At 57.4% G+C, this 57,671-nt stretch carries 40 protein-coding genes and 1 pseudogene (1 of these 41 running past the window's edge); 26 read left to right on the top strand and 15 right to left on the bottom strand.

Translation table 11 applies throughout. The features are described from left to right. From HOP44_RS12185 to HOP44_RS12160, 6 genes are all read right to left on the bottom strand, one after another. A protein-coding gene (locus HOP44_RS12185) for a phytoene desaturase family protein (RefSeq protein WP_172253695.1) crosses the window boundary here: on the bottom strand, positions 1-1,040 show its 5' portion. Its footprint begins 490 nt before the window's first position; the window shows 1,040 of its 1,530 coding nt (coding positions 1-1,040); its start codon is at positions 1,038-1,040; its stop codon lies off the left edge, out of view. A gap of 42 nt (positions 1,041-1,082) precedes the next feature. Further along, entirely contained in the window at positions 1,083-2,480 is a 1,398-nt protein-coding gene (locus HOP44_RS12180) for an aldehyde dehydrogenase family protein (RefSeq protein ID WP_172253693.1), read from the bottom strand. Then, complete coding sequence (locus HOP44_RS12175; RefSeq protein WP_172253691.1) at positions 2,467-3,975, bottom strand: phytoene desaturase family protein; 1,509 nt, start codon at positions 3,973-3,975, stop codon at positions 2,467-2,469. Before HOP44_RS12175 ends, HOP44_RS12180 begins: the two co-directional genes overlap by 14 nt. Before the next feature lie 65 nt (positions 3,976-4,040). Continuing rightward, on the bottom strand, positions 4,041-4,862 hold the full coding sequence (locus HOP44_RS12170; RefSeq protein WP_246369790.1) for an alpha/beta hydrolase: 822 nt from the start codon (positions 4,860-4,862) through the stop codon (positions 4,041-4,043). A gap of 327 nt (positions 4,863-5,189) precedes the next feature. Continuing rightward, entirely contained in the window at positions 5,190-6,029 is an 840-nt protein-coding gene (locus tag HOP44_RS12165) for a 1,4-dihydroxy-6-naphtoate synthase (protein WP_172253687.1), read from the bottom strand. After that, a complete protein-coding gene (locus tag HOP44_RS12160; protein WP_172253685.1) occupies positions 6,026-6,727 on the bottom strand; it encodes a futalosine hydrolase in 702 nt (233 codons plus the stop codon). Before HOP44_RS12160 ends, HOP44_RS12165 begins: the two co-directional genes overlap by 4 nt. Before the next feature lie 142 nt (positions 6,728-6,869). On the opposite strand from HOP44_RS12160, the gene HOP44_RS12155 reads away from it, so the two are divergent. Together HOP44_RS12155 and HOP44_RS12150 are read left to right on the top strand one after the other, a co-directional pair. Next, the gene (locus HOP44_RS12155; protein WP_172253683.1) at positions 6,870-7,382 is read left to right on the top strand and encodes a mismatch-specific DNA-glycosylase; all 513 of its coding nucleotides are present in this window, start codon (positions 6,870-6,872) and stop codon (positions 7,380-7,382) included. 97 nt (positions 7,383-7,479) lie between these two features. Continuing rightward, on the top strand, positions 7,480-9,921 hold the full coding sequence (locus HOP44_RS12150) for an EAL domain-containing protein (protein WP_172253681.1): 2,442 nt from the start codon (positions 7,480-7,482) through the stop codon (positions 9,919-9,921). 211 nt (positions 9,922-10,132) lie between these two features. Here the strand turns inward: HOP44_RS12150 and HOP44_RS12145 are convergent, their stop codons facing one another. Further along, the gene (locus HOP44_RS12145) at positions 10,133-10,438 is read right to left on the bottom strand and encodes a hypothetical protein (protein ID WP_172253679.1); all 306 of its coding nucleotides are present in this window, start codon (positions 10,436-10,438) and stop codon (positions 10,133-10,135) included. A 506-nt stretch (positions 10,439-10,944) separates the two neighbouring features. Here HOP44_RS12145 and HOP44_RS12140 point away from each other — a divergent pair. Together HOP44_RS12140 and HOP44_RS12135 are read left to right on the top strand one after the other, a co-directional pair. Further along, positions 10,945-12,102 carry a polysaccharide deacetylase family protein gene (locus HOP44_RS12140; RefSeq protein ID WP_246369770.1) on the top strand — a complete coding sequence of 386 codons (1,158 nt, stop codon included), beginning with the start codon at positions 10,945-10,947 and terminating at the stop codon, positions 12,100-12,102. A 178-nt stretch (positions 12,103-12,280) separates the two neighbouring features. Further along, a complete protein-coding gene (locus HOP44_RS12135) occupies positions 12,281-13,552 on the top strand; it encodes a methyl-accepting chemotaxis protein (protein WP_172253677.1) in 1,272 nt (423 codons plus the stop codon). Positions 13,553-13,648: 96 nt separating this feature from the next. Here the strand turns inward: HOP44_RS12135 and HOP44_RS12130 are convergent, their stop codons facing one another. Beyond that, a complete protein-coding gene (locus HOP44_RS12130; RefSeq protein WP_172253675.1) occupies positions 13,649-14,569 on the bottom strand; it encodes an AEC family transporter in 921 nt (306 codons plus the stop codon). Positions 14,570-14,777: 208 nt separating this feature from the next. Here HOP44_RS12130 and HOP44_RS12125 point away from each other — a divergent pair, with 208 nt between their 5' ends. From HOP44_RS12125 to HOP44_RS12115, 3 genes are all read left to right on the top strand, one after another. Continuing rightward, positions 14,778-15,230 carry a hypothetical protein gene (locus HOP44_RS12125; protein ID WP_181286071.1) on the top strand — a complete coding sequence of 151 codons (453 nt, stop codon included), beginning with the start codon at positions 14,778-14,780 and terminating at the stop codon, positions 15,228-15,230. A 442-nt stretch (positions 15,231-15,672) separates the two neighbouring features. Next, positions 15,673-16,464: a DUF4261 domain-containing protein gene (locus tag HOP44_RS12120; protein ID WP_172253673.1), complete on the top strand. Its 792-nt coding sequence runs from the start codon at positions 15,673-15,675 to the stop codon at positions 16,462-16,464. Between the two features lie 372 nt (positions 16,465-16,836). Continuing rightward, positions 16,837-17,541 carry an SGNH/GDSL hydrolase family protein gene (locus HOP44_RS12115; protein WP_172253671.1) on the top strand — a complete coding sequence of 235 codons (705 nt, stop codon included), beginning with the start codon at positions 16,837-16,839 and terminating at the stop codon, positions 17,539-17,541. A gap of 448 nt (positions 17,542-17,989) precedes the next feature. On the opposite strand, the gene HOP44_RS12110 is transcribed toward HOP44_RS12115, so the two are convergent. Further along, positions 17,990-19,765, bottom strand: a complete 1,776-nt coding sequence (locus tag HOP44_RS12110; protein WP_172253669.1) for a carboxylesterase family protein — start codon at positions 19,763-19,765, stop codon at positions 17,990-17,992. Between the two features lie 314 nt (positions 19,766-20,079). Beyond that, the gene (locus HOP44_RS12105) at positions 20,080-21,111 is read right to left on the bottom strand and encodes a PocR ligand-binding domain-containing protein (protein ID WP_172253667.1); all 1,032 of its coding nucleotides are present in this window, start codon (positions 21,109-21,111) and stop codon (positions 20,080-20,082) included. Between the two features lie 290 nt (positions 21,112-21,401). On the opposite strand from HOP44_RS12105, the gene HOP44_RS12100 reads away from it, so the two are divergent. The 8 genes from HOP44_RS12100 (at position 21,402) to HOP44_RS12065 (ending at position 33,224) form a co-directional block, all read left to right on the top strand. Further along, a complete protein-coding gene (locus tag HOP44_RS12100; protein ID WP_172253665.1) occupies positions 21,402-22,538 on the top strand; it encodes a glycerol dehydrogenase in 1,137 nt (378 codons plus the stop codon). A gap of 57 nt (positions 22,539-22,595) precedes the next feature. After that, positions 22,596-24,362 (top strand): dihydroxyacetone kinase subunit DhaK, encoded by a 1,767-nt coding sequence (dhaK, locus tag HOP44_RS12095; RefSeq protein WP_172253663.1) that lies wholly within the window; start codon positions 22,596-22,598, stop codon positions 24,360-24,362. A 257-nt stretch (positions 24,363-24,619) separates the two neighbouring features. Continuing rightward, a complete protein-coding gene (locus tag HOP44_RS12090; RefSeq protein ID WP_172253661.1) occupies positions 24,620-26,746 on the top strand; it encodes a serine aminopeptidase domain-containing protein in 2,127 nt (708 codons plus the stop codon). A 106-nt stretch (positions 26,747-26,852) separates the two neighbouring features. Then, positions 26,853-28,673 (top strand): sensor domain-containing diguanylate cyclase, encoded by a 1,821-nt coding sequence (locus HOP44_RS12085; RefSeq protein ID WP_246369769.1) that lies wholly within the window; start codon positions 26,853-26,855, stop codon positions 28,671-28,673. A gap of 177 nt (positions 28,674-28,850) precedes the next feature. Next, positions 28,851-30,887: a beta-galactosidase gene (locus HOP44_RS12080; protein WP_172253659.1), complete on the top strand. Its 2,037-nt coding sequence runs from the start codon at positions 28,851-28,853 to the stop codon at positions 30,885-30,887. A gap of 133 nt (positions 30,888-31,020) precedes the next feature. Then, positions 31,021-31,731, top strand: a complete 711-nt coding sequence (locus HOP44_RS12075; protein ID WP_172253657.1) for a pirin family protein — start codon at positions 31,021-31,023, stop codon at positions 31,729-31,731. A 20-nt stretch (positions 31,732-31,751) separates the two neighbouring features. After that, positions 31,752-32,096, top strand: coding sequence for a hypothetical protein (locus HOP44_RS12070; RefSeq protein ID WP_172253655.1), 345 nt, complete (start codon positions 31,752-31,754; stop codon positions 32,094-32,096). Between the two features lie 237 nt (positions 32,097-32,333). Beyond that, entirely contained in the window at positions 32,334-33,224 is an 891-nt protein-coding gene (locus HOP44_RS12065; protein WP_172253653.1) for an SHOCT domain-containing protein, read from the top strand. A 269-nt stretch (positions 33,225-33,493) separates the two neighbouring features. Here HOP44_RS12065 and HOP44_RS12060 read toward each other — a convergent pair whose 3' ends face one another. Both HOP44_RS12060 and HOP44_RS12055 read right to left on the bottom strand, forming a co-directional pair. Continuing rightward, entirely contained in the window at positions 33,494-36,301 is a 2,808-nt protein-coding gene (locus HOP44_RS12060; RefSeq protein WP_172253651.1) for an endo-beta-N-acetylglucosaminidase, read from the bottom strand. Between the two features lie 256 nt (positions 36,302-36,557). Further along, complete coding sequence (locus HOP44_RS12055; protein ID WP_172253649.1) at positions 36,558-38,993, bottom strand: glycoside hydrolase family 94 protein; 2,436 nt, start codon at positions 38,991-38,993, stop codon at positions 36,558-36,560. Between the two features lie 725 nt (positions 38,994-39,718). Between HOP44_RS12055 and HOP44_RS12050 the strand changes: the two genes are divergently transcribed. Further along, positions 39,719-40,510 (top strand): DUF3891 family protein, encoded by a 792-nt coding sequence (locus tag HOP44_RS12050; RefSeq protein WP_172253647.1) that lies wholly within the window; start codon positions 39,719-39,721, stop codon positions 40,508-40,510. Positions 40,511-40,603: 93 nt separating this feature from the next. On the opposite strand, the gene HOP44_RS12045 is transcribed toward HOP44_RS12050, so the two are convergent. Together HOP44_RS12045 and HOP44_RS12040 are read right to left on the bottom strand one after the other, a co-directional pair. Further along, the gene (locus HOP44_RS12045; protein WP_172253645.1) at positions 40,604-41,485 is read right to left on the bottom strand and encodes a WYL domain-containing protein; all 882 of its coding nucleotides are present in this window, start codon (positions 41,483-41,485) and stop codon (positions 40,604-40,606) included. Then, positions 41,469-42,767 carry a helix-turn-helix transcriptional regulator gene (locus HOP44_RS12040; RefSeq protein ID WP_172253643.1) on the bottom strand — a complete coding sequence of 433 codons (1,299 nt, stop codon included), beginning with the start codon at positions 42,765-42,767 and terminating at the stop codon, positions 41,469-41,471. The genes HOP44_RS12045 and HOP44_RS12040 overlap by 17 nt, the downstream gene beginning before the upstream one ends. Positions 42,768-43,467: 700 nt before the next feature. Between HOP44_RS12040 and nikA the strand changes: the two genes are divergently transcribed. From nikA to HOP44_RS12015, 5 genes are read left to right on the top strand one after another with little or no spacing between them, the layout of a single operon-like run. Then, the gene (gene nikA, locus HOP44_RS12035; RefSeq protein WP_172253641.1) at positions 43,468-45,096 is read left to right on the top strand and encodes a nickel ABC transporter substrate-binding protein; all 1,629 of its coding nucleotides are present in this window, start codon (positions 43,468-43,470) and stop codon (positions 45,094-45,096) included. Positions 45,097-45,139: 43 nt separating this feature from the next. Further along, positions 45,140-46,084 carry a nickel ABC transporter permease subunit NikB gene (gene nikB, locus HOP44_RS12030; protein WP_172253639.1) on the top strand — a complete coding sequence of 315 codons (945 nt, stop codon included), beginning with the start codon at positions 45,140-45,142 and terminating at the stop codon, positions 46,082-46,084. Next, complete coding sequence (gene nikC, locus HOP44_RS12025) at positions 46,081-46,911, top strand: nickel ABC transporter permease subunit NikC (RefSeq protein WP_172253637.1); 831 nt, start codon at positions 46,081-46,083, stop codon at positions 46,909-46,911. The genes nikB and nikC overlap by 4 nt, the downstream gene beginning before the upstream one ends. A gap of 33 nt (positions 46,912-46,944) precedes the next feature. Beyond that, complete coding sequence (locus HOP44_RS12020; protein ID WP_172253635.1) at positions 46,945-47,763, top strand: ATP-binding cassette domain-containing protein; 819 nt, start codon at positions 46,945-46,947, stop codon at positions 47,761-47,763. Next, positions 47,751-48,557, top strand: coding sequence for an ABC transporter ATP-binding protein (locus HOP44_RS12015; RefSeq protein WP_172253633.1), 807 nt, complete (start codon positions 47,751-47,753; stop codon positions 48,555-48,557). Before HOP44_RS12020 ends, HOP44_RS12015 begins: the two co-directional genes overlap by 13 nt. A gap of 78 nt (positions 48,558-48,635) precedes the next feature. On the opposite strand, the gene HOP44_RS12010 is transcribed toward HOP44_RS12015, so the two are convergent. Further along, positions 48,636-50,222: an FAD-dependent monooxygenase gene (locus tag HOP44_RS12010; protein WP_172253631.1), complete on the bottom strand. Its 1,587-nt coding sequence runs from the start codon at positions 50,220-50,222 to the stop codon at positions 48,636-48,638. A gap of 770 nt (positions 50,223-50,992) precedes the next feature. Between HOP44_RS12010 and HOP44_RS12005 the strand changes: the two genes are divergently transcribed. The 5 genes and pseudogenes from HOP44_RS12005 to HOP44_RS11990 all read left to right on the top strand — a co-directional run. Further along, positions 50,993-52,522: a TROVE domain-containing protein gene (locus HOP44_RS12005; RefSeq protein WP_172253629.1), complete on the top strand. Its 1,530-nt coding sequence runs from the start codon at positions 50,993-50,995 to the stop codon at positions 52,520-52,522. A 79-nt stretch (positions 52,523-52,601) separates the two neighbouring features. After that, positions 52,602-53,828 carry an RtcB family protein gene (locus tag HOP44_RS12000; RefSeq protein ID WP_172253627.1) on the top strand — a complete coding sequence of 409 codons (1,227 nt, stop codon included), beginning with the start codon at positions 52,602-52,604 and terminating at the stop codon, positions 53,826-53,828. A gap of 111 nt (positions 53,829-53,939) precedes the next feature. Continuing rightward, positions 53,940-54,653 (top strand): annotated as a pseudogene (locus HOP44_RS22790) (RNA 2'-phosphotransferase); the annotation flags it as partial. Between the two features lie 78 nt (positions 54,654-54,731). After that, positions 54,732-55,556: a TatD family hydrolase gene (locus HOP44_RS22785; RefSeq protein ID WP_246369786.1), complete on the top strand. Its 825-nt coding sequence runs from the start codon at positions 54,732-54,734 to the stop codon at positions 55,554-55,556. Between the two features lie 294 nt (positions 55,557-55,850). Further along, a partial coding sequence (locus tag HOP44_RS11990) for an Ig-like domain-containing protein (protein WP_172253623.1) occupies positions 55,851-57,671 on the top strand: 1,821 nt, incomplete at its 3' end.

The following is a 57,671-nucleotide window of genomic DNA, read 5'->3' as shown; positions in this document are numbered from 1 at the left end:
TCGAAAATATCTTTAAGATTCTGATCCAGGTTTTCATTGAAAACAAAATTGTGCACATGTTCGATTTCTTCGTACTTTCGGTCCATGCCGAGGTAGAGAAGGAAACAGGAACACGAATATTTCATGCTGTCGACTTTCTGATCGGTATATTTCCCTTTGGCGGGTTTGTCCTGGACCAGATTTTTGATCGCATACGGGAAGTCCGCATTGCAAACGACATAATCCGAAGAGATCTTTTGTCCGTCCACGACAATGCCTTCCGCTTTTTGATTTTGTATAGAGATCTCCTGTACCTCTTTGCCGTAATGAACGACGCCTCCGAGCTCTTGGAAGAGCCGCTCCATCGACAAAGCCATCGTATACATCCCGCCTTTGATAAACCACACGCCGTACAAGAACTGCAGCATGGGAATCATCGTATAAAAAGAAGGGCTGGTCAGAGGAGAGATGCCGATGTACAGCGTTTGGAAGCTGATCATCTGCCGCAGTCTTTTGTTTTTGATATACCGACCGACGAACTTATCCGCAGTGTCGTAAGGTTTCAGCTTCAAGGCTTTTTTCAGCATGGGGAGGTTATAGAATTCATTCCGTTTACGGAAAGGTCTCGGAAGAATGTAATGCTTGGCAATAATGAATTTCTGATAAATCTCATGCAGATACCGGAAAAAGCCCGCGGTGTCTTCTTCGCTCATCGCTTCGATCGTTCGGGTCAGCTTGGTCAGGTCGGAGGAGATGTCAAAAGGCTGGTCCGGAATATCGCTGAAATAAGCCCGGTAAATCGGATCCAGCCGCTGCATGGGAATATAATCGTCCGGATTGCGGCCGCACGTTTCGAAGACTTCCCGATAGAGTTCCGGCATCATCACGATGCTTGGCCCCAGATCGAATTTGTATCCTCCGTCCAGCTCGATCCGATTCATCTTGCCTCCGGGCGTTAATCCTTTTTCATAGATCTCTACCCCATAACCCGCATGCTGCAGCCGTATGGCCGTGGCAAGCCCTGCTACGCCCCCTCCAACGACGATCACCTTTTTACTCATGCAAACCCTCATTTCCATCCAGTATTGGCTTCATTGCTGGGATTACAGAAGCCATTTTCTCAACTTTTTTAATGCGTTCCTGTTTCGATCGGAGTACGGCGGGAACTTCCCTTGAAAACGCAGGTAATGGTAAGTTTGAACTTTTGTTTTCTCGTAACTGAAAGCCAGAAAACCGGCTTTGCCGTGATAAGCGCCGTATCCGCTTCGGCCGACCCCTCCAAATGCGACATGGGGGCTCGCGGCATGGTGGATCACTTGATTGACGCTGATCGTCGAGGAGCGCATATAGTCGTTGAACCGCTGGATTCGATCGTTGTTTTTACTGAAGATATATCCGGTGAGCGCATCGCGCTGAAGACAGCCTGACGATAACAAAGATTCCAAATCGGTATAGGGAATGACCGGAAGAACCGGCCCGAAAATTTCTTCTTCCAACACCGGACTGCCCGGCTCAATATCCGTCAGCACGGTCGGCGCGATAAACCGGTCGGATCGATCATTCGTGCCGCCATGTCTGACCGTACCCTGACCGATAAATCCGACTACTTTTTGAAAATGGGCTTCGGTACAGATCCGGCCGTAATCTCCGCTTGCCTGAGGCTGTTCCCCGTAGAAAGCGGACAGCGAAGCTGAGATTTCATCCAGCGTTTGTTCGTATACGGACCGATGGACGTAAAGGGTATCCGGCGCGATACAGGTCTGGCCGGCATTCAGGAATTTCCCCCAGACGATGTCTCTCACGGCAGCTGCGGAAAAGCCCGTTTCGTCCAGAATGCAAGGGTTTTTTCCGCCGAGTTCCAGGATCACCGGCGTAAGCCGCTTGGCTGCCTGGTCGGCCACGGCTTTCCCGGTTTTGCCGCTGCCCGTGAAAAAGATCAAATCGAACGGAGCCGAGGTGAGCCGGCTGGCGGTCTGGGCATCTCCTGTCACCACGCAGAGCTGTTCGGAAGGAAAAGTTTGATTGATCGCTTCTTTGAGCAGCTCGGCCGATGCCGGTGCGGATTCGGACGGCTTGATGACGCAGGAATTCCCGCCCGCAATGGCTCCGATCACCGGCATCAGGGTAAGCTGAACCGGATAATTCCACGAACCGATGACGAGGACGCTTCCATGCGGCTGCCTTTTTTTGCGCAGCACTTCGACGGAGCCCAATTTGAGATGCCTTGATGCCTTGGGCCGGTTCCACTTGTCGAGGTGTTTGCAGACGTAATCGATCTCATTCAACAGCACGGCGATCTCGGACGAAAAAGACTCGAACGCCGGTTTGCCCAAATCCGAATACAGGGCATCGGTAAATTCTTTTTCCCGCTCTACCAGAATATTTTTCAGTTTTAAAAGCTGCTTTTTGCGCATCTCGCCGGAAGGAACCCCTTTGGCTAACCGTTCTTCCCTCTGCCTTTCCGGTAAACTCTCCGGAAGAGGGTATTCATTTTCCGGCATGGGCGGAATCCCTCTGCACGATTTTTTTGCTTACCAGTTGGCCGCTCAACGTCACCATAGGCATGCCGCCTCCCGGGTTTACGGTTCCGCCCACGAAATACAAATTGCTATAACGTTCACTTTGTTTCGGATGCTTGAAGCCTTTGTTTTTTTTGCGGTCGGACAAGGTTCCGTAGATGGCGCCCCGATCCGAACCGTACATCTGTCTGATCTTGTCCGGCGTCCAGACGTCTTTGGTGACGATATTGGCCCGCAAATCGTCCAGACCCATTCTCTCCAGCTTCATCAGGGTCCGCTCGGCAAATTGTTCGTATTCCTGCGGGGTAATCGGTTTCTGGTCTTGAATATAAGGAATATGCGGCAGCACTTTGATGTTTTCGTATCCTTCCGGAGCCTGCGACGGATCCGTCTTGTTGACGTTGACCAGATAAATCACCGGATCCTCCGGCAGCTTATGCTGATGGAAGATCGACTGCATCTGCTGCTTCAGGTTTTCCGCGAAAAAGAAGTTATGATGGCGAAGCTGCGGATAGCTTTTTTTCACGCCCAAATGCATGACGAGACCGGAGCTGGCCGGTTTGAATTTTTTCTTTAATTTTTCCATATAAGCGCTGTCTTCTTCCAGCAGTCGTTCGTAGACCGGGATAACTTCCATATTGGAAACGTAATAATCCGCGGTTAATCTTGATCCGTCTTCCAGCAGGGCCCCCGTGATTTCGCCGTTCTTCTTTTCAAGCTTGGCGATCGGTTTGCCGAGGTGGAAACGAACGCCCGCTTCTTCGGCCAGCTTCACCAAACCGTCTGCCAGTTTATTCAAGCCGCCGGGTACATACCAGACTCCCTGGTCATGCTGCATATAGATCATCATATTCAACACGGCCGGGGCATCATAGGGAGACGAACCCACATACTTGATAAAGTAGGACAGCATATCGCTGAACTGTTTATTGCTGATCCGTTTGTCGATCGCTCCGCGGACGGTAGACAGCAAATCGAAGTTTCTCAAAGCGGCAAACAGAGTCGTATGTTTCATGATTTCCCGGGTCGTATCGACGCCATGCTTGAAATAGGTTTTATCCGTCATATCGTAAAGCTTTTTGGAATAGAGAAGGAGGTCCTGATACTCGCGCATGTCTTTTTCGCTTAAGGAAGGGTTCTGCTCCTGCATTTCCTGCAGATCTTCGTATAAGTCGATGATATTGCCGTCAGGGAAAAAGGACCGCCATTGATGATCCAGCTTCTCGATCGGAACGTAATCCTGCATGGATTTGCCGCTCGCCGTAAACAGCTTTTCAAAAACCCAGGGCATCGTCAGGATAGAAGGTCCCAAGTCAAAACCGAAACCGTCCTGGTCCAGCCGGTTCAACTTGCCGCCGATATGATTGTTTTTCTCATACAAAGAAACCTCGTATCCGGCCTGTGCCAATGAAATCGCGGCCGACAATCCTCCAAGTCCGCCGCCGATTACCAATATCTTTTTGTTTGTCGTTTTCACTTGTCGGTTTGCTCCTTCTCTCAATCCAAAATGGGTTTCATTCTTACGCCAAGCCGCTATGCGCCTTAGGTCGATCTTCCTGCCGCTTCCCTGATGGCGGATGCGACCATTTTCCAGGCTTCTTCCGCTTTTTCTTTTGGACCGAAATGTGTAAAAGAATGTTTGCAGTCTTTGAATATTTTCGACTCAACCTCGACTCCGGCTTCTGTCAGTTTCTTCGCATAATATTCCGCTTCCGGTCTGAATGCATCGTCCTCCGCGATGAGAATAAGGGCGGAAGCCAATCGGCCGCTTAGAGCGGCGCGAACCGGAGAAGCGAGAGGATGCTCCGCCTGGCCTTTGCCCGGTACGTAGCACAGGTTCAGAAAATGGGCGACCTGGGGATATCGGGCACGCCATTTATCCGTTTCCGGTTTATCCGCATACGGCGTAGCAAAATCCAGCATCGGGCAGGACAGCACCTGCAGCAGCGGCTGCCGCTCCTTTTTTTCTTCCAGATGCAGACAGAGAGCAGCAGCCAGATTGCCGCCTGAACTTTGTCCGCCGACCATCATTTTCGCCGCGTCGATATTCAAATCGTCGGCGTTTTGCTTCAGCCACCGAAACACTTCGTAGATTTGTTCAAGCGGTTTTGGAAAAGGATGCTCGGGTGCTTTTGCATAATCCACGTTCACGACCACGCAGCCGGTCCGGTTGGCCAGGTAGCGGCAGTAGGGATCATCCATTTCTTTTTCATGCATGATAAAAGCTCCACCATGAAAATTCACGTAAACCGGAAACTTCTTCGCTTCGGCTTGCAGGGGATAGTAGAGAGAGAGATCCGCAGGTTTTACGGATGTGTCGACCTGCCTCTCTTTTTTCTTTTTCACCGGCTCAAAAGGGAGCATAGGCCGCTTTTTGGCCCGATTGGGCAGGAGGCGCATCAGCTTTGCCGTGATAAGGGTGAACAATCGCATAACCTCGCTTTACCGTTGAACTTGAATAAAGCCTATGTATACGCCAGCAATGATTATTGTTACCCGTAAACGAACGCGGCGGCTACAGAACTTGATAACTTCCTCAAAAAAAGTTTTATTCTTGGGCAGGGGAAGTATCTTTTCATTTCGAAACGATCTGCAATTCGCGACAAGAATAAAGACGCCCGACTTTTCTTAGTGAAGTCGGGCGTCTTTATCGGTTGGCATGGAGCGAGTTCTTATAAGGATGAATCGGCCTTAATCGCCCGGTTCAAGCAGCTTCTCGTCAAAAGAAGGCACCAGGCCTTCGCGGGCGGCGCGGACCAGCAGCGAACGGATCGCCGCATAGCCGTCTTCGCCCAGATCCGCGGTGAATTCGTTGACATAGAGTGCGATATGCGAATCGGCGACGGCCGAATCCATCTCCTGCGCGTGCTCCAGCACATAAGCGCGCGAGGCTTCGGGATGGGCCCAGGCGTATTCGACGGAAGCGCGCACCCACCGCGTGACGGAGCGGGCATCGACGCTGCCTCGTTTGGCGATAATCGCGCCGAGCGGAATCGGAAGTCCGGTGTCGCTTTCCCACCAGTCGCCCAGATCGGCGAGCTTGTGCAGGCCGTAATTCTGGTAAGTGAAGCGCGCTTCGTGAATCACGAGGCCCGCATCGATCTCGCCGCTCTGTACGGCCGGCATAATCTTGTCGAACGGCATGACCACGACTTCGCCGATCCCGCCCGGAATGGCCTGAGCCGCCCATAAGCGGAACAGCAGGTAGGCGGTCGAGCGCTCGCTCGGTACGGCAATACGCTTGCCGGACAGGTCGCCGGGCGCGGCGGAGCCTTGGGTCAGCACAAGCGGTCCGCAGCCGCGGCCGAGCGCTCCGCCGCACGGAATCAGCGAGTACTCCTTCAGAATCCAGGGCAGGGCGGCATAGGAAATCTTCATGACTTCCGGACCTTCGCCTGCGGCGGCCCAGTTGTTGGTGATATCGATATCGGCATAAGTGACTTCAAGTTCCGGTGCGCCTTCGATCAGGCCGTGCGCCAGGGCATGAAACACGAATGTATCGTTGGGACAGGGGGAAAATGCGATCTTCAAGCGAAAAACACCTCCGGTAATAGTGAACTTGCCGTGCGAAGCGCACCCAGCGCTTCGCCGATCTTCCAGGCGCCGCGGTCGCGGGGACCGACCGCGTTCGAGATTGCCCGCAGCTCCAGCGCGGGCAGCCCGAACTGCCGGGCGGCCTCCGCGACGCCGAAGCCTTCCATGCCTTCGGCCGCCGCGCCGGGCACGCGCGCGGCCAGCGCCTGCGCGCCCTCAAGCGTACCGGTCGCCGTCGCGACCGTCAGCACCGGGCCGAGGCGCGCCTCGAGGCCGGCGCCGCGCAGCGCGCCGGCCAAAGCGGCCGAGACGTCGGACTCGGCCGGAATCACGGACGAGCCGAAGCCCAGCTCGTCCACGGAAATAAAGCCGTCTGGGCTGTCCGAGCCCAGGTCGGCCGCAACCATGCGGCTCGCGACAACAAGCGAGCCGATCTCCGCCGTGCCGGCGAAGCCTCCGGCGATGCCGGCACTGACCGCGCGCAGGTAGTGTCCGCGCGCGAGGGCGGCGGCTGTACCTGCCGCCGCTGCCGCCGTGCCGACGCCGGCGGCGATCACGTCGAAGCGGGGATCGTCCGCGAGCCCTTCGAGAACCGCCAGGCGTTCCGCTTCGACGGCCGTGACGATAAGGACTTTCGGGGCGGATCGAACGATCGGATCCGCGGGTTCCTGGCCGTATGGATTCGGCTGGTGCATAGAATCGACTCCTTGTATAATGAAATGCGTTTCCATTAATAAATATTTGAAGTAACTTTATTTACGTTACCGCTAAAATAAGGACTTGTAAAGCGAGCCTCGGCGTTCGTATCCAAGCCGAAGAAGGAAGGAATCCGATCCCATGCCGGAAATCCACGATCATCTGGACAGCGGACTGTCCGTTCTGTTTATCGGCTTCAATCCCAGCCTGCGTTCGGGGGAGACCGGGCATCATTACGCGAATCCGCGCAACCGGTTCTGGCGGATTCTTGAAGACTCGGGCCTGACTCCAAGGCGCTATGGCCCCGAAGAAGACGGCGAGCTGCTGAAGCTCGGTTATGGCTTCACGAATATCGTGGCCCGTCCGACGCGGGGGATCGACGACATCGGCCGGGAGGAATACAGGGAAGGCCGCGAGATCCTGCGCGGCAAGCTGGCGAACTGCCTGCCCCAAGTCGCCTGTTACGTGGGCAAAGGCGTATATACCGAATTTACCGGCCGCAAACGGGCGGCCTGGGGCTTCCAGAAAGAGTCCGCCGTCGACGGAGTGATCGATTTTGTCGCGCCTTCGTCCAGCGGGCTAGTGCGTATGCCGCTGAGGGAAATTGTGGACATTTATACCGAGCTCCGGCTTTTTTTGGAAGAGGAAGGTTGACCGCGGGAACGACCGGACAATTTTTTGGGATTTTTCTGTCGGGAAAGCCGGTTTCTGCCGATATACTCTCTAACTATGAGTCGGAAAGGAGGAGCACATGGAAACCGTACAGGGCTCTTACAACTTGGGATTAGTGCTTGTCTCCTGCATCGTTTCGGTTCTCGCCTCCTATTCGGCCCTGAATCTGTCGGGAAGAATTCATCTGGCCCACGGACGCCTGCGTGCTTTCTTGCTGGCCGGCGGGGCCGGATCGATGGGGATCGGCATCTGGTCCATGCATTTTGTCGGGATGCTTGCTTTGCAGCTGCCGATGCCGATGACCTACAATATCCCGCTGGTGATCGTATCCATGGTCGTGCCGGTATTCGTATCCTTTATTGCGCTTTGGACCGTTACCCGAAGCCGGCTGACACTGAGGCCGCTGCTCGTCGGCGGACTGCTGCTCGCTTCGGGCGTGGTCGATATGCATTATACGGGCATGGCCGCGATGGCGATGAAGATCAGCTATGATCCGAAACTCGTTACGTTGTCGGTGGTCATCGCCATTACCGCTTCGATGGCGGCGCTGGGCCTTATGCGCAGGCTCCGGGAAGAAGGCAGCCGTACCCTCTACAAATGGGCGAGTTCTTTGATTATGGGCGCGGCAATCGCCGGCATGCACTATACCGGAATGGCGGCGGCACATTTCCACGTGCATGAGCACCAGGCTTCCGCGATCGGCAGCGACCGGGTCGACACGCATACCCTGGCGCTGATTATTGCATTGAGCAGTCTGCTGCTGATTGCGGTCACCATCTACGGGGCATTTATCAACGGCCGTCTGACTCAAAAAGACAAAATGATCCGCAGGCAGGAAAAATGGTACCGGGCGCTGTATGAGAACAACGTCGACGGGATCATCACCATCAGCACGTCGGGCGAGATTATCGATCTCAACACGGCCGCCCTGGAAATGACCGGATCGAAAAGGGAAGACTTCGTGGGGCGGCCGGTCGCGGTGCTGCAGCGGTTTTTCGATACGGAATCTTATCGCGAAGCGCAGATTCGGCATGGAGAAGCTTTTCGATCCAAGGCGCTCGCGTACGAGACGCGGATTCTGCATCCGAACGGGCAGCCGATTCATTTGGGCGTCGTAAGCGTGCCCGTCAATTTGGACAACGAAATGACCGGCACGCATATTATCGTCCGCGATATCAGCCAGCAGAAAAAAGCGCAGGCGCAAATCGAGCATCTGGCCTATCACGACGAGCTGACGAGTCTGCCCAACCGGCGGCAGTTCGATTCGATCGTGCACGAGAAGATCGAAGAGCTGCAGGGAAGCGGACGGCTGGCTGTCATGGTGCTCGATATCGACCGATTCAAAATGATCAACGATTCGCTCGGCCACGCTTACGGCGATGCGTTTCTGCAAAAAGTCGCGCAGCGGATCGCGGAAGTGATCGATGCGGACAAAGCTTCGCTGTCGCGGATGGGCGGAGACGAATTCGCCCTGATGGTTCATTCGTTCTCGTCGGTCGAGGAAGTGGCCCGCCTTGCGCAGCGGATCGTCTCGATTATCCAGATTCCGTATACGCTCAAAGACAACGATTTCTACGTCAGCGCAAGTATCGGGATCGCTTTGTATCCGGAACATGGGGAGAGCCGGGAAGAGCTGATCAAGAATGCCGATTCCGCCATGTATGAAGTCAAACGAGGCGGTAAAAACGGGCATCGGTTCTACTCGGCGGATCTTGACGAAGAACTGCTGTTCAAGATCGAGATCGAAGCCGATCTGCGCAAAGCCATCGAACGCGGCGAGCTGGAAGTCTATTACCAGCCGCAGTACCGGATGCCCGGCCGCGAGCTGATCGGCATGGAAGCGCTGCTGCGCTGGCACCATCCGGTGCGCGGCATGGTTCCGCCAGGCAGATTCGTGCCGATTGCGGAAGAAACGGGACTGATTATGGATATCGGACGCTGGGTACTCAGAGAAGCCTGCCGGCAGGCCAAATCCTGGCACGACGAAGGCCGGGCCCGGGTCCCGGTCTCGGTCAATCTGTCCATGCAGCAGTTTCACCAGCCCGATCTGGAATTCGAAGTCGAACGCATACTGGTGGAGACGGGTCTCGAAGCGAAATACCTGGAACTTGAAATTACGGAAAGCATGATGATGGACGCTGCGGCTTCGATCGGGATTATGAACCGTCTGAGCCGCCTTGGGATCCGTCTGAGTCTCGACGATTTCGGCACCGGTTACAGCTCGCTCAGTTATTTGAGTACGCTGCCGATCAGCCGTCTCAAAATCGATCGTTCTTTCGTCATGAAGCTGGAAGAAAGCGGAAGCGAACGGGCGATCGTCACGACGATCATCGCCATGGCGTACAGCCTGGGAATGGACGTGATTGCCGAAGGGATCGAGACCGAAGGCCAGCTGGCGATTCTGACCGGGCAGCGGTGTTTGGAGTTTCAGGGCTACTACTTCAGCCGCCCTGTTCCGCCCGCCGCCTTGTTCGCAGCCCCATCCGAAGAAGACGAGCATACAACAGAACGCGGAGCCTAAGGGCTCCGCGTTTTTTTGCTTTAAGGGTAAAAAGTCCCGGGAAGATTGGCGGGTTCCGTCCCGATTTGGCATTTCGTCGGAATTCTTAAATTTTTGACATTTGTCGTAACCGGATGCGGACAAACAAACAAAAGAGACCCAAGTTCCAACGACAAGGTTGGAAATCAGGTCTCTTTTTCCGGTAAACGACGGAGACGCCTGTGTATAATAATCAGCCTTTGATCCCGTCTTTATAATGCTTGCTCCAGTGCTTGTCTCCGGTATGAAGAGCGTCCTGTACGGTTTTTTCCAAAGTTTGCAGCAGTTCGGCTTTGATCTGCGAGACTGTATCGAAATAGACGCGTTCTTCGTTTCCGTTAATCCGGTCTCCGTAAATGGCAAGGGCGGCGTTGTCGCAGCGGTGTTTCTCTACGAGTTGGTCGATCGACTGGAAGGCATGCTCCACGTAGTACGAAATACCCTTATGTTCCGACGGAAGCAGTTCTCTCAGTTCTTGGACACGGTTTTGCATTGGCATGTTGGGTCACCTCTTTATGAATGTAAATTTACAATATCACATTTTCACAAAATGTTCATTAATTTTTCCTTAAATCTTTTTTTACATATGAATTTAAGAATGAAAAGAATGAAAGCAAGGAAAATGCGGGTTTGCGTGCCGGGGTTACGAGCGGCCGGTGGTCTTCGTTTTCGTTTTATCAAGTGTCTAACTTGTGTCTATTAGATATTTCGGAAAATTATTTTCAATCGTGAATAGGAAATCGCAATGCTAGCTCGATAAATAGGTAGGACTATTCGACTATTTATTGCTATAGCGAAAAAACGCGGAAATTCTAATAATCTGTAACTTTTTTTAACCGCGGTGTAAAGACATCGTTTCTCTCTTATCCCTATACTGGAAGGCAGGAGTTGGAACCGGGCTTAAGCAGGGCGGTACCCGTATGAAAATTCCGTAGTATCCGGAGCGGCGGCTGTCGACAGACAGGATTGGACCGTCCCACCGGAAAAAAACGGAGGTTAGTGGAGATGGAAAAGTTCGATTGGCGGAATGTATGGAAAAAAGGAGGCCTGGTCGCCCTGATCGCCGTGCTGCTGCTGGCAGCGGCGCCGCGGACGGAAGCGGCCGGCGCAAAACAGGTTCCAGTTGGGTACAACGACGAGCTTACCGGGATCAAGGCGGAGATCAACGCAGGTTCCTTGTACGTGCCTCTGCGCGAAACTTCACAGCAGCTGCACCTCAAGGTAGGCGGAACGACCGAGAGGATTGTCTTGGAGGGCAGCAAGCACAGTATCGTGATCGTTCCGGGCAAGCAGCAGGCGGTCAGCGGATCCAAGACCGTTGCGCTCAAGACCTATGTCAGTGCGGGCCGCACGATGATTCCCGTCTCTCTGCTCAAAGGAACGTTCAACTTCGGGATCGCGTACGATTCCAGCGTGCCGCTGGTGCGGATTACGAGCGGCAAACAGCTGCTCAGCCTGCAAAGTTTCGTCGACCGGAACCGGGCGGTACTGAAAAGCCAAGACCGCGGCAAGACGGAAGAGAAGCCGCAGACCGTCAAACCGGTCTCCGCGAAGCCGATCTATCTGACTTTTGACGACGGTCCGACCGCCCATACGAACGAACTGCTCGATATTCTGCAGAAGTATGAAGCCAAAGGCACCTTTTTCATGCTTGGACCGAATGTCGCGTCTTATCCGAAATCCGTCAAACGTCTGGTCGATTCCGGCAATGCGGCGGGTCTGCACGGCATGACTCATGTCAAAGACAAGTTTTACGCTTCCCCGGCATCCGCGCTGGCGGAAATGAAGCAGGATAGCGAGATGCTGTACAAGGCGGCCGGCGTCAAAACGACGCTGATTCGTACCCCTTACGGCAGCAAGCCTTATTTCAAGCAGGCTTATCGCGATAAGGTGCTGTCTTCGGGGTTCCGCTTGTGGGACTGGAACGTCGATTCCGAAGACTGGAAATACCAGACGGATCACGCCAAAGTCGTGCGCAGTATTCTCGACCAGATCGATACGCTTGAAAAGCAGGGCACCGTCCCTGTCGTCTTGATGCACGATCAGAAGGCGACGCTCCAAGTTCTGCCCGAAGTCTTGAAAACGCTGAAGAGCGAAGGATTTACGTTCGAAGTCATCGGCCAGAATACGACTCCCGTAAATTTTTGGCACGACAAACGGTAAAATGGAAAAGCCCCAAAGACTTTTTCCTTCGGGAAAGAGTCTTTTTCTTTTGCTCAAAGGGTTCAATATGCCTGTTCAATGTGGGATAATCGACTCAGGTTAAGCTGGTACGTATGGGAAAACCGACTCTGGGTGTGCAAGGAACATACCGGAATCGAAAAGGTGGGGGACCGCGCAGATGAAACTGAATTTGGGGAAAAAGATGGTGGCCGGATTTATCGCTATTTCCGGGGTTACTTATGCAACAAGCGCGTTTTTTATTTTCTTCTTGAAACCTTATATTGCCCGTTCGATGGCCGATTGGCTGTATATGAGCATTATTTTGCTGCTGGGGGTTCTCTGGAGCGGCATTCTCGGTTGGTTTGTCTCCAGACTTCTGACGAGGCCTATTGTACGGCTGGCGGATACCGCGCGCGAAGTATCGGGCGGCAATCTCGCCGTAGACGTTCCGACGCGAAACGCGCAGGACGAGATTACCGTGCTGAATGACGCTTTTCGTCAAATGGTGGGGAGCCTGCGCGATATGGTCGAAGATATTGCGTCGGGTGCGGGAGTCACGTCCGAAAATGTGCGGATGATGAGCAGCGCGATCTCCGAGGCGGCCGAGCAGATCGAAGAGATCTCCGGAGGGGTCGACCGGATTCACGAAGGCGTCGAACGGCAGCAGCATGCCACCGAGAATTCCCGCCGCAACGCCGACGAGATGCTTGAAGCGTTCCGCGGGATGCAGGGCAGCTCGGAAGAGATGATCGGATTGTCCGGGAGCATGGAAGGTTCGGTGCGTTCGACCCGCGATATTTTCCTGGCTTTGCGCGAAGGGATCGGCGAGCTGGCCGAGTCGAGTGTCCGTTCGCAGGAAATGGTAGGAAAGCTGGAACGCGAGGCCGCGGATATCGAGATCATCAACCGCTCGATCCGGGATATTGCCGAGCAGACGCATCTGCTGGCTTTGAACGCTTCGATTGAAGCGGCACGGGCCGGCGAACACGGAACGGGCTTTGCCGTCGTCGCCCAGGAAATTCGCAAGCTGTCCGAACAAAGCGCCGATTCGGTCGGACAGATCGGCGAGCGGATCCGGCGAATCCAGGATCAGGTTCGCGATACGGTGCTGCTGATCCAGCAGCAGAGCGAACGGGTCGCGCAGGAGTCGGGACATACCGGAGCGGTGGAAGGACAGCTTGTAGGCCTGGAAGGAGCGGTATACGGGATGGTCGATGCCGTCCGCAGTATCGAACTCATGATTTCGCAGCAGACCGGCCGTGTCGACCAGGCGCACCGGCATGCGGGCGAGATCAGCGAGCGTGCCGCCTCGTTCGCCGAAGAAGCCAAACGGATCGCCAGTTCGATCCATGAAGAAACGGCGATTATGGAAGAACTCTCGACGTCCTCGGAAGAGCTGAACCGGATGACCGGCAGACTGCTGGACAAGACGACGGCTTTCCGGATATAAAAGGTTTTTAACGCAAAAATCCCGCAGCGTAACCCGGAACTTTTCCGGTGCTGCGGGATTTTTGCGTTGGCGACAAGGAAAACGTGGGCGTACCGGTTACAGTCCCTGCGCAACCGTAATCAAGACGGTGACTGTCGCGATATTAAGCAGCGTCGAGACCAGTACGGTCTGTGCGGCAAAGTCGGGCTCGTTGTCATATTCTTCGGCCAGGATCGACGAGTTTACGCCGGTCGGCATTCCCGATGCGATCAGCAGAGCCTGGGCGGGCACTCCCTCGATGCCGAGCAGGAGAATGAGCAGATAGCCGATGACCGGAGCGATCATGAGCCGCAGAATCATGCTGAAGTAGATCGAGGAACGTCCGAGCCGCAGCGGATATTTGACGATTTGCGCTCCCAGCGTCAGCAGAGCGACCGCGACCATCGAATTCTGGATATAGCCGAGCGGCTGCGTGACGAAATTCGGCAGGGGCACGGCGAGAGCATGACACAGAAAGCCGAGTACGAGCGCATAAGGGACGGGCATTTTCAAAAAGCCGATGATTACGCTGCGGTAATTGCCGCTCAGTTTCGCTCCCTGAATCGAAAGGACGCCGTAAGTGAAAGTCAGCAGGCTTTGAAACGACATGATGAGCGCCTGGATCGATGCGGCGAGCGGCGATGCGGCAAAAACCAGCTGATTGATCGGAAGCCCGTAGTTGCCGGAATTGTCCAGCAGCACGCTGTTGGTAAAAGCGGCTTTCATTCCGCTGGAATATTTCAGGGACCGGGTAAGGACAAAAGACAGCAGGTAGAGCATCCCGACATAGAGGCTGTAGAACAAGGCCACGCCGCCCAGCAGTTCGATCGAAATATTCGACCGATACAGGCTCATGAACACGACGGCCGGCGTAATATAATAAAAGTTGATCTTGGACAAGGTATACAGATCGAGCCGAAACAGCCGCTGCATTACGGAACCGGCGGCGATCAAGACAAATACGGGCAGCACGACATCAAGCAGAATCCGGACAATCATCGGGGGTCTCAGCTTCTTTCGATCGGGTTTTCGCCCTAAGGACGAGTCGTGTTTCATTATAGCATCAAAAATCGTCCAAACCTCAACGATCCGGACAATGCCGTCCGCGGGGTTTCGTATCACTGTACAAGCGGCGCTTCTTTGCGGTAAAGTGTAAGCAGAAACGGCGCGCCGCAGCAGGCTGCGCGACCCGGGGAGGAGAACGAAGATGACAGAAACGGCCGAACGGGTCAGATTGTCGCAGTGGGATGCGATCGTATTGGAGAGCGTCCGCGCACTTGGGCTTACGGATGAAGAGATTCTGCGCCGGACGGCGGAAGGGACTCTGCCGGAGCCCCAAGAAGAAGCCATCTCGAGCTTCGAACCGCTGCGGGTGCTCCAGGCCGAACAGCCCGAACTGTTCGAGCAGGCGGTTACCGCAGGTTACCGGATCAAATACAATACGCTTGGCGGCATAAACACGTGGATCCGGATCGTATTCGGACGAACTCCGGAAATCGAACGGGGCGAAGGGATCGAAGGCGTCTCGGCGGAACTGACGCCGGAAGAACGCGACCGGTTGGCTCCGGTCCTCTCGATCGGATGGACGATCGAACGTCAGGGCACGGAAGAAGATTCTTTGGGGACGGCTTCGTACCGCGTTGTACCTGTCCGCTCCTGAACGGCTTTTACCGTATGGGGAGAAGGGCGAATGGAACCCGGATTGCCTCATTGATCCGGTCGGTATCATCCCGGGCTTCTGTTTGTTCCCGCAAAGGGAGCGAGCGGAAGCCTTTTTTTGTATACGGAGATGACGGCAGGGCGGCGGAAAAGTTTCCTTCACATTTAGGGGTTCGACGCCCGGTACGTTGTTCCCGATAGCCGGCGAGCCCATTTAGGTGATTTTTCGCTTTAACGCGTTTATGCGGGTTGGGTTTTTGATACCCTGTACCCGGTTTGTTCCTTCTTTTCCCGGTTCTTTTTGCAGGGAATGAGTCTTCGGCAGGAGTTCCGTCTACAAAGGCTAAGTATTGCCCGTGTTGGGGTAATTATAGATTCGACCCTACATATTTATACATTTCGGATAGCCCAAATAAAAATACGGATCCAAAGGAGAGCTGGAGATGGAATTGTTCGAACGTCCCGGAGAAGAACGAACACGCACACAACGCCGCGAATGGCCGAACGAGTCCGGAAGCACGCTGCGTGCTTTTGTACTGCTGCGCGAACCGGAATGCGACTTTCCGCGTTTTATCCGCAATATGAAGAACGATTGGGAGATCGAAGCCGATGCGCTGCCCGAAGAAGGGAAAATGCTGTTCACGGCGGAAGGACTGCGGGTATCGTGCGAACTGGTAACGGAGCCGCTGCCCGAGAGCGAAGTGGAAGAACGCTGCGATGTCAATCCGCTGTGGTCCGAAGCCGCGAAGCAAATCAAAGGGTATCGGGCGCATGTCGCGGTATCGGTATCCGGCGTCACGGACCCGCTCGTCGGCCATGTGTTGTTCACCCAGGTTCTGTGCAGTTTGCTGAAGCAGGAACATGCGCTTGCCCTGTACCGGTCTCCCATGGTTATGCCGACGGAAGCCTATGTACGCAACGCGATGCTGCTCAAGGAAGGCGAACTTCCGGTACAGCTGTGGGTATTCGTAGGATTGTACGAGGAAGAGCAGGGGGTATCCTCCTATACGGTGGGACTGCGCAATTTCGGCCACGAAGAAATCGAAGTGCTGCGTTCCAGCCATGATCTGGTCGACGTCTTTGAGCTTACTTTCCGCGTGACGGGATATATCGTGGACTGCGGCGCGACGCTGATGGACGGCGAAACGATCGGTTTCTCCGAAGACCAGCGGCTGCTGCTCCAATTGTCGCCGGGGATTGCGGTGGAAGGACAGTCGATCAAGATCGGTTATTGAATACAGCGTGGCTGCAGCCGGCCGGAAGCGATTGAGCGCCACCGCGAGCATCTGCGCGCCTGGCTGGCGGATGTGCCTTCCGAAGGCGAGATTCGCGGCCTGCTGCGCGCATTGAATGAAGCGAAGTAACCGATGTGGATCTCCCAGGCATATCCCCGTTCGGGATGACGGGAATTGCGGGAATCATACCCAGGCCGGAATCGGTTCGCTGACGGGAAACCAGCCTCCGTCAGCGGGCCTTTTTGACGCTGCCGCAGTTCTTCTCAAGGGAAAGCAGAGCGCCTGTCCGGCCTGGGCATGCAGGAAATTCAAACGCTGCGCCGAATACGTACAGCATGATTTGAAACGTTTTTGAAGAAGGGGAGAAGTGGAATGGCCGAAGTATCGCAGGGCAGCCGGGAGCAGAAAGAGGGACAGGGGAGTCCACAGCCGGCGCGAAAAATTTTGTTCCAGGGCGATTCCATTACCGACGGAAACCGGGGGAGAGATGCGGACCCGAACCATATTCTCGGACACGGCTATGTTTTCTGGATTGCGGCGGAGCGCGGATTGGCGCTGGCGCCGCAGCAACCGGAGTTCGTCAACCGCGGCATCAGCGGCAATCGGGCCAGCGATCTCGAATCTCGTTGGACCGAAGACGCGATTGATCTGCAGCCGGATACGATCAGTATTCTGGTCGGCGTCAACGATATTCTGACGTCGATCGCCCAACCCGGCGGATTCGCCCCGGCGGGTTATGAAGCGGACTATCGCCGGCTGCTTGAGCGGACCCGCCGCGAACTGCCAGCTGTCCGTCTGGTGCTGTGCGAGCCGTTTATCCTGCCGGGCGGACATACGGATTTCGATTGGGCCGCCTGGAAAGCGGCGGCGGATGCCTGCGCTTCGGCCGTCCGGCGGCTGGCGGACGAATTCGGCGCGGTCTTCGTGCCGCTGCAGGACGCTTTCGACGACGCATGCAGGGATGCGCCGGCTTCGTACTGGATCTGGGACGGCGTCCATCCGACGACGGCCGGACACGGCCTGCTGGCGCGGCGCTGGCTGGAAACCGTGCAGGCAAGTGCGGCAGCGATTGTCTAAACGGAGAGCCGAAGGCCTATGGAATGCGGCACGGTTCAAACCGCCGATTTTCGCGCGGTTGAAGTCCGGCGGAACCGTACCCGAACAAAAGAAAAGGCTGCAAGCGAACATCGTTCGATACCGAATTTCGCGGAATGTCCGTGAAATGGCGAAGAATGACGGGACGCGGCCGGACAGCTTCTCGGCATCCCCGGTCACGATGTCGAATCTTCCGCCGGCGAAGTCGTGCAGAATGTCGATCAGGGCTCCTGCCGCGACCGGAGGAACGCCCAGGGCATCGAATTGCGCGCGCAGCGTATCGGCCGGAACTTCCGCAAAAGTGACAGACCGGCCGGAGACGCGGGCAACCGCTTCGGCGCGCTGGGCACCCGTCAGACAGAAAAACCCGGATGAATCTTTGCGATTCATTCGGGTTTTTTCTTCTGCGTCTAATTGCTGCGTCAAACCGTCACTCTTGCTGCACCCACATCGACGGAGTGCCGAAGCTTTGATCCAGCCGGCCGCTGAACCAGCGGCCGCTCAGTACTTTGGCGATCAGATCGGCTTTGTCGGTTTCGGAGATGGTGCGGTCGGCGCGCATGGCGGCAATCACCTGATCGTACGTGAACGCCGGTGCGGAGAGGTAGGAAACGGCCGAACGCCGGTTGGCATCGAGAATCAGCATGGATTCGCCGTTCAGCGCGTTCTGCGGTGTCCAGGGCTTCCACGGGGTTAGGCCCGCCCCGTTCGGATTGCCGTCACGGACGAAATTCGAAATATAGGCGCGGAACGTTTGACCGAGAGCGACGGCGCCGGGCAGGTCGTACGCGCTGCCGACCGCCGAATCGTAGTTGGCATTATCCGGCGACAGCAGCGGAACGAAGACGCCGTGGAACGCGCCCAGCAGGCCCATGCCGCGGCCAACCGTATAGGCGTCGCGGCCGAAATCGATCTGCATGCCGTAAATATCGGCTTTGTAGCGGTTGAACATTTTTTGCGCGGATTCCTGAACGTTGAACAGGCTGTACAGCTCGCCTCCGTATTTGTTGATAAAGTTATATTTGGCAATGATATTCGGGTCCGTGTCGATCGTGCCGTCGTTTACAGAGTCGGCAAAATACGGATCGGAGCGTCCGAACAGCGAAAACTCCTGCGCGCCGGTAAGCATCAGCAGCGGGACGTCGTTGTAGTGTTTCGTATCGAAGCCTTCGCGCGGCAGAACCGTTCCGTCTCCGTACAGATGCGGGAATACGCTCATGCGGATACCGGCATTGCCCATCAGCCGGGACAATTTGTCTGCGGGGAGGGAATAGAGATAGTCGCGCACATCGGCGCCGGTCGTGAGCAGCCAGTCGTAGGCTTCGGACTCGGTCGCTTTTTTGCCGTCGGCGACGGCAAGCGGCGCGATCGCTTTGGCGAACGTCTTGGCGCTGGCGTCTTCGTCCGCAATCGTCATGCCGCCGCTGAAGGAGATCGCTTTGTCGAATTTGCCTTCAAACAGCGGAGAGATCAGCATCGCCATTACATCGCGTCCGCCGGCCGAGAAGCCGGCCACGGTTACGTTATCCGCGTCGCCGCCGAATTGTCCGATATTGGCTTTGACCCAATCCAGCGATTTGGCGATGTCAAGCAGTCCGTAATTGCCGGAATTTTCTTCGTCGGTGCCGGTCTTAAGCGCCGGAAGCGGATTGAAGCCGAGCGGTCCGAGTCGGTAATTGACGGAGACGAAGATCGCGTTCGTGCCATTGACCATCGAACTGCCGGTGATCTCGGTCGATTTGCCGGTCTGGTTGTTGCCTCCGTGAATGTACACGATGACCGGCAGTTTGCCCTGCGCATTGTCAGGACGATAGATATCGAGATTAAGCGCGTCCTCCGTGCCTGCAGTCGAACTGCCGGACGCCTGAATCGCGATGTTGCCGGGCTTGGTCGCGTCAAGCACGCCGCTCCACGGCTGCGGGTCGGACGGCGCTTTCCAACGCTGCGTACCGGAAGTCGGGTCTGCATACGGAATCCCCTGCCAGACCAGGGCCCGGTTGGATTCGTCGCGGAATCCTTGTACACGGCCGAAAGGCGTCGACTGGAGCGTCTGCGGACGGAATACGCCGGATTGGGATGGGCCGGCATCGTTGGAAACCGGCGCTGAGGGCGCCGCCGCGTAAGCAGGCATCGGTACGGAGGCGCCGAACAGTCCGGCCGCCAGAACGGGACATAGGAGCAGGGCTCCCCATTTTCTGTAGGTCATCGATGTTTCTCCTCCTTGGAACATGTAGTGGGATGGTCGCGGAAGGAGCGCCCGATTCGACGTTCGGTATACGTCCCCGGGCAAAAAAAAACCTAAACCGATGCACAAGGCATCAGCTTAGGTTACGCCCGAAAAAAGGTCACGTTCCTGTTCGCAGGGATAGTCTACCACAAAATTGTAAGCGCTTCAAATGATTTTTCGCGAAGCCGCTTCAGTGCAGGAGTGCATTGTGTTTCCACGCTGAACCGCTGTTTTCCACACGGCCGGCTTCCCTTACTGCTGTTTCATCTGCATGAAATCGGAAGGGTCCTAGCTTATTTCCGATAATACTTCCGATAAACCGCAGGTGTCGCGTTTTCGTACTTTTTGAACGTTTTGATAAAATAGCCCGGTTCATTGAAGCCCAGTTCCGCGCTGATCTGCGAGACCGGAAGATCCGTCTGCTCCAGCAGCTGCCGGGCCCAGACAATCTTCAGCCGGGCGGCGTATCCCGAATAACTTTCCCCGATCTCCTTGGCGAACAGACGGCTGAAATAGCTCGGACTGATGTGACAGAGTTCGGCCATTTTCTTCAGCGGCACCGATTCGTTCTTGTGCGCAAACAGATAATCCAGCGCTGGCTGAAGAACGGGATGATCGGAGCGTTCGCTTCCGCCGGAGGCCGCGCCAAGCGTCGCATCGGCGAGCAGTCGGGCCGCGTCGCGGCGGGCATTTTCCGGATGGCGCAGCGTATAGCCCGGCAGCAGCTCGGACAAGCTCGGCAGGGTACCGCTGCCCGACGCTTTGTCGAAGATCTCCGCGATCCGGTTCTTGTTCGTCGCTTCTTCCACGATATAGCTGCACAGCAGCGAGAGCATATTCGAGATCGTCACGATCTCCTGATACGACATCACCGGAAGATCGGCGTAATGGTCTTTGAGTTTTTCCCATTTCTCGCTGTACAGTTTCTTGTTCTTGGAAGTCAGGATCTGCTCGAGTTCGGTCGAACCGGCGTGATCGGACAAGCGTACCTGCCCCGCCATAACGGCGCCGATGTATTGGCCGTCGATCATGACAGGCACGGCGATGTCGATAATATTGTAATGGCAGAGGTAAATGTACGGTTTGTTCGAGCGCACCGCTTCCAGTCCGCCGCGGGAGTCGCATTTCTGACAGTAGGGGAGCAGGTCTTCGTCCTGGCGAACCGCGTTGCAGAACGATTGGCAGGCGCTGTGCCGCGTGACGGCATTTCCTTTGTAATCGACGGTCAAGATGGCGAGTTTGGTGACGGAGGCGAGCGAATCCTGGAGGCGTTCCCACTTTTCGAGGTCGAACACGGTCTGGATACTGAGAAGTTCGCCGGTCATGGCAGCTCCTTCTTTCGAAAATGGGATTTTGAGTACATACATAAACGCATAAAAGCATGTAAGCGATGACAAAAAGGTGCAACTTTACCCGATAGGACATCAAATTACGATTGCAGATTATAATATATTGTTTTAAAAGTGCAATGTAAACCTTAAAATTGTAGATTATGATGAAAGAAAGCGGCATCAGGATGCGCAATCGCAGCTAACTCGCAGTTTTAATCGTATTTTGATATCCTGCCGCGGCTGCAAACCGATGATCATACTACTACTATCTGGAGGGATTTAAGGTGAGAAAAGCTTTTATCAGTCCGTCGAAATATGTGCAAGGCGAAAATGAACTGCTCAACCTGGGTTACTTTGTCGGCTCGTTCGGCAAATCGGCACTGCTGATCGCGCACCCGGACGACGCGGCAAGAGTCAAAGACAAGCTGGATGCGACGGCGGAGAAGTTCGGAATCTCGTTCGTTGAGAGCGGTTTCATGGGCGAGTGTTCGCGTCAGGAAGTCGCTCGTCTGCAGGCGATCGCCGAAGAGAACAACTGTGACTGCGTCATCGGTCTCGGCGGAGGCAAAGCCATCGACGCCGCCAAATGCGTGGCCCAGGGCGAAGCGCTGATTATCTGTCCGACGATCGCCGCGACCGACGCGCCGACCAGCCACTCGGCCGTGCTGTACACGCCGGAAGGCGCTTTTGACGACTACGCGTACTTCAAGCAGAGCCCGAGCGTGGTTCTGGTCGACACGACCGTCATCGCCAACGCGCCGACGAGATTCCTCGTATCCGGCATGGGCGACGCGCTGTCCACGTACTTCGAAGCCCGCGCGACTTCCCGCTCGTATTCGAAAGTCAACGCCGGTCTGCCAAGCGGCGTCCGGGAAGGCAAAGCGGCTCCTGCGATCGGCACGAACGCGGCGATGGCGCTGGCCACGCTGTGCTACGAAATGCTGCTCAAAGACGGCGTCAAAGCCAAAGCGGCCTGCGACAATAACGTGGTCACCCAGGCGCTTGAAAATATCGTCGAAACGAATATCCTGCTGTCGGGACTCGGTTTCGAAAGCGGCGGCCTGGCCGGCGCGCATGCGATCCATGACGGTCTGACCATCCTTGAAGAAGCGCACCATTACTTCCACGGCGAAAAAGTGGCGTTCGGCACGATTGCCCAACTGGTCCTGGAAAACGCGCCGACCGAAGAACTCAACCAGGTTATGGACTTCTGCCTGGATGTCGGTCTGCCGGTCTGCCTGGCGGATATCGGCGTGAAGTCGATCACCCGCGAACAGCTGCTGGAAATCGCGGAGAAAGCCTGCATTCCGGAAGAGTCGATTCACGCCATGCCTTTCCCGGTTACGGTAGAGCAGGTAGCTGCGGCCGTTCAGACCGCCGATCGGCTCGGCAGCGCGTACAAAGCGGCCAGAGGCCTGTAAGTTCTCAAGCCGTCGGGGACAAGCCCGGCAAGTTCGACCAATTAGGAGGTAAGCCTTTTGAAAAAAGTCATCAACAAACCCGAAGACCTCGTCATGGAGATGTGCAGCGGACTCGTCCTTGCGCATCCCGAGCTGGAATTCCTGCAGAAATATAAGGTCATCAAGAAAAAAGAACTGAACGCAAACAAAGTGACCCTGATCAGCGGCGGAGGCAGCGGCCACGAACCGGCGCACGCCGGCTTTGTCGGCAAAGGCATGCTCGATGCGGCGGTCTGCGGCGACGTATTCGCTTCGCCGTCCCAGATCCAGATCTATCAGGCGATCAAGTCGACCGCAAGCACCAAAGGCACGCTGCTGATCATCAAAAATTACAGCGGCGATATCATGAACTTCAAGAACGCTTCCCATCTGGCATCCGAAGACGGCATCGAAGTCGATTACGTCCGTGTCGACGACGATATCGCGGTCGAAGACAGCCTCTATACGGTAGGACGCCGCGGCGTGGCGGGCACCGTGCTCGTACACAAGATCGCGGGCGCCGCAGCCGAAGAAGGCCGCAGCCTGGCCGAAGTCAAAGCGGCGGCGGAGAAAGCCGCGGCGAACGTACGCAGTATCGGCTTTGCCCTGACGTCATGCACCGTGCCGGCGAAAGGAACCCCTACGTTTAAACTCGGCGAAGACGAGATCGAATACGGCGTGGGCATCCACGGCGAACCGGGGATCCGCCGCGAGAAAATGGCGACGGCCGACGAATTGGCTGCGCATACGGTCAAGGATCTGCTGCGCGACATGAAGCTTGAAGGCGCCGAAGGCGAAGAAATCGCGCTGCTGGTCAACGGCTTCGGTTCGACGCCGCTGCAGGAGCTGTATCTGTTCAACCACGCGGTAACGCGCGAATTGACGGAGAAGAAGATCAAGATCAACCGGACGTTCGTCGGCAACTACATGACGAGCATCGACATGGCCGGCATCTCGGTCACGTTCATGAAGCTCGACGACGAACTCAAGGGACTGCTGTCGCGCGAAAGCGATACGCCGGCGTTCAAAGTATCGGGCCCGGTCGTGCAGCCGGCTTACGAAGAACTGCGCCGCTCCGGCGCGGACGATGTCACGGCTTCCGCTTCGTTTACGGTTGAAACGCCGGCCGAGTATGCGCAGGTATCGGGCGGCACGATTACCCGCGACAATGTCGTGTACGTGATCGACAAGATGAGCGAGATCATCATCGAGAACGAAATCCCGTTCTGCGAACTGGATTCGCAGGCCGGCGACGGCGACTTCGGCATGAGCGTCGCCAAAGGCTTCAAGCAGCTCAAGCGCGAATGGAAAGAAATTCTGTCGCATGACGATCCTTCGATCGGCGGTTTCCTGAACGAGTGCTCGCTCGTCATCATGGAATACTGCGGCGGCGCTTCCGGACCGATCTGGGGTTCCGCGTTCCGCGCGGCCGGACGTTCGGCGGGCGAGAAGACGGAACTTGACGTAGCCGGTTTCGCCGAGCTGCTGCAGGCTGCGGTAGCGGGCATTCAGTCGACCGGCGAGCGTTCGTTCGGACGCGGGGCGGTTGTCGGCGACAAGACGCTGATCGACGCGCTGGTCCCGTGCGCGGATGCCTGGACGGCAAGCGCCGCTGCCGGAGACGACGTCAAAACGGCCTTTGCCAAAGGCGCGGAAGCGGCTGTGGCGGGAGCCAAGAAGACGGAGGAGATCGTGGCGCGCATGGGACGCGCGGGTACGGTCGGCGAACGCAGCATCGGGTATCCGGATGCGGGCGCGCACGCGCTCGGCGTGATCTTCACGCAGCTGTCGGAGAGCTTGAAGTAACAGGCGCGCTTCCTGGCGTGAATCTAAGAGCGGGAGAACAACGGCAGCCGGGCGATCCGGCTGGCCGGCTCTTTGCTCTGCGCTTCTAACGCCCGTATCCGGCATTTCCGCCGCTTGAAAGAAGCGGGCGGCATACCGTTTTGCCCGCTATCCCTAATTCAGCCTTCCGCAATTTTAGTTAGTTGTTCGACCGTTCGATTCCCGTTCAGCTTTACGATTTTATACTGATGCGACCAAGGTCGCGGGGAGATAGCCAAGTGAAAACCTTATCCAACCTCTTCAAGAAACCGGCAGGACTGCTCGCATTGTCTCTGGTTCTGGTTGTGCTCGGCAGTCTGCTGGCCGGCATGTTCAATACGTCCTTCTACAAAGTAAACGTCAAGGAAATCTCGTTCAAAGCCGATCACGGCACGCTGCACGGCCTGCTGTATATGCCCAAAGGAGCAGGGCCCGACGATCCCCGTCCGGTCATCGTCACGACGCACGGCTACCTGAACACGAAGGAAATGCAGGACGCGCCGGCGATCGAAATGTCGCGCCGCGGTTATATCGTGCTGGCCCTTGATATGTACGATCACGGCGATTCCCGCTGGGACGGGGATATTAAGGTCGGCGAGCAGTTCTCGACATTCTGGATCTACTCGCAGTTCGATGCCGCCAAATATATGTACGAACAGGATTATACGAAAAAAGACGAAAACGGCAACGCGTACCTCGCGGTCAGCGGACACTCGATGGGCGGTTTCTCCACGCTGCTCGCCATGTACATGGACGAGATGAATTCGCTGCAGGCCGGACACCGGATGATTTATACCGGCATCTCGGTCGGCTCCGACTTCTCGTACGCCGCCGCCGTCGCGCCGCAGGATCAGCTGACGGCCGCTTACGGCGACCGCACGGTCGGCATGATTGCCGGCCATTACGACGAATTCTTCTTCAACAAGTCCGATGAAGAGAAAACGGCTGCCGAGAAAGAAATCGTCGGTACCGTTATGCGCAAAGACTTTGCCAAAACGCTGTCGGGGCGTGCGTTCCTCGGACTGGCCGAAGGCAGCGAAGAAGCGAAGCAGGGGCAGTACTACACGGTGGATGCCGGCGACCTCAAGGTTGAAGACAAGGTCGTTCGTCCGTCCCAGACCGGCGAACGCATTATCTATACGCCGAACCAGACGCATCCGTGGAACCATTTTTCCCCGGAAACGACCGGCTACCTGATCGACTTTTATCAGCATGCGTTCGAAGGCGTGACGTCTCCCAACCAGACCGACGCCAATCTGTCTTCGGGCAGCCAGATCTGGTGGCTCAAGGAAGCGTTCAACTTCATCGCCATGATCGGATTTTTCCTGATGATCGTGCCGATGTCGGTACTGCTGCTTCGTCTGCCGTTCCTCAAGCAGTCGATTACGACGGTTACGGCTCCGCTGGCCAAACCGCTCGGCGGCGGGCAAAAAGCCGCTTACTGGATCGCCGTCGTGTTCAGCGCGCTGATTCCGGCGATCTTGTTCCCGACGCTGATGGACAAATCGCCCGGCGGTCTGCATACGCTGACGATCATTGCGATCGTGCTGCTTGTCGTCTCCGTGATCGCGGCCGTAATCGGCTTCGCCCGCTCGGGAGCTTCGGCGGCTATGCGCCACGTCGGCATCGGCGGCCTTATTCTCGCGGTCGTCTCGGCCGTGATGTGGATTCTGTTCGCCAAAGCGGACGGCATCGTGCCGCTCAGTCCGTTCTTCAACGAACCGACGACGAACCAGATCGTCTACTGGGCCCTTGTATCCGCGTCGATCACGGCGTTTATCACGTTCGCGTTCTACTACTTTAACAAAAAGCATTCCGGCGTCCGCTTCTCGGATTACGGCATCAGCTTAAATCCGATGGCGATTGTCGCAAGTCTGTGTACGGCGGTCATCGCCGTCGCGATCGGCTATCTGCTGCTGTTCGTCATGCAGGCGATCTTCGGCACCGACTTCCGGATCTGGACGTTCGCGGTCCGCACGTTCACGGTTGAACATTTCATTACCGGACTGCGGTATATGCCGTTCTTCCTGATCTACTACTTCGTCAGCGCCGTGGCGCTGAACGCCGATACCCGTTCGCGCAAAGGCGGTTATCTGCTTGCGATCTTCCTGAACGTGGGCGGCCTGATCCTGTGGCTGATCGCCCAATACGGTCTGGATTTCGCCAGAGGCGTGGCCCTGTATCCGGCCCAGAACCTGAACGGCATTCTGCTGTTCGCTCTGGTACCGGTGCTGGTGATTGCCGCGATCTATGCGCGCAAACTGTTCGAGAAAACGAACAACGTGTGGCTTCCGGCCTTCGTAAACACGATTCTGTTTACGCTGGCGACCGTCGCCAACACGGTTATGTTCTGGAACCTGGTTTAATTTTCAGCGAAACGCCGGACCTGCGTCCGGCGTTTTTTTGTTTTTGCTAATGAAAAGATTCCCGATAGCAGATAATAAGAATAATAAGCTATAAGGAGACAGCGGAATGAACAAAATGCTGCAGGGACTGTTCCAGGGCAAAAAGTTTATCGGTTCGAATTTGATCAAAGCCAACATTTGGTTCATGGTCGTATTTGTGCTCAACGTTACCGTCAGTTTCTTCTACATGGCTTATTCGGTACAGGCCGATTACCAGGAGGTCCGCGAGGCGGCCGATCTGCGTATCCAACTGCTGACTTTGGAAAATGCGCTGGTCGATCAGGAAACCGGCCAGCGCGGTTTTTTGCTGTCCGGCAATGCGGATTTTCTGGAGCCTTTCGACCAGGGGACGCTGCTGTACGAGCGTACGGCTGTCGGGCTTTTGGGCAGGGCGGAACATATGGACGAGTTCGCCGATTTCCAAAAGAAAACGGCCGGGCTGATCGAAATCGGACGAAGCTGGAAAACGGAGTACGGAGACCCCCAGATCAGGGAAGTCATGGCCGGCGGCAATGTCCCGAATACGGAATTGGAAGCGAGCAAAAGCCGGTTCGATGCGTTCCGCAGCCTGGAAGCCGAACTGTTGCATTTTGTCGAACGGCTGCGGGACGATCGAAGAACCGCCATGCTGCACAATCTCTACTATCTTTTCGCAATTATGGGAACCGTTTTTATTGCCGTGCAGTCTTTTATGCTGTATTACCTGCAAAAAGGCCTGACCCGGATCGCCAACCCGATTATCGAATTGGACAAGGCGGTCGCTTCGTACGAAGAAGGCAATATCCAGGCGAGTCTGCCGGCCTACGGAGAAGCCAACGAGATCGGACGGCTGATCAAAAACTTCCGGCTGATGCACGAGGAAATGGAGAAGGAAAAGCGGACGCTTGCCGAAACGTACCGGATGATCAATGTGCTCAATCAGGCACGCAGCATTGAGGAGTCCTACCACGCGGCTCTGCATTCGATCTGGACGCTGGTGCCGTGCGAACGTCTTTCGATCATTATCCGCAACGGAGACCGCGGGTTTTCCATCAAAGCCGTTTACGAGAACGGCGTGCTGGATTACCGGGATATTCCGCTTGGCGGCGAAGAAGAAGATATGTATGAGCTGCTTCGGGGAGGATTTTCGATCCTGCATGAAGACTGGTCGACATACCGGGCAAAAGGTTCGATTACCGACCGGCTGTACGAAAGCGGGATCCGTTCGTCGCTGCATATCATTCTCAAGAAAGAAGCCCGGGTCTTCGGCGTGCTGAATTTGTTGTCCACGGAGACCCATGCGTTTTCCGTTCAGAAAAAAGAACGTCTGGAACTGCTGTCCCCGATGATTGTCACGGCGCTCGAAAATGCGAAAGAAACGACGCGGATTCAGGAAATGGCGCTGCACGACGGGCTGACCGGACTGTGGAATCGCAGATATTTCGAATCCTGCATGGACACTTTTGACGTCGAGCGCAGACAGAAAGGACCGGATTATGCGTTCAGTCTGATCCTGCTGGATGTCGACCGGTTCAAGCTGTTCAACGATAACTGGGGACATCAGGAAGGAGATCTGGTGTTGAAATACCTGGCTCAGCTGCTGGAAACCTGCGTGAGACCCGGCGATGTTGCGGTTCGGTTCGGCGGGGAGGAATTCGCCGTTCTGCTGCCGCATACCAGGCTGGAAGAAGCGGAGGCTGCCGCCGAACGGATCCGCAGACGGCTGGAGTCGGAATCGCCGTCGCGCAAATACAAGATCACCGCAAGCTTCGGAGTCGCGGAATGGACCGACGGGTTCGATCGCCAGCAGCTGATCGAAGCCGCCGACCGGGCGCTCTATCAAGCCAAGGAAAGCGGCCGCAACCGCGTCTGCGCTTACCGGGCGGAACCGGGCGTAGAGCCTGTCTGATTGCTCCCGCAATCGCTGCGCTTGTATAACGAATAAGAGTTTCTCGACAGTCTGGCAGCCCGGTCCGATCGGGCTGTCTTTTTGCGGTTTGGGGAAAACGTTTGCGAAAGGGCAGGGATTAAAAAGCGAACCTCGAATGTTTAAGGCACGAAGCCAACAGGAGAGGGGGACAACAAGATGACAGAGAGCCGCATCCAGAACTACCGACAGATTCGTTTGGGCGTCGATTATTATCCCGAGCATTGGGAAGAATCGATGTGGGAAGAAGACGCTGCCTTGATGCGCAAATCCGGTGTAGCCGTAGTCCGGGTCGGCGAATTCGCCTGGAGCCGGATGGAGCCGCGGGAAGGCGAATTCGATTTCGCCTGGCTCGACCGCGCGATCGATTTGTTCGGACGAACCGGCATCGATGTGGTGATCGGCACGCCGACGCATACGCCGCCGAGGTGGCTGACGGACAAGTACCCGGACGTGCTGCCGGTGATGTCCAACGGAGCCGTGTACCAGCCGGGGGTTCGCGGCCACCGCTGTTTCAACAGCCGTTCGCTGCGCAAATTCGGCGAGCGCATAATCGGGAAGCTGGCGCAGCGCTACGCGTCGCATCCGGCCGTGATCGGCTGGCAGACGGACAACGAATTCAGTATGCTGGACAGTCAAAGCGCCCAGGCGGCGGAAGACTTCCGCGACTGGGTCTACCGGAAATACGGAACGCTCGAAAATTTGAACCGGGAATGGGGAACGGTCGTCTGGAGCGGCGAATATTCGGATTGGAGCGAAGTGACGCCGCCGCTCGGCGGATCGCCGTATCAAAATCCCTCTTTCCTGCTCGATTTTGCCCGTTTCCAATGGGACACGGTCGCCGACTTCCAGACGGGGCAGATCGCGGCGATTCGCAAATACTGCCCGGAACATTTTATCACGCACAATTTCCACAGCTATCCGCAGCGCCTGGATCTGTATCAAATCGGCGCCGAACTGGATTTCGCTTCTTTCGACTATTATCCGAATACGTCGCCGGGCAAAGCCGCCACATCTCCGTACAGCGGTGCGCTGTCGCTTGATGCGACCCGCGGGGTGAAACGCCAAAACTTTTGGATTATGGAACAGCTCGGCGGCTCGCCGGGAGCCTGGATGCCGATGTGGCGGATGCCCCAGCCCGGCTATATCCGGGCTTATGCCTGGCAGGCGATTGCGCGCGGCGCGGATACGGTCGTTCATTTCCGCTGGCGCAGCGCTCCGATCGGGGCGGAGCAGTTCTGGCACGGTCTGATCGACCACAGCAACGTGCCGGGGCGCCGCTTGGACGAATTCGCCGGGATGAGTACCGAAGTCCGGCGGCTCGCCCCGATGCTCGAAGGGACCTCGGTAGACGCGCACGTTGCCATTCTGATGTCGCATGAGCAGCTTGAAGCGCTTAGGATTCAAAAGCAGACCGACAACTTCGATTATTACGAAAATATCAAGGAATATCACCGGGCACTAACCAAGCTTGGGATCGTGTGCGACGTGATCGATTGGCGTCAACCGCTGGAAGGCTACCGGGTGGTTATCGCTCCGCATCTGTATCTGTTGGACGACGAAGCGGCGGAACGTCTGTCGCGCTTCGCTTCCGGCGGAGGCACGCTGCTGCTGACGGCGCGGACCGGCGTCAAGAATATGGCCAGCGTCTGCGTGATGCAGCCTCTCCCGGGTCTGCTCTCGGACTGTGCCGGCGTGAAGGTGCGCGAATACGATCCGCTGGGCAGCGATATTGTCCGGCTCGATACGGAAGACGGAGAGCAGTTCGCCTGCAGCCAATGGGCGGACATCCTCGATCCGGAACCAAGCGGACGGACGGAAGTGCTTGCGCGCTACGGAGGCCATGTATGGTTTGCCGGAGAAGCGGCGGTGACCCGGCATCGGTTCGGCCGCGGAGAGACCTACTATCTGGGTACGCATCCCGAAGAACATTATTTGCGTTCGCTGCTGCTGCAGATTTCCCGGGAGCGGGGGATCGGACATATCGAAGGGCTTCCGGCAGGCGTACAGGTCTCGGTACGCAGCGGGGAGGGCGGGGCCTATCTGTTCGTTCTGAATCTCGGCCGGGAACCGCGGCGCGTTCGGCTGGGCGGCTCTTATGCCGAGGCAGCGCACGGAGAAGGACTGCTGAATGGAACAAACCCGGCCGGCGAAATCGAACTGGAGCCTTACGGTGTCGAGATTTTCCGGACTTGAGCTATTTTTATTAAAGTTTCTAACTTTATTTTTATTTTCCTCTTGAAAATCTCAAATTAAAAGTAATAATAGAGAAGCAGGACACTTTATCGATCCGTTTTCATTTCGAGAACGAAAGGGGTTAGAAACCGATATGATTCAGACTTATCCGGCCAGTTCGCGTTTCGAATACGATAAAGGCTGGCTCAAAGGCGGCCACAGCTTTTCTTTTGGCGAATATTACGATCCCGAGAACGTCAAATTCGGTCCCATGCGGGTCTGCAACGACGATATTATCGCACCGGGCAAAGGGTTCGGTGCGCATCCCCACAGCGACATGGAGATCGTCTCGATCATCCTGTCGGGCCGGCTTCGCCACGAAGACAGTCTCGGCAGCGTGGCGGTGACCGGATTCGGCGGCGTACAGCGCATGAGCGCGGGAACCGGCGTGATCCATACCGAGCATAACCCGTCCGACCGCGAAGACGTGCACATCCTCCAGCTCTGGTTCGAGCCGGCCGAGCGGGGCAAACAGCCTTCCTATACGACAGGCGAATTCGATCCTGCCGGGCTGGACGGAGCGCTGCTGCCGATCGCATCGGGACAGGGACTGGAAGGCGTCACCGATCTGGGGCAGGACATGACGATCTATTTGAGCCGGCTGGAAGCGGGACAGAAGCTCGACTTCAGGCAGGAAGCCGGCCGCCGGGTATTCCTGTTCGTGATCGAAGGCGAACTGAAGGTGGACGGTTCGGGCGAGGCCGCCGTACTCGGCCGCCGCGACACGGCCCGGATTACGGAAGCGCCGGAGCTGGCGCTGACCGCTTCCGCGCCGGTCTTCTATATGCTGGTCGATCTGCCGTAAGCGAAAAGGAGGAAGCGACAATGACGATACAGGATCACGACCGCATTCTCGTCAAGCATGCGGTAACGGGGCGGATGTTCGTGAACAGCGGAACCGACGATGTGACGTATACGCTCGAGCGGATCGGAGCCGACGGAGCCGCCGTGCTGAGCATTCAGGGCATCTCCCCGTGGCTGGCCGAAGATATTCGCGGCGTGCAGCGCGAACTGAACGTGTTTCACTTCGAAGAACCGCCGGGCGAGCCGCCTGTCAAGCATTGGTTCTATGTGGGCGAGCACGATGTCGTCTACGACGAAGCGACATCCACGCTGACAATTCGCACAGGCGCGGAAATCACGTACAAGCCGGACGAATATTGGGCGTAAAGGAAAGAACCCTGTAGAAGAAACGAACCGTAGGCGCGGCATTCAGGCGTCTGCGGTTCGTTTTTTTGTCATATTCTTTTCGGGAATTGTTCGTGTTCGGCCTTTTGCCGGCACCGGAGGCTTATCAGGTTCATTTAAGGAAAGACCGTTAAAGTGAAATTGTCGCATCACGGACTTGTGTTCCCGTGGCGCGGCAGCATTAAGATCCCTACGGATCATCGAGGAGGATTTCTTTTCATGAAAAAGACCATTGCACTTAGCGCGCTTGCCCTCTCCCTTACGGCAGGAGGCACGGCGGCCGTCGCCCACACCTACGCGGCTTCTTCGTCAAACTCCGCGTCAACCTCGACATCGACGTCCGGCAAAGCGGCAGCTTCCGCAGCGAAACCGGAACGTACAGGCAAGGCTGACGGCGGCTTCGGCCGTCATGGCGGTTCGAAGATCGACGGCGCGGCGGTTGCGTCGCTGCTCGGCTTGACGGAGGATGAGCTCAAAACGCAGCAGCAGGCAGGCAAGTCGTTGGCTGCCATTGCCGAAGCGCAGGGCGTAGAGACGCAGCCGCTGATCGACCTGATCGCGTCGCAGCTGAAAACGTCGCTTGACGAGCAGTTGGCGGCGGGAACGATTACGCAGGCGCAGTACGACGAGCGTGCGGCTGAGGTCGCCGCGAAGGCGGAAAAGCTGACAAACCGGATTTTCGACGCATCTTCGCGCGGCGAAGGCAAAAACGGCTTCGGCGGTCATGGCGGTTCGAAGATTGACGGCGCGGCGGTTGCGTCGCTGCTCGGCTTGACGGAGGATGAGCTCAAAACGCAGCAGCAGGCAGGCAAGTCGTTGGCTGCCATTGCCGAAGCGCAGGGCGTAGAGACGCAGCCGCTGATCGACCTGATCGCGTCGCAGCTGAAAACGTCGCTTGACGAGCGGTTGGCGGCGGGAACGATTACGCAGGCGCAGTACGACGAGCGTGCGGCTGAAATCGGCGCGAGAGCGGAAGAGCTGACAAACCGGGCCTTCGACGGGGCAAGAAGCGGCAAAGGCGGCAAGCGCGGAGACGGTTTCCGCGAAGGAGCGGCCGCAGGTACGAATTCCGGCACTGCGGAAGCGGATTCGGGCACAACCAAAGAATAACGGATAAGGGCCGCATCGCTGCCCGTATCCTTGCGGGGAACAACGAAAAGAAGGCTGCCGAAGAGATTTCGGCAGCCTTTTTCATGAGCCTAACTTTGATTGTATGGCCGTTCAAACGGATTCGGCGCAAGGTGTTACCGGCCGAAGGGAGCCGGTCGGTCGATAGCGCGATAATGATGCACGGCTCGCCTGCATGCGGGACGGCAAGACCGCCGTTCGACAGCCTGCCGATACATTTCGGCTCGGACCTGCTCAAGCGCCGCGCCGCTTTACTCCCCTTTGAGCACGACCGGTTCGGACTTGTTGCCGCTGTAGTCTTCCAGCACCGCTTCGACTTTCGAAGCGGTGGAGGCGAAGCTCAGGCTGGCTTTGGTCGTGCGTCCGCGGATGATCCGGTCGCGTTCGCCGACGTTGTAGGTCGTCGGGAACGAGCGGAGTTTGCCGTCTTCGTATACGTACAGATAACGCCAGTCGCGCGTGTCCGGCATCGGCAGGTTCAGCGTGGTGCCGTTCCACGACCAGTTTTCGGCGTACGGTTCCGCGATCGTATCGGCGAAGGTGCCGGCGATCGATACCGGAGTCAAACCGTCTTTTTGCACGGTCACGATGTACTCGTCGCCGTTGGCCGGAATGTTCTTGAAGACGGCCCCCGTCTCGCCGTGCGGGATCGTCAGCGTCTCGTCGAGGGGCTGCGGAGAGGTCGTCCGGTTGATCGAACGGACGCTGACTTTCATATCGCCTTTGACGCTGCGCGGCACGGTCCAGCTGACCGCAAGCTCGCCGTTTGCGCCAGGCGTCGCTTTGAGCTGCTCCGGAGCCGTGTTGAGATTGAACGGCACTTCCGCCGCAGGGCTCTCGGTGCCGTCCGGTCCGACCGCTTTGAGTTTCACGACGCCGGACTGCGCCGGCAGGTCTTTGATATAGAACGTCTCGTCGTATTTGCCGCCGACGAATACGTCGTTCACGTATACGTTGTACAGCCGCACGTCATCGTAGTTGGCGTCGAGGTTCCAGTTCAAGAGCATTTCGCCGCTTTCCGGATAGACCGCTTCGATCGCAAGTCCGCTCGGCGCTGTAGGCGCGGCCTGCGCGTCATGCGTCAGGCGCAGCTCGCCGACGTTCATGCGGTAATCGCCGATCGGCTTGGAACCTGGAGCGAACACGAGCCCGAACGCGGCGATCTCCCGTCCGGCGTAGGCGCTCAAGTCGACCTGTACCGTGGCCCAGCCCTGCGTTTTGCCGCCGCTGCCCGGAACCGGCACTTTGACCGTGGTCTCCGGGTCGTCCGCGAAGATCAGGCCGAGGCTCATGACCGAATCGTCGCTTTTGACCGTTTTGTTGTAGGTCACGGCCATTTGGGAATCCGCCGCGACGGACAGATCCGTTTTGTACAGCCGCAGGAACGTCTCCGCGTCCAGCTTGCCGCGCAGCGCCAGCGAGCTGCCGCCTTCGTACGCGCCGATCAGCGGATGGTCGAAACGTTCGCCGCTCTCGTATTGGCGGCCGTAGTCGAAAGCGACGTCAAGCTTGCTGCCCGCCGATTCCTGCCACCACTGCCAGCTCGGCAGCAGGTCCTGCAGGCTCATGTTCGACCATTCGTCGTCGCTCGACACTTTGCCGTCCACGTAATAATCGAGGCCGTGTCCGGTATTGAAGTTCGTGTAGAACGTGTCGCCGCCCACAACGGAACGTTCCGCGATGACGGACGCGACGCCCGGCCAGTAGCGGGTATCCGCATAGACGTCGGCAGCGGTGTTCTGCGCCGATACCGCCGTATTCGCCGGGTCCAGGTTCGGTCCCGACCACCAGAGCCGTTCGCGCACGTCCGTCATCCATTGGAAGTCGTTCTCGTTGCGCTTGCGGCTCGGCCAACCCTGGTTCATGTCTTCGTCGAGTCCGGCGTGCACGAAGTCCGCGCCGAGCGTCGCCAGGCTGGCCCGAAGTTTGCCTTCGGCGTCGAGCTTGGCCGTCAGCGCCGTACCCTGCACGTTTTTAAACCGGTCGCGTCCCGCTTCCAGGCCGGCGTAGCCGTGGTCGAACAGATTGTAAGCCGTACCGTATTTGGCGTTCCGGTCGGCGAGGAATTTCTCCGCGTTGTCGAGCTGCGTTTTGCCCATGCCGTAATCGAAGAAGAACGAATCCGACACCTGCTTGTTGTCCTCGGCGTCATGCAGGAACTTCATGTTGTTGGCGCGGAACGTCCGGGCGAACGTATTCGAGCCGGTGTCCGTATTGAGCGAGTCGTACCATTGGATATACAGCCCGGCCTGCTTGAGCGTCTTGACGAACTCCTGGTAATCCGGGATGTCCGCTAAGGCAACGTTCGGCCCGATCTCTTCCTGATTGACGAAGTAACCGTCGTAACCGAAGTATTTGGCCATTTCGATCAGTTTGTCCGCGACCGGGAAATTGCCGTTTTCGTCTTTGACGATCATCTGCTTGTAGGTCTGCTGGCCGCGGTCGTTATTGGAGAAAAAGATGCCGGCCAGCGACACGACGCCGTTTTTGTGCGCCGCGTCGGTGTAAGTCGGATTCGGAATGTTCAGCATGCCGAACTCGAACCATTTTTGCTGCCAGTCTTTTTGCGCGAGTTCATCGTAGTACTCCGGCGGCGTATAGGCGGTCGCGGTGCCGTGCCAGTACGAATAGTAATCCGTGTACTGCCAGAAGTTGAAATGGTACTGCGCGAACTTGTTCGTGTAAGGCGCATTCTCGATAAAAGCATTGCCGTAATCGCCCGCCACGTTGGCCATATGTACGTCGGGGCTGAGGCTCGGATCGGCCTGCGTGGCGGCAAACGGCGAGATTCGCGGCTGCAGCGGCACCCGTGAACGCAGCAGTTCCGCATCCGGATCGCGCTCCGGCGTCCAGTCCAGAATATGTCCGCTGGTATATCCGTGTACGCTCGGCTGGTTTTGTCCTTGGGCGCTGTCGCCGGTGAACGGCCAGGTATCGCCGGCGCTTGCCTGCAGCGGCAGGCCGGCCGCAATCAGGGAAGCGGCCAGAACCGCGGAAGCGGCTTTGCGGACGGACGACTTGCGGCGGGCTTCTTTTTTGCTCCTTGTGCGTGTGCTCATGAGATTCCTCCGATTGTGTAAGAGTCGTATGATGCGGGAGTCGCGGAATAGATCGGAAGCGGACAGGGGACGTTTTTTTGGAAACGCTTTCTCTTTTTAAGGTATGCGATAACAGGCTTTACAAAAAGGGTTGAAATTAAAGAATGGGGGGTCAAAGTAAAGAAAACCCCTAGCGGCCTTCCAAAAGGAGAACAGCGCAAAAAGCCGTTCCCCGAAAGGAACGGCTTTTTGTTCGCCTCTATAGGCGGTTCAAGATTTAACCCAACTCCACCGTGACTTCATGACTCGTTCCCGCTTCGAAGACCGGCAGTACATGGCCTTCGATCGGTTTGCCGTCCACGGTGACGGACTTGACGCCTTTGGATACATGGTTCGGGTTCTGAATCGCAATCTTGTATTCCGCGCCGCGGAACGAGCGTGTGATACGATAGCCGTCCCATGCTTGCGGAATACAAGGGTCGATACGCAGACCGTCGTAATCCGGCTGAATGCCGAGAATCGCCTGCGTGATCGCCACGTAGTTCCAGGCCGCCGTGCCGGTCAGCCAGGAATTCTTCGCTTCGCCTTCGCGTACGGCATCGCGGCCGGCAATCATCTGGGAGTAGACGTAAGGTTCCATCCGATGGACTTCGCTGATGTCTTCCAGATAAGCCGGAGCGATCTTGGCGTACGTCTCGAATGCGCGGTCGCCGCGCCCGATCACCGTCTCGGCGATCGTCACCCATGGGTTGTTGTGGCAGAAGATGCCCGCGTTTTCTTTGTACCCCGGCGGGTAGGTCGAGATCTCGCCGAGGTTCAGATAATACTTCGAGTAAGCCGGCTGTTGGAGCATGATGCCGTAATCCGTCTCCAGACGGTCGCGGACGGAATTGAGCGCTTTCTCGGCCAGGCCTTCTTCGACACCGATCCCGGCCATGACGCAGAAGCCCTGCGGTTCGATAAAGATCTGGCCTTCTTCGTTCTCAAGGCTGCCGATTTTCTCGCCGTGGTAATCGTAGGCGCGCAGGAACCAGTCGCCGTCGAAGCCGCGTTCGATCGTAATCCTGCGCATGTTCTCGATTTCGCGTTCGGCACGGGACGCTTCCTCTTCCAGGCCGCGTCTGCGGGCCAGTTCCGCGTAATCCGGTCCCGCAAAAACGAACAGTCCGGCGATAAAGACGGATTCCGCCGTTTTGCCGTCCAGATTGGTCGTCGTCTGGAACGATTCGCCCGGTTCGTTCGAGAAGCAGTTCAGATTGAGGCAGTCGTTCCAGTCGGCGCGGCCGATCAGCGGCAGGCCGTGCGGACCGAGGTTGTTCGTTACGTGGTCGAAGGAACGCTTGAGATGCTCGAACAGCGTCGCGCTGCCCTGGCGTCCGCTGTCGAACGGTACGTTTTCGTCCAGAATGCCGTAATCGCCCGTTTCTTTGATATAGGCGGCCGTGCCCGTAATCAGCCAGAGCGGATCGTCGTTGAAGCCGCTGCCGACTTCGTTATTGCCCTGCTTGGTGAGCGGTTGATACTGGTGATACGCGCCGCCGTCGCCGAACTGGGTAGACGCGATATCGATAATCCGTTCGCGGGCGCGGTCCGGAATCTGGTGCACGAAGCCCAGCAGATCCTGATTGGAGTCGCGGAAGCCCATGCCGCGGCTGATGCCGGATTCGAAATAGGAAGCCGATCTCGACATATTGAACGTGACCATGCACTGATACGGATTCCAGATGTTGACCATCCGGCTCAGCTTCTCATCGCTGCTTTGGATCGAATATTTGCCGAGCAGGCCGTCCCAATAAGCGGCCAGGTCGGCCAGCGCCGTATCCACCTGCGCATCCGCCGCGAACGCTTCGATCATGGCTTTGGCCGGTTTCTTGTTGATAACGTTCAGGCTTTCCCATTTCTCTTCCTGCGGGTTCTCGACATAGCCGAGCATGAAGATCAGGGATTGTTCTTCGCCCGGAGCCAGTTCCAGATCGATCCCGTGCGAAGCGATCGGAGACCAGCCGCTGGCGACGGAGTTGCCGGACTTGCCCCGCGAGGCGACCTGCGGCGTATCGAGTCCGTTGAACGCGCCGAGGAAGCTGTCGCGGTCGGTATCGAAACCGTCGATTTTGCGATTGACGGAGTAGTAGGCGTAATGGTTGCGGCGCTCGCGGTATTCGGTCTTGTGATAAATGACGGAGTCTTCGATTTCGACTTCGCCGATGCTTAAGTTCCGCTGGAAGTTGGTCATATCGTCGTGTGCGTTCCACAAGCAGAATTCCAGATAAGAGAAGATCGAAAACCTTTTCGGGAAATCGCTGGTATTGCTGACTTTGACGCGGTAGACCTCGGCGTTGAATCCGAGCGGGACAAAAGCCAATTGATTGACCCGAAGTCCGTTACGCTCGCCGGTGATCGACGTATAACCGAGGCCGTGACGGCATTCGTAGAAGTCGAGATCGCGCTTGACCGGCATCCAGCCCGGTGTCCAGTAATCGCCTTCGTCATGCACGTAGAAGTAGCGGCCGCCGTTGTCGAGCGGAACATTGTTGTACCGGTAGCGGGTCAATCTTCTCAGTCTGGCATCGCGATAGAACGAGTAGCCGCCCGCCGTGTTCGAGATCAGACCGAAGAACTGCTCGTTCCCCAGATAGTTGATCCACGGATAAGGCGTTTTGGGCGTTTGGATGACGTACTCTTTGCCGGCATCGTCGAAGTAACCGAATTTCATTGTTCGAACTCCTCTCAAATAAACCCTCGAATAGTCGTAAACAAGTCGAGTATAATAGGGATGTAAGCGGTTTACAACGGGGTAGGGGAAAACGACGCGAAATGTTCGGAAATCGTTTTCGAAAAAAGAACGGCGGACACCCGCAAGGATGAACACCGTCCGTTATTCTCTCCAGTTTCGTACATGGGTGCCGTCGTTCATTTCAAGATTCAAGCCATTGATGGACAGAGAAGCATGACCGCTTCCCGTGGCCTGCCGATCGGCGGAGCCGGGCATTTCCGCGCTGAGAGTCGGCGAAGTTTGCACGGCTTGACGGGCGCCGAGCGTAACCGAACCGGGTGGGAAAACGACTTCTTGATCTTCATTGGAAGGACTTCCGAAGAAGATCCGACCTGTTTGTTCGACAGTGGTTTCGCGATCGCCGTGATTTTTGATCGTAATCGGACAACTGCCGGTTCGAAGAATCCCAGATCAAGAACAGGGTCCACAGCGCAAAGCCCAAAAAGATCATTCCGGTATAAGAAAAGTACCCACTGCCGGGCAGAGGAATGGAGGTCGGCAGATGGACCGCGCGCAGACCTTCTTCATGTTGAACGCTTCATAAGCTCCCAAAGTTATATTGAAATGGCGATTCGGGTAATAAAAGCTGCAGCCACAAAAAGAACAGCGGCACCGGACCCGTATCCGATCGGTTTGCCGTACATAAAAGAATGGGGGATTTATCCATGGTTATACGCGAAACCGAAGAAGCATTCGTACTTGTCCAGCAGCACGATCATGCGGAGTTGGCGGGAGAAGCCGCCGCCCGCTTTGCGGACCGCTTCTATATGATGGAACGGGTGGAAGAATCGCCGGGCATGCCGGAAGTAACCAAGGAGGCGATCGTGCTCGGCGTGACGGAACACGACCGGGGCTGGATTCGTCCCGACGATACGCCGATCTGGGACGATCACCTGCACGCGCCGTGTTCGTTCAACGAATATCCGATGCTGCCCAAGCTCGTCTTTTACCGGATGGGCGTCGACGAACTGGAAGAGAAACATCCGTACGCCGCGCTGCTGAGCAGTATGTACTACAGCGTGTTCGAGGATATCCAGACGTCGGAACGGGAAGACTGCCTGGAATTCGTGCACCATGAAGAAGAACGGCAGCAGCGAATCAGCGCCAAATACAGCGGCGTACAGCAGGAGACGCTGCTGCTGCACCGCCAGATCCTGCAGACCTGCGACGGCATCTCGCTCTATGTCTGCCTGAACGCGCCGGGCATCGGCAAAGAAGACGAGCATCCGTGGTTCAAGGACGGCGTGCCGGGCTCCGAACCGTTCGGCGGCGGCGGTCTGCTTCAGCTAAACTGGCAGGATGAGTCCACGGTCAAGTCCGACCCTTCGCCGTTCGACGGCCCGTTTAGCGCTAAACTGCGCGAGAAGCACGTACCGAAAGCGCGTATCCGTGAAGTCGGGATCGCGCAGGCGTACGAAGAAGCGGCGTGGAGCGAGCGGGAGATTCGGTTCGTGTAACGGCTGCAGCGCGCGTGTTTTCTTTTTTTCAAAAGCAAAAAGGACGATCCCGCCTCTTACCCGGCGTTGGGATCGTCCTTTTTCATATCGATTTCACACCGAAAGATTCCCGCCCGCGGCCGGCAAGGAGGCCTGCGTCTTCCCGTCGGTTTCGTCGACTTGCGCCGAATCTTTCTCTATCCCGTACAGCGCCAGCGCCTTCCTTGCCGTTTCCCGCATCCGCCATTTCAGGTAGTCGCCTTCGATCACGCGGACCCTTTTGCCGAGAAAACGCAGTTTGGTCAGGACGTACTGGCTCTCGCTGCCCGTGAAGCTCAGATGAATCCGGTAGATCTGGTCGCTTTCGTCGAACTCCACGCGCTTGTCGAAGCAGGAGAAAGCATGCAGGATCCGCGTCAATTCCCCGTTGAACATCTTGATGACTTCCACGCTTGCTTCGTGGCGCGGGGCTTCCAGCAGCCCTGCCGCACGCGCGGACATCTCTTCGTAGCGGCCGCGGGACATCCGGGTTTCCTCGACCGAGACGATATGGCACAGCCGCGTATTCATGGGCGAGCGGGTAGCGGAGTTGTACCAGAGCAGATACCACTCGCGCTTGACCATCGAATACTCCAGCTTGCACGGCAGGCCGGGTTGTGAAGGGTTAATCTTGCCTTTTTTGGTCATGCATTGAATGGTCATGCCCTGCCGGTTGCGCAGGATGCGGCGGATCGGAGCCAGCAGGGGATGCACGGTCTGCGTTTCGGCGTTGCCCGCTTTTTCCTCGAGTCCGTCCAGCAGATCCGGCATTTCGTCATCCAGCGTGCATTCCTGCAGCTTGGCAATCGTACGTTCTTCCAGCGCTTCGGACGCCGCCGGATGTTCCAGCATCGATTTGAGCCAGGACCGTTCCTGCGACGTGAGCGTGTAGACGCCCGTTTCCTCGAGCCGGGAAGACAGCTGATAGCTGAAAATCTTCTCAAACGGATGCGTCATAGTAGGCCTCGATCTCCTTCCATTCGTCGATAAACGACTGTCTGAGTTCCGCCGGTTCCAGCACCTCGCAGCTTGAGCCGAATCCCCGCAGCCAAGGACGGATCTCGGTGACGCCGTTCACTTCGATCTCGTACACGAACGAAGTCTCGTTGGCTTCCACGATCTGTCCCCATTGGCCCTGCATGCGCACGCGCTCTTCGATAAAGTCCGCCTGTTCGCGGCCCGGCCGGTAGAACCGGGCGCGCACGGTGACGGGTTCGCCGGTGTCGACCAGCCAACTGCGGCGGAGCCGTTCGTCGAGATCGGCTTTTTTGAGCGCGAAGTAGGCTTCCGGCACTTCCTGTTCCTCTTCGATCTCGATCATGCCTTCCATACGGAATTTGACGACCCGCCCTTTGGAGGCCGCGCCGATCAGGTACCATCTGCCGTATTGGTGGTCGTAGACGACTTTGAGCGGCAGGGTGCTCTCGCGCCGGACTTCGGTTTCACGGCCGAACAGAGGGTTGGTGTCTTTTGCGGCGTAGCTTTTGCGGCTTTTGGGCGAAAAATACTGGAACGAGATACGGCGGCGCAGATGGATCATCCGCAGCAGCGTATACAGATGGGCTTCGTCCAGAATCCGCGCGTCATAATGGTATTTGTACGAAAAAGGCTCCAGCAGTCCGTCGTCCCATTCTTCCGCGGGCACCGCGGACTTGAGCGCTTTCTTCAGGTTGTCGCGCAGCAGATAACCCTGAACCGACGGGATCTGCGTGTTCGCCATGATATCGACGAATTCGTACAGGTCGATCAGTTCTTTTTGCGACAGGCAGTCGGTCAGGTCGTTGTTGAGGATGTAGCGATAAGGCCGGCCGCCCGGCTCGCGCCGCACGACGCCGATCTCTTCGAGATAGCGCAGGTCGGAGCGGACCGTTTTCTCGTCCGGCATGGCCGCGTCGACCGGAAGCTGATCGCAGCAGGCGCCGAGCAGTTCGGCCGCGGTCTGCGGCTGTCCTCTGAGCGAGCCGAGGAGCAGCGGCAGCCTGCGGCTCTCGGATTCCTTCATCGACTTGGCGCGGTACAGAAACAGCAGCACCGGCTCGGCCGAATCGGCGTAACCGTAGCGGAACAGATCCGCGAAGTCCGCGTCCCCGCTGATCTCGCGCAGGCGGCGCACCGTCTTGTCGAAAGTATGTACGGAAATGCCCAGACGTCCCGCGAACTGCTGCCGGTCGTACCCGCCTCCGCTCAGCGCCAGCAGGCGCAGGAACTGGATTTCTTTGTCGAAACTTTCTTTGGCCATGGGACGTTCCTCGCTTTCTCGCTCCGATGATCGGGATCCGTTTGTCTGTTTTCATTGTAAAGGAATCGGAGCAAATATGTAAAAACCGAAGGTTCTCTCTTAGGCTCATTTTAAGCGGAAAAGAGAGCAGGCGGACAGGGCGGAAGTATGGCGATCGATGTATCGCCTGGCATACTTCGCGCCTTGGCGGGAGTAGGGAGCTGAGCGCCTCGCAGAGCTTGCGCAAACAAAGATCCGGCGACGAGGCATTATGGGCAGCGTTGTCAGGTGCAGCCGCAGCAGAACTCTAACGAATCGTCATAGCGTCAATCATGCTTTTGCGGCTGTCTTGAGAATCTAACGAATCCTGGTATCGCTATTTGCCGTTTGCCAAGGAAATAAACCGTTATTGAGACAATTAGCGTGATAATGATTCGTTAGGTTTGGAAAAGGGCCCGGAACGTTTGAATAGCGGTATGAGGATTCGTTAGCCGGGACTAAAAGGGACGCCGACACCGAAGCCCCGAATTTTCGGGCTGCTCTCAAGCGTTTTTTTCAAAACGTTATCCGGCTTTTTTGCCGATTTCACCCATTCTATCGATTCCGCCAAAATCGAACGCCGACATTCTCGGTTAGCGTTGACAAAATTCGACTTGTCCGATATGGTTACGGATGAATATGATAATCATTATCACGTAAACAAAGAAAAGGGGTCTCTACCATGTTCAAATCCTACCGCAGGGCAGCCGTGCTGCTTGGAGGTTTTTTGCTTTTGATCGCTTTAGTAGGTTGCAGCAGCAAAGGGGGAGGAGCGGCTTCCGCCGGAGAAAAGGCGGAAGCCGCTTCATCCAAATCGATCACGATGTCGTGGCCGCGCGATATCGGGACGATGAATCCGCACACCTACAATCCGTCGCAGCTGTTCGCGCAGTCGATGCTGTACGAGCCGCTCGTCAGCTACGGCGCAAACGGCAAGCTGGTACCGGCGCTCGCGGAATCGTGGGACATTTCCAAAGACGGCAAAACGTACACATTCAAGCTCCGTCCGAACGTGAAGTTTTCCGACGGTACCGATTTTAACGCGGGCATCGTCAAAAAGAACTTCGATGCGGTCTTGAAGCACCGCGATACGCACGGCTGGCTGGGCATCGTGGGCGTGATCGACAAAACGGAAGCCGTGGACGACGCGACGTTCCGCCTGACGTTGACCGAGCCGTATTATCCGGTACTGCAGGATTTGTCCGTCGTTCGTCCGTTCCGTTTTCTCGGCGAGGCCGGATTCCCGGATGGCGGCGATACGGCGGAAGGCGTCAAGGAGGCGGTCGGCACGGGACCTTGGCTGCTCGACGAATACAAGCAGGACGAATACGCGGTGTTCAAGCGCAATCCGAACTATTGGGGAACGCCGCCGGCGATCGACGAAGTGACGGTGAAGGTTATCCCCGACGCGGAAACGCGGGTGGCCGCTTTCGAGAAAGGCGACCTGGACTTGATTTACGGCGAAGGCGTAATCAGTCTGGATGCCTTCAAGCAGCTTCGGGAAAATAAGGAGTACGTATCCACGCTGTCCGATCCCGTCGGGACGCGCAGCCTGCTGCTCAACTCTTCCAATCCGAAGCTGGCCGACGTGCGGGTGCGGATGGCGCTGCATCGGGGCTTCAACAAACAGGCGATGGTCGAAGGCATCACATCGGGACTGGAAGAACCGGCCGATACCGTTTTGTCCAAAAACTATCCGTACACCGACGTGGAACTTGAGCCGATCGGCTATGACGCCGCGAAATCGCAGGCGCTGCTGGACGAAGCGGGCTGGGTACTGCCGGCCGGCAAAAGCGTACGCGAGAAAGACGGACAGACGCTGGAGTTCGAACTGATTTTTGAGAAAACGGACCCGATTCAAAAAGCGATGGCCGAGACGATTCAGGCGGAATGGAGCCAGCTCGGCGTCAAAGTCAATCTGACCGGGCTGGAACTGACGGTGCAGATCAAGCGGCTCAAAGCGAACGATTTCGACCTGTATTTCTGGTACAACTACGGCGCGCCGTATGATCCGCATTCGTTCGTCAATGTGGTCGCAAGTCCGGGCTTCGGCGTATCCGAAGCGCTCAGCGCCATTCCGATGAAGGCCGAACTCGACGCGAAGGTGCACGAAGTGCTGTCTTCGACGGACGAGAAGAAGCGGCAGAAGCTGTACGGTTCGATTCTGGAAATTCTGCAGGAACAGTCCGCGATCGTTCCGATCTCGTATATCAAGAAAACGGCCGTCTATCAGTCGAAGATTACCGAATTCGTCTTCCCGGCCAATCGCGATGAGAACCCGTTTGCCGGTTTGAAAACCGAATCGCCGTAACGTTGGCCGGCTGACTGCGCAGTCCATACGAGGAGGAAGACCCATGATCGGCTATATCGCAAAACGGATGATGGCGGCCATTCCGATTATTTTTATCGCAACGCTCGTCACGTTTGCCCTGGTCCATATTTCTCCGGTCGATCCGGCGGAAGCTTATTTGACGGCGGCGCATATTTATCCGACGCCGGAGCTGCTGGAGCAGAAAAGGCAGGAGTTCGGCCTGGACCGGCCGCTCTTCGAACAGTATCTCGACACGCTGAAGCGGATGGTCCGGCTCGACTTCGGCAGTTCTTACCTGACGAACAAACCGGTGTGGGACGAAGTGAAAACGAGGCTGCCCGCGACGATCGAGCTGGCGGCATGGAGCATGCTGCTGTCCGTACTCGTGAGCCTTCCGCTCGGCGTGCTCGCGGCCGTATACAGGAACAGCTGGATCGATCTGCTGAGCCGGGGGATTTCGTATTTCGGCGCTTCCATTCCGCAGTTCTGGCTGGGATATCTGCTGATCTTCTTTTTCTCGGTCAAACTGGATCTGCTTCCTGTCGAAGGACGCGGAAACTGGCAGAATGCCATCCTGCCGGCGATCACGCTCTCGTTGGTGCTCATCGCCGTGTACACGCGCATGCTGCGCTCAAGCGTACTCGGCCAGCTGCAGGAATCGTACGTACAGTATGCCCGGACGAGAGGACTGCGCGAACGTTCGATCCTGCTGAAGCATGTGCTGAAGATCGCGATCGCGCCGCTGATTACCGGAATGGGCATCAATATGGGCAAACTGCTGACCGGTACGATCATCGTGGAACAGGTCTTTTCCTGGCCCGGCTTCGGCCGCTACTTCGTCGAAGCGATCTTTAATCGCGACATTCCGGTGATCCAGTGCTACGTCTTTTTCGCGGCCTGTCTGTTCATCGTCTGCAATTTGATCGTCGATCTGATCCAGACGGCGCTGGACCCCCGCATATTGGCGAAAGGACGTGCCGAACATTGATCGATAACTTTCGCAAAAAGCTGAGAGGCCGGCGGATGATCGTATTTTGCGCTTCGCTGATCGCGGTCTTTTTCCTGATTGCGCTGCTGGCGCCCTGGATTGCCCCGCACGACCCGGTCAAAGTGGATCTGGCAAGCAAGCTTGAATCTCCGTCGGCCTCGCACTGGCTGGGTACCGATCACCTGGGGCGCGACAATCTGTCCCGCCTGATCTACGGATCGCGCGTCTCGCTCGGATTCGCCGCCCTGATCTTCGCATCGTCGCTGTTGATCGGCATCGTCGTCGGTTCCGTGTCGGGTTACGCCGGCGGATGGCTGGACAGCGTGCTGATGCGTTTGTGCGAAGGCATTATGGCTTTTCCGAATCTGGTGCTGGTGCTCGGGATCGTAGGGGTATTCGGGCCGGGGCTGACGCAGGTGCTGCTGGCGCTTATGCTTGTGCAGTGGGTCTATTACGCGCGCATCTGCCGGAACATGGTCGTGTCGTTAAAAGAACGTCCGTTCATCGCGGCGGCGCGCATCAGCGGATCGTCTTCGTGGACCATCATCCGCCGGCATATCATTCCCAACGTGCAGCGCCCGATCGTGGTCGTGGGTACGCTCGAGATGGGCTGGGCGATCATGGATATATCCGCGCTCTCGTTCCTCGGCCTTGGCATCCAGCCGCCCAACGCGGAGTGGGGGGCGATGATCCATGAAGGAACCGCTTATATCCGCAGCCAGCCGGAACTGATGATCTATCCCGGCATCCTGATTTTGATCGTGGTCATTTTGTTCAACGTATTGGGAGAAGGGCTGTCGGAACGCTACGGCGTCTCCAAACGCTAGGTCGACAAGCGTCAAGAAGAAGGAGGGAAAAGGGTGCCGGATCGAAACGTGCTTGAAGTGCGCGGTCTCCATGTGTGCGCGAATATAAACGGCGAATCCGTCGCCCTGCTCAAATCGGTTGATCTGACGATCGGCCGCGGACGAATCCTGGGACTGGTCGGGGAAAGCGGGAGCGGCAAGTCGCTGACCTGCGGAGCCGTACTGCGGCTGTTGGACGGCCGGGGCCTGGACGTGCGGGGAGACGTCGTGCTGAACGGAGAAGAACTGACCCGCCTGCGAAAAGAGCCGATGCGCAAAATCCGCGGCAGGGAGATCGGCTGTATCATGCAGAATCCGATGACCGCGTTTACGCCGGTGCATACGATCGGTTCCCAGTTCATCGAGACGCTGCGTACCCATTCGTCCCTGTCGAAATCCGAAGCCCGGGACCGGGCGCAGACGGCGCTGGCGGAGATGAATTTGTCCGATCCTTCCAAAGTGATGAAAAGCTATCCCCATCAGCTGAGCGGCGGCATGCTGCAGCGGATCATGATCGCCATATCCATGTGCCTGCGCCCTTCGCTTCTTATCGCGGACGAGCCGACGACGGCGCTGGACGCGGTCAATCAGCTGCAAGTACTCCGGCAGTTGGATCGGCTGCGAACGGAGCATGCAACCTCGATCCTGCTTGTCTCGCACGATCTCGGAGTAATTGCCCGCCTGGCGGACGACGTAGCCGTGATGAGGGAAGGCGAGATCGTGGAGTATGCCGAAGTCCACGAATTGTTCGATCATCCGCAGCACGAGTATACGCGTATGCTGCTTGAGGCACGCTTTCGCGGCAGGAAGGAGGGATCGCCATGCTTCGGGTAAACGAATTGAGCCATGCCTACGGCGGCGGCCGCTGGCGCGGATCCGCCGGTAGCGCGGCCGCGAACGTGCTCCAAGACGTATCGTTCGAACTTGAGCCGGGCTGCTGCCTGGGCGTGCTGGGAGCAAGCGGCGCAGGCAAAAGCACGCTCGGCAAGATCGTGCTCGGCCTGCAGCGGCCGAGCGCGGGGCAGGTTCTGTTCGACGGCTGCGACCTGTATGCTTCGCGCAGGCGGGACATCGCCGGCGTAAGGCGGAATCTGCAGGCCGTGTTCCAGGACTGCTATTCGGCGGTCAATCCGCTGATGACGGCCGAAGCGATTATCGGCGAGCCGCTGCGCAATTACGAGCGGCTGTCCGCTTCGGAACTGAAGCGCCGGACCGGCGAACTGCTCGAACGCGTCGGCCTGTCCGCAGCGGACGGAAGCAAACGTCCGTCCGAATTCAGCGGCGGGCAGCTGCAGCGCGTCAATATCGCGCGGGCCGTCGCGCTCGGCCCCAAGCTGATCGTGCTCGACGAGCCGATCAGCAGTCTGGATCGGGTGCATCAGGTGCTGATCCTGGATCTGCTGGCGGAGCTGAAAGCATCGCTCGGCTTGTCCTATCTGTTCATCACGCACGACATCCAGGCCGCGATGGCGCTCTGCGACCGTGCAGCCGTCATGGACAGCGGAAGGATCGTCTACCGGACCGATGATCCGTCGTCGCTTCTTGAAGCGAAACACGAGACGGTGCAGCGGCTGGCGTCGGCCATCCTGCCCGAACATCCGGCGCTTCGGGTTCCGTGGGAAGGGTGACCCGATTGTTCGAAAAAACCGCCGAGATGCGCCAAAAAAGCTGCCGGGAATTCCTCCGGCAGCTTTTTTGGCGCATCTTCATTTTGAGACAGGCTCTTCCGAAGGCGTCATCCTTCTAAAAGTGATCGAATGTTCCCGCAAGAACCGTTCAATCGCCTTCGGATCTCCGCCCGGTACGGCCAGCGCCACATACATATCCGGCCGGATCAGGTAAGCGGCATGCCGGGCAAGTCCGGCGCGGCCGCACGCGTCGCTCCAGTCAAATCGCCGCAGCACAAGATCGTTGGGGTCCGCATATTCGGCGCACCATGCGGCCAATTCGGGGCGAACGTCGCCGTAAACGTGTACCTGCCACCGCATATCGCAGAGCGATACGAAGTTGTCGATGCCGTCCGCTTCGGCGCGTGCGATCCAGGGCAGCCGGTCGCCGCCCCGGATGCGGCCTGCCGTACCTTCCGCGAGCGGCCCGCTCCGGTAATGCAGCGCCAACTGCGAGAGGATGCGGAAGTTGAAGCGCAGAGCGGCCGGCAGGCGCGCGGCCAACGGCACCGCGACAGGCACGACGCGCGTACGCATGATCCGGGCCGGACGCTTGTCGGACGTCGCCAGCGTGAATACCCGATCGGTCGTCGCTACGAGCTTTCGTGCGAAGGCGAGCCGTTCCGTGTCATAGCTGTCCAGCAGCTTCTCATTCGCCTGCCCGCGCAGGACCGCCGCCAGCTTCCAGGCGAGATTGATCGCGTCGCCGATCCCGGTGTTCATGCCCTGGCCGCCGGCCGGACTGTGGATATGTCCGGCGTCGCCAAGCAGGAATACGCGCCCTTCCCGGAACCGCTCGGCGACCCGGTGATGCACTTTGTACGTCGAGAACCCGTCGACTTTGCGGACCGCGATCTTCAGCTTGCCGATCGCATGGCCGTTGATATCGTCGAAGGTAAGCGTATCGATCCGGCCCGGCCGGTCATTGGCCAGCGTGCCGACCAGCCGGGCTTTACCTGCTGCGGCAAGCGGGAAAACAGCCAGAAAATCGGAGGTCCGGTCCAGGTTGATATGCACGTCGCCGTCCATCGGCGGCCCTTCCGCCTCCACATCCGCAACGTAGAAAAAGCGGCTGTACGTTCCGCCCGCAAAGTCGATACCCAGACTTTTGCGCACGCTCGAATGCGCACCGTCGCAGCCGGCCAGATACTTCGCGGAGCAGGTATGCTCGATTCCTTCCGCGTTCCTCAGAACGGTACGAACGCCGGCCGCATTCTGCTCGAATCCGGCAAGTTCGGTCGCATATTCGACCTTCACGCCAAGCTCCGCGAGCCGATCGGCCAGCAGGCGTTCGTGGCGGTCCTGCGGCAGGATCAATACATACGGATAAGCGGTCAGTTCTTCTAACCGACCCTTGAACGCAATATGTCCGCGGCGCCTGCCGTTGGCCCAGAAGTTGAATCCCGGCGCGGCGTATCCGTGCTTGAGTGCCGCTTCGGCCAGATCGAGCTGGCGGTAGAGTTCAAGCGTGCGGGCCTGCACGGCGAGCGCGCGCGAAGTGCGGCCAGGTTTGCTTCTCTTGTCGATAATGCGTACGGGGATCTGCTGCTTCGTCAGCCAGAGCGCCAATACCAGCCCTGTCGGACCGGCTCCGCAGATCAAGACTTTGGGATCGGATGTCGGCATGGATCGATTAAGCCTCCTTTGTACAGCTTGTATGAAGGAAGAAGGGAGAGGGGAGATTGCGAACGATAGGTTTACCTAGTACCCTTTCAACTCTTAATCCGAGGTTTACGTTTTCCTGAAACAACAATTCCGTCGGAGACTTCGTACACGCTTCAGGTACGAAATCTCAGGGGAGCGTAACCTTACCTTTAGTGTTGACAAGGGACTAGAATGGATTACCCCGTTTGGGGCGCGAAGTATAGTGGACGAGTCTCCGATCGTCATACTTACGCCCTGTTCCCGCTTCGCTCCCCATGCGAAAATAAACGCAGGCCAGGGACGACGGCATCCGCCGCAGTCCCGGATCGTCCGAGGCGCTTGGAAGGGTTACTTCGACTTCTAATCGTGCAGGCGCCGGTTCGAATCCGGCTTCCGTCATCACGCGGCGGAATAGCTCAGGGGATAGAGCGGCAAACTTACCTTTCCTCCTTTTCCTCGGACATGCCTGCAAGACCTGGACACGAATCGCCGGCGAGGCGCGGGAGAGGGATCCTTCGACAACCTCGGCGAAAAAAACGGCAGCAGGCGGGTTCGAGCCCCGTCATGGCCTTCTCCGTTTTTTCCTCGCCGGCTTATCGTGCCAGCCTTTCGTAAGTATCCGACATGCCGTATTCGACATCTTAATAGAAGTACCGCTTGGACGCAGGAAGTCCAACTTCGATTCTCCGGCAAAGGACTGGACTGTCGGCGTGCAAGCGGCACCCCATCCCTACACACAAGGAGGAACTCCCATGAGCCGCGCCGTTCAACGTTTTACCGAATCCCTTTTTAATACGGAAGGGTATCGGGCCCATCACCGCAGTGTCGAGGACGAATATCTGCAGATGCTGCTGACCAACACGCTTGGCCATACGTTCTATGCCGATGCGCACGATCTGCTGACGCAGGCGGCGGAAACGCACGAAGCCATGATCGAACTGAATCCGGAATTCATGGCCAAAGCGCTTGGATTCGCCCGTCAAAAAGGCTTTATGCGGCTGCAGCCGATCTACGGTTTGGCGGTGCTGTCCAAAGCGCGTCCCGATCTGTTCGTCCAGGTGTTCAAGCACGTGATTCTGATCCCGCCGGATCTGATGGATTTTCTGACGATTCTCAAAGGCATGGGCCGCGGCCAGGGAGGCCGGGCGGTCAAACGCCAGGTCGCGCTGTTCCTGCGGCAGACCTCGGAATACTGGGCGATCAAATACGGCGGCCGGGGCCGGGGATACAACCTCGGCGATGCGATCGCGACGGCGCATCCGATTCCGACCGACGAGCGCCAGCAGGCCCTGTTCCGTTATCTGCGGGGACACGAGACGACGCTTGCGGACCTGCCGCAGATTGCGGCCGTCCAGCAGCTCAAGAAAGCGGGCAAAGACAAAGAGCGTATCCGTCTGATCCGTGAAGGCAAGCTGCCGTACGAGACGGTGACCGGCGCGGTCACGGCGAACAAAAAAATCTGGGAAGCGCTGCTGTATCAGATGCCGACATTTGCGCTGCTGCGCCATCTGAACCTGCTGGACCGCGAAGGACTGCTGGAGCATCCCCAGCATCTGCGCTACGTGGTCGAACGGTTGAGCGACGCCGAGGCGCTGCGCAAATCGAAGATTCTGCCGCTGCGCTTTGCGGCCGCCTACGGCCAGGTCAAGCATCCGGTCGTCAAGGAAGCGCTGGCCCAGGCCGTCGATCTGACTTTTCAAAGTTTGCCGAAACTGCCGGGCCGTACGGCGATCCTGCTCGATATTTCGGGTTCGATGGACGGCGAGTATCTGCGGACGGGTTCCGTATTTGCGCTGGCACTGTACAAAAAGACCGGCGGGAATTCCGTTTTTCTGACTTTCGATCATGAGGTGCACGATCCGCAGCCTTCGCGAAACGCATCCATTATGCTCCAGGCGTCGCGGATTCGGGCCCGGGGAGGCACGGATACCGGAGCGCCGATGCGGCGTCTGGCCGAGCTGCAAGAGTACGTCGACCAGATCATCATCATCACGGATGAACAGCAGAACGAAGGCAGTCCTTTTTATACGGAGCTTCAGCGCTACCGGGCCAAGATCAACCGCAAGGCGATGGCGTTCGTGGTCGATCTGTCGCCTTACCGCGGAGCAATGGTGCCCAAGGAAGATCTGAACACGCATTATATTTACGGCTGGAGCGATCAGGTGCTGGCCTATATCTCGGCGGCGGCGCAGGGCTTCGATTCGATGAGCGCGCATGTATCGCGGATCGAACTGGACCGGCTGCAAGGAGAAGAGAGCAGGCATATCGTTAAACGCGGGTAAAATAGAAGAAAAGCGAATAACGGACCGAGCCGTGCAAAGCATGCGGAACGGCCGTTTACAGGAGAAGGAGGCCGTCATCATGAGTTACGAAACAATCGGAAAAGTACGGGTATGGGGCAAAGTGGACGAGAGTGCGCTCAAGCAGGCCCAGACGTGCGCCTACCACGGAGAGGTCGTGCAGACGCTGCTGATGGCCGACCATCACAAAGGCTACAGCCAGCCGATCGGCGGCGTGGTTGCGTACGAGGGACAGATCTCGCCGAGCGGCGTCGGCTACGATATCGCCTGCGGCAACAAAGCGGTGCGGACCAACCTGATGGCAGCCGACATAAAAAAGAGGATTAAGCCCATCATGGACGAGATCGGGCGCCGTATCGAATTCGGGGTCGGGCGCTCCAACGCCAAGCCGGTAGATCACGAGCTGTTCGACGATCCGGATTGGTCGGTCTACCGGCAGATCGGCGGGAATGTGCACGACAAGCTTAGGAAGCTCGCGCGCGAACAGCTCGGAACGGTCGGCAGCGGCAACCATTACGTTGATCTGTTCGAAGAACCGGAGACGGGCCGGCTGTGGGTCGGCAACCATTTCGGCAGCCGGGGCTTCGGCCACAAGACGGCGAGCGGGTTCCTGAATCTGGCGGCGGGCCGCGACTTCCTGGGCAAAGCGCCGGGCGAGAGCATGGATCAGCCGCCTGTGCTGCTCGATCTAAGCAGCGAGAACGGCGACCTGTACTACCGCGCGATGAAGCTGGCCGGGCGCTACGCGTACGCGGGCCGCGATTACGTGATCGACCAGGTGCTCGGCATCTTGGGCGCGACCAGCGATTTCGAAGTGCATAACCATCACAATTTTGCCTGGAGAGAGCGGCATGAAGGCAAAGACTGCACCGTCGTGCGCAAAGGGGCGACGCCTTCGGCTCCCGGGCAGCTTGGCTTTATCGGCGGCAGCATGGCGGATATTTCGGTGATCGTGCGGGGCAAAGACACGGCCGAGAACCGGGATTCTTTTTACAGTACGGTACACGGGGCGGGCCGCGTCATGAGCCGAACCCAGGCCGCGGGCAAAATGAATTGGAAAACGCGCGTGCGCGTCGGCGGCGAGATTACGGAAGAGCGGATGATGAGCGCGGTCAAGCAGTTCGATGTGGAGCTGCGCGGAGGCGGAACGGACGAGAGCCCGTTCGTGTACCGCAAGCTGCGTGAGGTGCTGGACGCCCATTCCGAGACGATCGAGGTGCTGCATACGCTCAAGCCGATCGGCGTGGCGATGGCGGGCGCGAACGAGTACGACCCGTACAAGGATTAGACATGCCCAAAAGTCCCGTTCTTGCGAACGGGGCTTTTGGGCATGGAAGAATAAGGGAGAATTAAAGACTCCAAGAGAGCAGGCAAGCCGACCGCCCGGATATGAAGTAGAATGGGGAGCAGGAACACGCCGATACGACAGAGCCGGAAAAGAGGAGAATCCAAGATGGATCAATCGAACAAGAACCGCGTATCCAAGCCGGCTGCCGCGGAGCGCGACAAGAAAATCAGCAAGCTGATGACGATGATGCTGCGGCATGCGCCGGAAGAATTCGGACTGCGGCTGGCTCCGGAAGACGGATCGTGCGAACTGTCCGAACTGCTGGCAGCCGTGCGTCTGAGAACCGGCTGCGAACAGATGACGGAAGAAGAGATCCGGGGCGTGGTCCGCCGTTCGGACAAACAGCGCTTCGAAATTCTGGAACCGCAGAACCTGGCGGAAGCGGGAGCTGCGGCGACAGCCGGAGCGGAAAAGCCCGGCGAAGAAAGGTCTGAACATCCAGGGGCGGCGGAAGCGCAGGAAGGATTTGCCGCAGGCGATGCCGCTCCGCGGATCCGTGCGCGCTACGGCCACAGCTTCGGGAAACTGACCTATCCGCAGGGTACGCCGCCGGAGACGCTCTATCACGGTACGCATCTGCAGGCGCTGCCTTCGATCCAGGAACACGGACTGCTGCCGATGGGACGCGAGTATGTCCATTTGTCGGCGGAGACGCATTTTGCCGCTCTGGCCGGACGGCGGCGCGGCAGACTGGCCATGCTGCGGATCGATACGGCCGCCGCGTCCCGGGCAGGCGTCGTATTCTATGATGCCGGCAGCGGGGTATGGCTGGCTGAACGTGTGCCGGCGGACGTGCTGACGGCAGACGGCGCGCAGGAATCGGATATTCAAGGGGGATCGGCGATGAAGGCATCAGAGGGCAGTAAACATCCGAACGCAGATCGCCGCACGATCGATATCGGAATCAATTTGATGCACCGGTCGTTCGGAAGCGACCGCGAGCAGGTCGTCGAAACCGCGGCCGAAGCCGGTGTTACCCGCCTGATTCTGACCGGAACGAGCGTACGCGGCAGCGAAGCGGCGGCGGCGTACGCGGCCCGTTATCCCGGTCGTCTGTACGCGACGGCCGGCGTGCATCCGCACGACGCCAAGAGCTGCGGCGAATCCACGCTGCGCAGCCTGCGCGAGCTGGCTGCGGGAGACTCCGTTGTCGCGATCGGCGAATGCGGGCTGGACTACAACCGCGATTTCTCGCCGCGGGAGGTGCAGCGGGAATGGTTCGCGAAACAGATCGGTCTGGCCGCTGAACTTGCGCTGCCGCTGTTTCTGCATGAGCGCGACGCGCACACCGACTTCGCGGAGCTGCTGCGCGAACATCGGCCGAAGGATCTGTCGGCGGTCGTGCACTGTTTTACGGGAAGCGAAGAAGAACTGCGGACCTATCTGGAGATGGGTCTGCATATCGGCATCACCGGTTGGATCTGCGACGAGCGGCGCAGCGGAGCTCTGCGCGAACTGGTGCGGCTGATACCGCCGAACCGGCTTATGATCGAGACGGACACGCCGTTTCTGACGCCGCGCGATCTGCGTCCCAAGCCGAAGGACGGCCGCAACGAACCGGCTTTCCTGCCGCATATCGCAGCGGCAGTGGCCGAATGCACCGGGCGGAGCACGGAAGAGATCATGCGGCAGACGACGGAAACGGCGAGAACCTTTTTCCGGATCTGAATTTCGCGAACGAGAATTTTTTAGGGCAGGGCCATGCCTTGGCATTGAATGAATCGCATGCTGTGTTCCAAAACCTGCCGAAAGGCAGGTTTTTTAGCGTTACCCCATACAGAGATTGCATAAATGAAACTTTTTATTTATTTGGAAGCCGTTTCATTTCCCTTTGCGGTACTTAAGGTTTTATAGAGAAATACTTTTATTACAAAAAAATATAATTATGTATCGGAATGAGAACCGGAAAAAGTCTGATGTAGCCGTTGGAACCATTTAAATAATAGAGGAGGCAAGATATTGGTGAACAAGCGCAAGAAAGTGTATGCATCCACTCTGTCGGTAAGCTTGCTGGCAGCGTCGCTGCTGTCACAAACGGCCGTGGGAGCTGCCAATTTCACGGATCTGACACAAGCGGAAGAATGGGCGAAGCCGGGCATTCAACGAGCCAACGAAATGGGAGTCGTGCAAGGATATCCCGGAGAAGAGTATCGTCCGACGGCCACGGTCTCGCGCGCGGAAGCGGCAGCCGTATTCGCCAAGCTCCTGAAGCTGGATTTGTCGGCAGACGAGAGCAGTTTCTCGGATATCTCGCCTGAATTCTGGTATGCGCCGTACGTCCAGGCCGTTCAACGAGCGGGCTTGATGAACGGAGTCGGAGGAGGGCGATTCAATCCGGAAGGCGAATTGACTCGAGAACAGCTGGCGGTCATTTGGGTCAAAGCGGCGGTACTCGACCTGAACGGGGATAATTCGAATTTGTCGTTCGGATCCGGGGCTCCGACCGGCAAAACGCCGGGTTCGTATGACGTTTCTTTGGCAAGCGATTGGGCCAAGCCTTATCTGACCGAGCTGAATCGTCTTGGCATTTCTTTGAATGCCTCTGGTTCGAAAGACAGCAGAGGCGAAATTCAGCGTCAGGAACTTGCTTTCGCGGCCTCCGAATTCGCGCCGATATACGGTCAAATGAGGATTGATTCGATCGACGGGGACATCGTGACGATCGAAGGAACGCCGTACACCGTCACCGACGAGGTTCGGGGACTGCTGCGCGAAGTCAACGAAGACGCGCTTCGCAACAACGAACTTCGTTTCCAAACGGACGGAAACCGAATTACCGCCATCACTTATTTGGCTACGGGCCGAACGACGGACCGGCAAAAGCATGTTCTGGACGCTGGGAACACCCGAATCGAACGGCTTCGGCTTACCGATACGGATACGGAAGTCCGGGCAGCCCGGGTAGGCGACCTGATTATCGATCGCACCGCGCAAAGCGGTGCCGTGCTAAACGGTATTCAGGTAGCGGGAACTACGTTTGTGAGAACGATGCCGGGCGAGTTGGAGACTGCCCTTCCCGTACCCCCACCCGTACCGCCGCCTCCAGCACCTGCGCCTCCTCTTACCCCAGTGCCGACACCTTCCCCTTCATCGCCGCCCGTTACGCCAACGCCGGATCCAGTGCGGAACGTCACGGCAATCACGGTCAGCGGGAGCGGTAATGCAGAGACGGTCAACCAAGGCGGCAGCCTGCAAATGGTCGCGACCATAACACCGGACAACGCAACGAATCGGAACGTGACTTGGTCCATTGACAGCAATGGCGGCGTAGGAAGCGCAACGATTAGCGCCAATGGATTGTTGACAGGCGTTACCGAAGGTACCGTAACAGTCAGAGCGACGGCAAATGACGGTTCGGGCGTGTATGGAACCCGCGTGATTACCGTCGTAGCAACCGAGACACCGGTTACCAACATCACGGTTACGGCTGCCGGCAGTGCAGAGACGGTAACGGCAGGTCAAACGCTGCTGTTTTCGGCGGATGTTACGCCGATAAATGCAACCAATCGAAATGTCACTTGGTCCGTTACCGGCGGAACGGGAACGGCGACCATTGATCCGGCAAGCGGTCTGTTGACCGCTCAAACTCCCGGTACGGTAACCGTAACGGCGACGGCTTCCGACGGATCGAATGTAACGGGTTCACGGACGGTAACGGTCCAAGCGGCCGAGATACCGATCACGGCCGTGACGATCTCGACGCCGGACGGCGATACGGTAGCGGAAAACGCGACGCTGGCGCTTGAGGCAGAGGTCGCGCCAAACGGATCGAATCAAGAAGTA

Source organism: Saccharibacillus deserti (assembly GCF_013618475.1).
GTDB classification, from domain to species: domain Bacteria; phylum Bacillota; class Bacilli; order Paenibacillales; family Paenibacillaceae; genus Saccharibacillus; species Saccharibacillus deserti.
Note: the sequence above shows the minus strand (reverse complement) of the source record. Positions and strands in the feature narration are given on the sequence as shown.

Excerpts from the sequence above, each read along its gene's own strand:
- HOP44_RS12180 (WP_172253693.1), bottom strand. The coding sequence starts at position 2,480 with ATGCCGGAAAATGAATACCCTCTTCCGGAGAGTTTACCGGAAAGGCAG.
- HOP44_RS12170 (WP_246369790.1), bottom strand. The coding sequence starts at position 4,862 with ATGCTCCCTTTTGAGCCGGTGAAAAAGAAAAAAGAGAGGCAGGTCGAC.
- HOP44_RS12160 (WP_172253685.1), bottom strand. The coding sequence starts at position 6,727 with ATGCACCAGCCGAATCCATACGGCCAGGAACCCGCGGATCCGATCGTT.
- HOP44_RS12155 (WP_172253683.1), top strand. The coding sequence starts at position 6,870 with ATGCCGGAAATCCACGATCATCTGGACAGCGGACTGTCCGTTCTGTTT.
- HOP44_RS12150 (WP_172253681.1), top strand. The coding sequence starts at position 7,480 with ATGGAAACCGTACAGGGCTCTTACAACTTGGGATTAGTGCTTGTCTCC.
- HOP44_RS12145 (WP_172253679.1), bottom strand. The coding sequence starts at position 10,438 with ATGCCAATGCAAAACCGTGTCCAAGAACTGAGAGAACTGCTTCCGTCG.
- HOP44_RS12140 (WP_246369770.1), top strand. The coding sequence starts at position 10,945 with ATGGAAAAGTTCGATTGGCGGAATGTATGGAAAAAAGGAGGCCTGGTC.
- HOP44_RS12135 (WP_172253677.1), top strand. The coding sequence starts at position 12,281 with ATGAAACTGAATTTGGGGAAAAAGATGGTGGCCGGATTTATCGCTATT.
- HOP44_RS12130 (WP_172253675.1), bottom strand. The coding sequence starts at position 14,569 with ATGATTGTCCGGATTCTGCTTGATGTCGTGCTGCCCGTATTTGTCTTG.
- HOP44_RS12125 (WP_181286071.1), top strand. The coding sequence starts at position 14,778 with ATGACAGAAACGGCCGAACGGGTCAGATTGTCGCAGTGGGATGCGATC.
- HOP44_RS12120 (WP_172253673.1), top strand. The coding sequence starts at position 15,673 with ATGGAATTGTTCGAACGTCCCGGAGAAGAACGAACACGCACACAACGC.
- HOP44_RS12115 (WP_172253671.1), top strand. The coding sequence starts at position 16,837 with ATGGCCGAAGTATCGCAGGGCAGCCGGGAGCAGAAAGAGGGACAGGGG.
- HOP44_RS12110 (WP_172253669.1), bottom strand. The coding sequence starts at position 19,765 with ATGACCTACAGAAAATGGGGAGCCCTGCTCCTATGTCCCGTTCTGGCG.
- HOP44_RS12105 (WP_172253667.1), bottom strand. The coding sequence starts at position 21,111 with ATGACCGGCGAACTTCTCAGTATCCAGACCGTGTTCGACCTCGAAAAG.
- HOP44_RS12085 (WP_246369769.1), top strand. The coding sequence starts at position 26,853 with ATGAACAAAATGCTGCAGGGACTGTTCCAGGGCAAAAAGTTTATCGGT.
- HOP44_RS12080 (WP_172253659.1), top strand. The coding sequence starts at position 28,851 with ATGACAGAGAGCCGCATCCAGAACTACCGACAGATTCGTTTGGGCGTC.
- HOP44_RS12075 (WP_172253657.1), top strand. The coding sequence starts at position 31,021 with ATGATTCAGACTTATCCGGCCAGTTCGCGTTTCGAATACGATAAAGGC.
- HOP44_RS12070 (WP_172253655.1), top strand. The coding sequence starts at position 31,752 with ATGACGATACAGGATCACGACCGCATTCTCGTCAAGCATGCGGTAACG.
- HOP44_RS12065 (WP_172253653.1), top strand. The coding sequence starts at position 32,334 with ATGAAAAAGACCATTGCACTTAGCGCGCTTGCCCTCTCCCTTACGGCA.
- HOP44_RS12060 (WP_172253651.1), bottom strand. The coding sequence starts at position 36,301 with ATGAGCACACGCACAAGGAGCAAAAAAGAAGCCCGCCGCAAGTCGTCC.
- HOP44_RS12055 (WP_172253649.1), bottom strand. The coding sequence starts at position 38,993 with ATGAAATTCGGTTACTTCGACGATGCCGGCAAAGAGTACGTCATCCAA.
- HOP44_RS12050 (WP_172253647.1), top strand. The coding sequence starts at position 39,719 with ATGGTTATACGCGAAACCGAAGAAGCATTCGTACTTGTCCAGCAGCAC.
- HOP44_RS12045 (WP_172253645.1), bottom strand. The coding sequence starts at position 41,485 with ATGACGCATCCGTTTGAGAAGATTTTCAGCTATCAGCTGTCTTCCCGG.
- HOP44_RS12040 (WP_172253643.1), bottom strand. The coding sequence starts at position 42,767 with ATGGCCAAAGAAAGTTTCGACAAAGAAATCCAGTTCCTGCGCCTGCTG.
- nikA (WP_172253641.1), top strand. The coding sequence starts at position 43,468 with ATGTTCAAATCCTACCGCAGGGCAGCCGTGCTGCTTGGAGGTTTTTTG.
- nikB (WP_172253639.1), top strand. The coding sequence starts at position 45,140 with ATGATCGGCTATATCGCAAAACGGATGATGGCGGCCATTCCGATTATT.
- HOP44_RS12015 (WP_172253633.1), top strand. The coding sequence starts at position 47,751 with ATGCTTCGGGTAAACGAATTGAGCCATGCCTACGGCGGCGGCCGCTGG.
- HOP44_RS12010 (WP_172253631.1), bottom strand. The coding sequence starts at position 50,222 with ATGCCGACATCCGATCCCAAAGTCTTGATCTGCGGAGCCGGTCCGACA.
- HOP44_RS12005 (WP_172253629.1), top strand. The coding sequence starts at position 50,993 with ATGAGCCGCGCCGTTCAACGTTTTACCGAATCCCTTTTTAATACGGAA.
- HOP44_RS12000 (WP_172253627.1), top strand. The coding sequence starts at position 52,602 with ATGAGTTACGAAACAATCGGAAAAGTACGGGTATGGGGCAAAGTGGAC.
- HOP44_RS22785 (WP_246369786.1), top strand. The coding sequence starts at position 54,732 with ATGAAGGCATCAGAGGGCAGTAAACATCCGAACGCAGATCGCCGCACG.